Annotated in this window: 54 protein-coding genes (2 of these 54 cut by a window edge); 27 read left to right on the forward strand and 27 right to left on the reverse strand. The window is 62.5% G+C overall.

From position 1 onward, the window contains the following. Positions 1–237 carry the 3' portion of a helix-turn-helix transcriptional regulator gene (locus I5961_RS24950; protein ID WP_085697633.1) on the forward strand. It extends 504 nt beyond the left edge of the window, so the window shows 237 of its 741 coding nt (coding positions 505–741); its start codon lies beyond the left edge, outside the window; it ends in the stop codon at positions 235–237. A 671-nt stretch (positions 238–908) separates the two neighbouring features. Here I5961_RS24950 and I5961_RS24955 read toward each other — a convergent pair. Genes I5961_RS24955 through I5961_RS24980 form a run of 6 tightly spaced genes read right to left on the reverse strand, consistent with a single transcriptional unit; the run spans position 909 to position 11098 of the window. Then, positions 909–1721: a YfaP family protein gene (locus I5961_RS24955; protein WP_227233655.1), complete on the reverse strand. Its 813-nt coding sequence runs from the start codon at positions 1719–1721 to the stop codon at positions 909–911. Positions 1722–1724: 3 nt separating this feature from the next. Continuing rightward, positions 1725–3344 carry a DUF2300 domain-containing protein gene (locus tag I5961_RS24960; RefSeq protein WP_227233657.1) on the reverse strand — a complete coding sequence of 540 codons (1620 nt, stop codon included), beginning with the start codon at positions 3342–3344 and terminating at the stop codon, positions 1725–1727. Between the two features lies 1 nt (position 3345). Further along, positions 3346–7911 carry an alpha-2-macroglobulin family protein gene (locus I5961_RS24965; protein WP_227233658.1) on the reverse strand — a complete coding sequence of 1522 codons (4566 nt, stop codon included), beginning with the start codon at positions 7909–7911 and terminating at the stop codon, positions 3346–3348. Then, on the reverse strand, positions 7908–8573 hold the full coding sequence (locus tag I5961_RS24970; RefSeq protein ID WP_085697637.1) for a DUF1175 domain-containing protein: 666 nt from the start codon (positions 8571–8573) through the stop codon (positions 7908–7910). The genes I5961_RS24965 and I5961_RS24970 overlap by 4 nt, the downstream gene beginning before the upstream one ends. Continuing rightward, positions 8543–10255 (reverse strand): DUF2138 domain-containing protein, encoded by a 1713-nt coding sequence (locus I5961_RS24975; RefSeq protein WP_227233660.1) that lies wholly within the window; start codon positions 10253–10255, stop codon positions 8543–8545. The genes I5961_RS24970 and I5961_RS24975 overlap by 31 nt, the downstream gene beginning before the upstream one ends. 51 nt (positions 10256–10306) lie before the next feature. Further along, positions 10307–11098, reverse strand: coding sequence for a YfaP family protein (locus I5961_RS24980; RefSeq protein ID WP_227233662.1), 792 nt, complete (start codon positions 11096–11098; stop codon positions 10307–10309). Between the two features lie 277 nt (positions 11099–11375). Here I5961_RS24980 and I5961_RS24985 point away from each other — a divergent pair, with 277 nt between their 5' ends. The 5 genes from I5961_RS24985 (at position 11376) to I5961_RS25005 (ending at position 17774) form a co-directional block, all read left to right on the forward strand. Beyond that, the gene (locus I5961_RS24985) at positions 11376–12521 is read left to right on the forward strand and encodes a Fic family protein (RefSeq protein ID WP_227233663.1); all 1146 of its coding nucleotides are present in this window, start codon (positions 11376–11378) and stop codon (positions 12519–12521) included. An 88-nt stretch (positions 12522–12609) separates the two neighbouring features. Beyond that, on the forward strand, positions 12610–12852 hold the full coding sequence (locus I5961_RS24990; protein WP_007894317.1) for an exodeoxyribonuclease VII small subunit: 243 nt from the start codon (positions 12610–12612) through the stop codon (positions 12850–12852). Next, the gene (gene ispA / locus I5961_RS24995) at positions 12849–13736 is read left to right on the forward strand and encodes a (2E,6E)-farnesyl diphosphate synthase (protein ID WP_085703088.1); all 888 of its coding nucleotides are present in this window, start codon (positions 12849–12851) and stop codon (positions 13734–13736) included. The genes I5961_RS24990 and ispA overlap by 4 nt, the downstream gene beginning before the upstream one ends. A gap of 91 nt (positions 13737–13827) precedes the next feature. Then, a complete protein-coding gene (gene dxs, locus I5961_RS25000; protein WP_227233665.1) occupies positions 13828–15726 on the forward strand; it encodes a 1-deoxy-D-xylulose-5-phosphate synthase in 1899 nt (632 codons plus the stop codon). 164 nt (positions 15727–15890) lie between these two features. After that, complete coding sequence (locus I5961_RS25005) at positions 15891–17774, forward strand: TonB-dependent receptor domain-containing protein (protein ID WP_085705092.1); 1884 nt, start codon at positions 15891–15893, stop codon at positions 17772–17774. 124 nt (positions 17775–17898) lie between these two features. On the opposite strand, the gene I5961_RS25010 is transcribed toward I5961_RS25005, so the two are convergent. The 12 genes from I5961_RS25010 to nrdR form a co-directional block, all read right to left on the reverse strand. After that, complete coding sequence (locus tag I5961_RS25010; protein WP_085705094.1) at positions 17899–18699, reverse strand: cobalamin-binding protein; 801 nt, start codon at positions 18697–18699, stop codon at positions 17899–17901. Then, positions 18699–19118 carry an MFS transporter gene (locus tag I5961_RS25015; RefSeq protein WP_085697645.1) on the reverse strand — a complete coding sequence of 140 codons (420 nt, stop codon included), beginning with the start codon at positions 19116–19118 and terminating at the stop codon, positions 18699–18701. The genes I5961_RS25010 and I5961_RS25015 overlap by 1 nt, the downstream gene beginning before the upstream one ends. Next, complete coding sequence (gene ribA / locus I5961_RS25020; protein WP_007955551.1) at positions 19115–19732, reverse strand: GTP cyclohydrolase II; 618 nt, start codon at positions 19730–19732, stop codon at positions 19115–19117. Before ribA ends, I5961_RS25015 begins: the two co-directional genes overlap by 4 nt. A gap of 132 nt (positions 19733–19864) precedes the next feature. Continuing rightward, on the reverse strand, positions 19865–20590 hold the full coding sequence (locus I5961_RS25025; RefSeq protein ID WP_085705096.1) for a substrate-binding periplasmic protein: 726 nt from the start codon (positions 20588–20590) through the stop codon (positions 19865–19867). Positions 20591–20618: 28 nt separating this feature from the next. After that, positions 20619–21122, reverse strand: a complete 504-nt coding sequence (locus I5961_RS25030) for a phosphatidylglycerophosphatase A (protein ID WP_085697647.1) — start codon at positions 21120–21122, stop codon at positions 20619–20621. Then, entirely contained in the window at positions 21119–22084 is a 966-nt protein-coding gene (gene thiL, locus I5961_RS25035) for a thiamine-phosphate kinase (RefSeq protein WP_085705098.1), read from the reverse strand. Before thiL ends, I5961_RS25030 begins: the two co-directional genes overlap by 4 nt. A gap of 27 nt (positions 22085–22111) precedes the next feature. Continuing rightward, the gene (gene nusB / locus I5961_RS25040) at positions 22112–22612 is read right to left on the reverse strand and encodes a transcription antitermination factor NusB (protein ID WP_007955566.1); all 501 of its coding nucleotides are present in this window, start codon (positions 22610–22612) and stop codon (positions 22112–22114) included. Beyond that, entirely contained in the window at positions 22609–23085 is a 477-nt protein-coding gene (gene ribE / locus I5961_RS25045; protein WP_003228649.1) for a 6,7-dimethyl-8-ribityllumazine synthase, read from the reverse strand. The genes nusB and ribE overlap by 4 nt, the downstream gene beginning before the upstream one ends. A 91-nt stretch (positions 23086–23176) precedes the next feature. Continuing rightward, on the reverse strand, positions 23177–24268 hold the full coding sequence (gene ribBA, locus I5961_RS25050; protein ID WP_085697649.1) for a bifunctional 3,4-dihydroxy-2-butanone-4-phosphate synthase/GTP cyclohydrolase II: 1092 nt from the start codon (positions 24266–24268) through the stop codon (positions 23177–23179). A 16-nt stretch (positions 24269–24284) separates the two neighbouring features. Next, positions 24285–24947 (reverse strand): riboflavin synthase, encoded by a 663-nt coding sequence (locus I5961_RS25055; protein ID WP_085697650.1) that lies wholly within the window; start codon positions 24945–24947, stop codon positions 24285–24287. A gap of 62 nt (positions 24948–25009) precedes the next feature. Continuing rightward, a complete protein-coding gene (gene ribD / locus I5961_RS25060) occupies positions 25010–26128 on the reverse strand; it encodes a bifunctional diaminohydroxyphosphoribosylaminopyrimidine deaminase/5-amino-6-(5-phosphoribosylamino)uracil reductase RibD (RefSeq protein WP_227233667.1) in 1119 nt (372 codons plus the stop codon). Continuing rightward, complete coding sequence (gene nrdR / locus I5961_RS25065) at positions 26125–26589, reverse strand: transcriptional regulator NrdR (RefSeq protein ID WP_007906838.1); 465 nt, start codon at positions 26587–26589, stop codon at positions 26125–26127. Before nrdR ends, ribD begins: the two co-directional genes overlap by 4 nt. Before the next feature lie 128 nt (positions 26590–26717). Here nrdR and I5961_RS25070 point away from each other — a divergent pair, with 128 nt between their 5' ends. Genes I5961_RS25070 through trxA form a run of 3 tightly spaced genes read left to right on the forward strand, consistent with a single transcriptional unit; the run spans position 26718 to position 28747 of the window. Beyond that, positions 26718–27182, forward strand: coding sequence for a YbaY family lipoprotein (locus I5961_RS25070; RefSeq protein ID WP_007955577.1), 465 nt, complete (start codon positions 26718–26720; stop codon positions 27180–27182). Next, positions 27179–27835, forward strand: coding sequence for a class I SAM-dependent methyltransferase (locus I5961_RS25075; RefSeq protein ID WP_227233669.1), 657 nt, complete (start codon positions 27179–27181; stop codon positions 27833–27835). The genes I5961_RS25070 and I5961_RS25075 overlap by 4 nt, the downstream gene beginning before the upstream one ends. 39 nt (positions 27836–27874) lie before the next feature. Continuing rightward, on the forward strand, positions 27875–28747 hold the full coding sequence (trxA, locus tag I5961_RS25080) for a thioredoxin (RefSeq protein ID WP_227233671.1): 873 nt from the start codon (positions 27875–27877) through the stop codon (positions 28745–28747). 4 nt (positions 28748–28751) lie between these two features. Here trxA and I5961_RS25085 read toward each other — a convergent pair whose 3' ends face one another. Next, positions 28752–29108, reverse strand: coding sequence for a hypothetical protein (locus I5961_RS25085; RefSeq protein WP_227233673.1), 357 nt, complete (start codon positions 29106–29108; stop codon positions 28752–28754). 134 nt (positions 29109–29242) lie between these two features. On the opposite strand from I5961_RS25085, the gene I5961_RS25090 reads away from it, so the two are divergent. The 5 genes from I5961_RS25090 to I5961_RS25110 all read left to right on the forward strand — a co-directional run bounded on the left by I5961_RS25090 (position 29243) and on the right by I5961_RS25110 (position 33281). After that, complete coding sequence (locus I5961_RS25090) at positions 29243–29839, forward strand: DUF2796 domain-containing protein (protein WP_085697655.1); 597 nt, start codon at positions 29243–29245, stop codon at positions 29837–29839. Between the two features lie 14 nt (positions 29840–29853). Beyond that, on the forward strand, positions 29854–30564 hold the full coding sequence (locus I5961_RS25095; RefSeq protein ID WP_007955587.1) for an ABC transporter ATP-binding protein: 711 nt from the start codon (positions 29854–29856) through the stop codon (positions 30562–30564). 1 nt (position 30565) lies between these two features. Then, positions 30566–31831 carry an ABC transporter permease gene (locus I5961_RS25100; protein WP_085697656.1) on the forward strand — a complete coding sequence of 422 codons (1266 nt, stop codon included), beginning with the start codon at positions 30566–30568 and terminating at the stop codon, positions 31829–31831. A gap of 11 nt (positions 31832–31842) precedes the next feature. Then, positions 31843–32361, forward strand: coding sequence for a DUF3299 domain-containing protein (locus I5961_RS25105; protein ID WP_227233674.1), 519 nt, complete (start codon positions 31843–31845; stop codon positions 32359–32361). 221 nt (positions 32362–32582) lie between these two features. Further along, positions 32583–33281 (forward strand): OmpW/AlkL family protein, encoded by a 699-nt coding sequence (locus tag I5961_RS25110; protein WP_085697657.1) that lies wholly within the window; start codon positions 32583–32585, stop codon positions 33279–33281. Positions 33282–33458: 177 nt separating this feature from the next. Here the strand turns inward: I5961_RS25110 and I5961_RS25115 are convergent, their stop codons facing one another. Together I5961_RS25115 and I5961_RS25120 are read right to left on the reverse strand one after the other, a co-directional pair. Further along, the gene (locus tag I5961_RS25115; RefSeq protein WP_085697658.1) at positions 33459–34388 is read right to left on the reverse strand and encodes an NAD-dependent epimerase/dehydratase family protein; all 930 of its coding nucleotides are present in this window, start codon (positions 34386–34388) and stop codon (positions 33459–33461) included. Next, positions 34381–35265, reverse strand: coding sequence for a sugar nucleotide-binding protein (locus tag I5961_RS25120; RefSeq protein WP_085697659.1), 885 nt, complete (start codon positions 35263–35265; stop codon positions 34381–34383). Before I5961_RS25120 ends, I5961_RS25115 begins: the two co-directional genes overlap by 8 nt. Before the next feature lie 178 nt (positions 35266–35443). Here I5961_RS25120 and I5961_RS25125 point away from each other — a divergent pair, with 178 nt between their 5' ends. Beyond that, the gene (locus I5961_RS25125) at positions 35444–39739 is read left to right on the forward strand and encodes a DEAD/DEAH box helicase (protein ID WP_227233676.1); all 4296 of its coding nucleotides are present in this window, start codon (positions 35444–35446) and stop codon (positions 39737–39739) included. Here the strand turns inward: I5961_RS25125 and I5961_RS25130 are convergent. Further along, positions 39733–41838, reverse strand: coding sequence for a mechanosensitive ion channel family protein (locus tag I5961_RS25130; RefSeq protein ID WP_227233678.1), 2106 nt, complete (start codon positions 41836–41838; stop codon positions 39733–39735). The two genes, I5961_RS25125 and I5961_RS25130, sit on opposite strands and share 7 nt — an antisense overlap. Positions 41839–42156: 318 nt before the next feature. Between I5961_RS25130 and I5961_RS25135 the strand changes: the two genes are divergently transcribed. From I5961_RS25135 to I5961_RS25155, 5 genes are all read left to right on the forward strand, one after another. Continuing rightward, complete coding sequence (locus I5961_RS25135) at positions 42157–43368, forward strand: MFS transporter (protein WP_227233679.1); 1212 nt, start codon at positions 42157–42159, stop codon at positions 43366–43368. 103 nt (positions 43369–43471) lie between these two features. Further along, complete coding sequence (locus I5961_RS25140) at positions 43472–44398, forward strand: DUF72 domain-containing protein (protein WP_227233681.1); 927 nt, start codon at positions 43472–43474, stop codon at positions 44396–44398. After that, positions 44395–45192: an endonuclease/exonuclease/phosphatase family protein gene (locus I5961_RS25145; protein ID WP_085697664.1), complete on the forward strand. Its 798-nt coding sequence runs from the start codon at positions 44395–44397 to the stop codon at positions 45190–45192. Before I5961_RS25140 ends, I5961_RS25145 begins: the two co-directional genes overlap by 4 nt. Next, positions 45189–46475: a cardiolipin synthase ClsB gene (clsB, locus tag I5961_RS25150; protein ID WP_085697665.1), complete on the forward strand. Its 1287-nt coding sequence runs from the start codon at positions 45189–45191 to the stop codon at positions 46473–46475. The genes I5961_RS25145 and clsB overlap by 4 nt, the downstream gene beginning before the upstream one ends. Continuing rightward, the gene (locus I5961_RS25155) at positions 46472–47458 is read left to right on the forward strand and encodes a lysylphosphatidylglycerol synthase domain-containing protein (protein ID WP_085697666.1); all 987 of its coding nucleotides are present in this window, start codon (positions 46472–46474) and stop codon (positions 47456–47458) included. The genes clsB and I5961_RS25155 overlap by 4 nt, the downstream gene beginning before the upstream one ends. Before the next feature lie 110 nt (positions 47459–47568). On the opposite strand, the gene I5961_RS25160 is transcribed toward I5961_RS25155, so the two are convergent. The 3 genes from I5961_RS25160 to I5961_RS25170 all read right to left on the reverse strand — a co-directional run bounded on the left by I5961_RS25160 (position 47569) and on the right by I5961_RS25170 (position 50596). Continuing rightward, entirely contained in the window at positions 47569–48327 is a 759-nt protein-coding gene (locus tag I5961_RS25160; RefSeq protein ID WP_085688042.1) for an alpha/beta hydrolase family protein, read from the reverse strand. After that, positions 48317–49423 (reverse strand): DUF3182 family protein, encoded by a 1107-nt coding sequence (locus I5961_RS25165; protein WP_227233682.1) that lies wholly within the window; start codon positions 49421–49423, stop codon positions 48317–48319. Before I5961_RS25165 ends, I5961_RS25160 begins: the two co-directional genes overlap by 11 nt. A 177-nt stretch (positions 49424–49600) precedes the next feature. Then, entirely contained in the window at positions 49601–50596 is a 996-nt protein-coding gene (locus tag I5961_RS25170; RefSeq protein WP_227233683.1) for a GlxA family transcriptional regulator, read from the reverse strand. Between the two features lie 101 nt (positions 50597–50697). Here I5961_RS25170 and I5961_RS25175 point away from each other — a divergent pair, with 101 nt between their 5' ends. The 7 genes from I5961_RS25175 (at position 50698) to I5961_RS25205 (ending at position 55875) form a co-directional block, all read left to right on the forward strand. Beyond that, complete coding sequence (locus I5961_RS25175) at positions 50698–51252, forward strand: cysteine hydrolase family protein (RefSeq protein ID WP_085705122.1); 555 nt, start codon at positions 50698–50700, stop codon at positions 51250–51252. Positions 51253–51407: 155 nt separating this feature from the next. Continuing rightward, positions 51408–52076: a YjfI family protein gene (locus I5961_RS25180; RefSeq protein WP_007955624.1), complete on the forward strand. Its 669-nt coding sequence runs from the start codon at positions 51408–51410 to the stop codon at positions 52074–52076. 17 nt (positions 52077–52093) lie between these two features. Beyond that, complete coding sequence (locus I5961_RS25185) at positions 52094–52792, forward strand: PspA/IM30 family protein (RefSeq protein ID WP_007955625.1); 699 nt, start codon at positions 52094–52096, stop codon at positions 52790–52792. Between the two features lie 123 nt (positions 52793–52915). Beyond that, positions 52916–53566, forward strand: a complete 651-nt coding sequence (locus I5961_RS25190) for a DUF2491 family protein (RefSeq protein ID WP_227233685.1) — start codon at positions 52916–52918, stop codon at positions 53564–53566. A gap of 13 nt (positions 53567–53579) precedes the next feature. Further along, positions 53580–54005, forward strand: a complete 426-nt coding sequence (locus I5961_RS25195) for a DUF350 domain-containing protein (RefSeq protein WP_085697671.1) — start codon at positions 53580–53582, stop codon at positions 54003–54005. Positions 54006–54022: 17 nt separating this feature from the next. Further along, complete coding sequence (locus tag I5961_RS25200; protein ID WP_227233686.1) at positions 54023–54715, forward strand: DUF1190 domain-containing protein; 693 nt, start codon at positions 54023–54025, stop codon at positions 54713–54715. Positions 54716–54717: 2 nt separating this feature from the next. Beyond that, positions 54718–55875, forward strand: a complete 1158-nt coding sequence (locus I5961_RS25205; protein ID WP_085697673.1) for a glutathionylspermidine synthase family protein — start codon at positions 54718–54720, stop codon at positions 55873–55875. Positions 55876–55951: 76 nt separating this feature from the next. Here the strand turns inward: I5961_RS25205 and I5961_RS25210 are convergent, their stop codons facing one another. Together I5961_RS25210 and I5961_RS25215 are read right to left on the reverse strand one after the other, a co-directional pair. Further along, on the reverse strand, positions 55952–56470 hold the full coding sequence (locus tag I5961_RS25210) for a single-stranded DNA-binding protein (RefSeq protein ID WP_007966163.1): 519 nt from the start codon (positions 56468–56470) through the stop codon (positions 55952–55954). A gap of 9 nt (positions 56471–56479) precedes the next feature. Further along, positions 56480–56900: the 3' portion of an MFS transporter gene (locus tag I5961_RS25215; RefSeq protein WP_227233688.1), read on the reverse strand. Its footprint extends 977 nt past the window's final position; 421 of the gene's 1398 nt are visible here — the last part of the coding sequence; the start codon falls outside the window, past its right edge; its stop codon occupies positions 56480–56482.

A 56900-nucleotide genomic window follows, 5' to 3' on the forward strand; every position in this document is an offset into this window, starting at 1 on the left:
CTCACCCAGGTGGTGGACGGCGAAATCTACGCCATCGAGCACGACGGCATGCTGCGCATCAAATACCTGCACCGCATGCCCGGCAACGCCCTGCGCCTGCGCAGCCACAACAGCGCCGAATACCCGGACGAGATCTTCAGGGCTGCGCAGATCGAAGAGCAGAGGATTCATGTATTGGGGTGGGTGTTCTGGTGGTCGACGCTGGGCAAGCGGCGACCGGTGGTGCCGTTTCTCTGACCCTCTGTCACTCCCGGCCCTTGGCTAGCCTGCAAAGAGGCCCGGCTACACGGTACAAATCCCCGCGTCCTGCCGCAGAAATCGCTCTAATCCGCACTTGAGACTGGGAATCCCCAACAAAACTCAGTATCCTGCGCCCCACATTCGCGCATCGACCCGCCAAGCGGCCCAGATGACGCCTGACGCGGCAGACCACTGTCTGACCAAGTCCCACAGCCGGACGCAAGATCCGGATGTACGTTTTGAAGGCTGGCGCGGTTTACCAAAAATAAACCAAGCCAGTCCCCGAGAAGCCGGCCACAAGCCGGCTTTTTAATGCCCGCAAGAAAACCAAATCTAATGCCCCAATATCTTCCTTGCTACCGTAATGGCAAAACTCATTACGGTGCTCCATCACGGACTCCTCAAAAATCCATAATGATGACTGTCAGAAGCCGCAACTCTCAGATAGGGATCAGTTACTGATCAAAGCCCAGTTACGCTGCAAGGAGGATGTGGCGCTTATCGCCGCAGTCCACGAACGTCTTGTCGCTCCTCAGCGAGTCAAGATAAGCCTGGATGAGTTGTAACGTCGAATCCAGCCAAGCCGTAGTTTCGCGAGAATTGGTACCGCAATCGGGCAATAAGCTGCTGCCCAATTCAACTGTGCAACAGCCCGTTGCACAATCCCCTCACGGATAACTAAACGCCTTCACCAAGGTCAACTCCCCCACCGCCCGCATCGGCACCAGGAACGTCTCCATCTTCTCGCTGGGTGTCCCTTCCTCGGTAATCACCGTCACCTGCGCCGTAGTCAGCGGCTGTACCGCCTCTTCCCCACCTTCATCATCCCCGCGATACCCACCGCCAAAATAATTCACATACACCAGATACTGCCCCTTGATCGGCGCCGGCATGGCGAAGATTTCCGGGCCGTAACCGGTGGTCACGTCGACGTCCAGGGCCGCGCCGTTGGGGGCGACGCGGTCGCCGTACCAGATGTGTGCGCCGTCGGGTGTGATCAGGTGCAGATCGAGGTCGGTGCCGTCACTGTCCCACGTCAGCAACACCCGAAGTTTCGCCGGAGTGGCGCCGCCGCTGGTGTTGAGGAATTGCGTGCGATGCCGTTGCTGACCGTCGGGGCTGCGGACTTCAACGCTGTTGCTGCCGTTGGGGAAGGAGAACGGGCGATCAAAGCGGCCGCTGTCGTCGATTTTCAGGGGCATGCTGACGCCGTTGACGATCAGGCGGCCGGGCTCTTTGTTTTTCGGGGTGGCCTTGATTTCGCCGCTGATGCGCGCGGTGTTGGCCTGGCCGAGGGGGGTGTTCACCGAGGAGGCCGGGTAGTTGACCGTCTGGCGAAAGCTCTCGCCCTCGCCTTCAGGCGCACCGCTGCGCCAGCCGCCGACCGGGGTGTCGAGTTTGACGCCGTCAGCGGCGATCACCGGCGAAACAGCGGCGAACGCGCAAAGCAACAGCAAGACCTGTGGATAACGGTGTGTCATGGTCTATTCCAGCAAAAGGTGACGGGCGAGCCCTTCGATATAGGTTTCATCCTGGCCGTTGGGGTGTGCTTCAAAGGCCAAGTGCAGGTATTCGTGAGTCAGGTCGAGGCGATCCTGCAACGACAGCACGCCGCGCACGTAGATGCGCTGGCGTTCGCGGTCGACGAAGGGGCGGCCGAAGGCGAGTTTGCAGACGGCGAAAGTGCTGACTTCGCTGTAGCCGGTTTCACCTTCCAGCTTCGGACGCCAGCCGCGCCGCTGTTTTTGCAGCCAGTCCTGTGCGGCGGGCAGCGCTTCGCAGGACGCCACCGGGTTGTCCCAGCGGCTGAGGCTGGCGCGCGGATAAGCGTGCAGCAGGATCGCGTCGTAACGCTGGCCGGCATTGGCTTGTTCGACGGCCTGCTGCCAGGCGAGTTTGTCGGGGCCGGGTTGATCGGAGTGATAGGTGACGGTGCTGCCGGCCAGCACCAGATCCGCCGTCCATGCAGCGATATTGCGCGATTCGGCAGAGGCCGGACGCGGGGCGACACGTTGCCGGGTGCTGCTGTCGTCGATGCTCAGACATTCGCCGTTGCGTGTGGCGTTTTGCAGCAGATACGTGCGAATCGCCACGGCCAATGCTTTGGCGGCTTCGGCCGGTTCGGGTTTGGCTTCACGCTCCAGCACGCGGGCGACGTATTCTTCGCGATCCAGCCGGGCGACCAGCTTGTCGTTGAGCAGAAACAGTTCGCCGTCACTGTGGATATCCAGCGCATTGCCATTGGCGAATTCGACGCGGTAATCGCCCTGCAACGGGCCGGAGCCAGCAACGCGTTCACCCGCCAGAACCCGCGAAACCGGATAACGCGAGAACAGTCCGACCTCAACACAACTTCCCGCTTCCGCCGGCCATGATGCGGGCAACAACGTTGCCAGCGCCGAACCGTAATGCCGCAGAACCATCTGACTGGTACCCCGGCCACCGGCCCAGATCGGCGATCCATCCGCCGTCCAGCCAGCGAAACCGCCCTGACGTGATTGCGGATCCTGATCGCCGAGCCAGCTCCAGGTCTTCACCCGCAAACGTCCGCCAAGCTCACCGACGACATTGCCATCCGCCGCATTCAAAACGACATCGAGCAGCACACGGCGCATCTGATCCTGAGCCGGCAGCCAAGACAAAACCTTCAACAAGTCAGCCACGGAAACCCGAGTAGCCGGTTGCACCGATGGCAAATCCAGCAACCACGACGGCGCCTGTCGCGTCTGCCAATAGGCTCTCCAATCGCCAGCGGTTATGCCCAACCGCGCCGGCTCGAAATACAGCCCGCAGGATTTCACCAGCGCCTGATCACGCTCGATCTTGCCGCCCGCTGCGCAGCAATAGACTTCTTCCTTCGACTGCCCGCGGCATTCATACGCCGGTTCCCGTGCGCCGGTATCCACCAGCCACGCGTAAACGAACACCTTCCACAGACTGCCCAGCGGCGTCTCAAGCGACGAAGGCAACGGCTCGCGAGCAGTCATTTGCGCCGTGTTCAGCGACAACAATTCGCCCTTGTACGCCACGCGCAAAGGTTCATCCTGCGCCGTCGCCAGCGCAGGAATCACACACATCAGCAGCCACAGCAGCGGCCGGGTCATGTCAGTTGACCGTGACCTGACCGAGGGCCGCTTTCGCTTCCTGGGCCCGGTGCTGCGGCGCGTAGACCTGAGTGAAACGCACCGGCGGCAGATTGAACTGGCCTTTCTGCGAAAAACGCACCAGATGCCGCAGACGCAATTCACCGCTCAGCGCATCCACCGGCACCGCGTAGGCCAGTTGGCCCGGTTCGAAACGTGCTTTCTCCAGCGCGGTCGGCTCGGTGCCGTCCTTGCCCTGCAACTTGATGCCCCACGTGGTGCGCTCGACATCGGCACCCGGCGGCAACGGCACTTCGAGCATGCCGTAGCGCAGCGGTTTCGGTGCTTTGCTGGTGAGGATCACTTCGTCCAGATACAGACTGTCGCTGGACAACGGCTTGCTGCCGACCGGTTCCAGTTTGAAGGTGAAGGCTTCGTCACCCGGCACCAGACGCGACAGGCGACGAGTGATAGTCACCGCCATCGGATCGACCGCCGGTTGCTGGGTCTGGAAGCTCAACGCGGCACGCAACGGACGCTCCTGAGTGCCCGCCACCGTCAACACGCTCGGCACCGGCGCAGCCCCCTGCCACGTCCAGAACATCTCGCCGGTCGCGCCGTAGTTTTTCTTCCAGCCTTCGCCCGGCGCCAGCGCGATGGTCGGCGACGCCTGAGCGATGCTGCGTTGCAGCCAGGTCAGCGCCAGCGCACGTTCGAGGGTCGATTGCTGCGGCAGCAGGCGCTGCAACAACGCTGTTGCACGGGCCTGATCGAACGGTTGCAGGGACAGGTTTAGCGCTTCGGCAAACGGCTGCGAACTGACGGCCAAACGCTGTTGCGCAGCGCCCAGCTGACGGTTGAACGCGTCCGGCAAAGCGACTTTCGACTGGGTGGCCAGCGATGCGGTCAAGACCCGCGCCGCCGCCAGACCGAGTGCCGAATCCGGATCGCCCATCACCAGACTGTCTTCGCCGTCGTCCATCAGGGTTTCGGCATTGCCTTCCCCGGCCCTGGCCAGATCCTCCATCAAGCCGCTGAGCAGCGTGTTGACCGGCAAGTGCATCTGCTTGGCGAACGACAGGATCAGCGCCCGTTGCAGCAATGGCGTGTTCGGCGCCTGCTTGGCGTAAACCTCCAGCACCCGCTGCCAGTGTTCCGGCGGCAAGGTCAGCTCCAGCACCTGACTGGCGTTCCAGTCGGCGTAATAGGCGTAAGCGGTGAGGAACGCATCCGGCTCGCCGTCGAAGCCCCACCAGGTGAAGCTCGCCGACGGCCCGGCCATTTGTACCAGGCGCAGACGACTGTTCTGCATGATCAGGCGCAAGCGGTCGCGGATCTGCGGGCTCGACGCCAGCGACGGATAAGCGATGCTCAGCGGCAGCAAACGGCTGGCGGTCTGTTCGACGCCGCCGTACGGATAGCTGAGCAGATCATCGAGGGCAGAGCGGAACAGCGCCTGCGGGCTGTCATCCAGACGCAGGCGAATGTCGGTCGCGTCTGCCGGCAGGCTCAACGGTGTGTCGCCGCTGGCCACGTCAAGGCTCTGGGTCTGCGTCACTTGCCAGCCTTCGCCGGTCGCCGTCAGGCGCACAGCAAGGGCATCGGCGGTTTTGCCGTCCTGCACCAGCTCGGCGGTCCACTCGCCGGTGGCCAATGCGAAGGCCGGCAGCGGCAGGTAGTTGATGCCGTTGTCGAGGGTCACCGGCAGGCGCTGTTCGGCGCTGGCGTAGTGCGTTACCAACTCAGCCTTGACCGGTTTCTCGGCCTGACTGAAGGCGAACACACCAAGCTGCGGCTGATCGCCCTTGCGGAATTTGCTCGGCCCGCTCCACTTCAGGTACAGCGGCTTTTCCGAGCGGACGAACTGCTTCTTCTGTCCGACCTGACCGTCATCGGCAATCGCCCGCGCGGTGATGCGCCAGCGGGTCAGCGAGTCCGGCATCTTGAAAGTGAAGCGCGTCTTGCCGTCGGCGTCGGTCAGCAATTCCGGCTGCCATGCAGCGGTGTCGACGTCTTCGCGGCGCGGCCGCTCCAGCACTTTCACCCCACGTTCGCTGCGGTTGGCCTTGCCCGGCGCGCCGGGGCTGCCCGGCAATGCCACGTCGTAGCTGATGAACGACAGGCTGGCGCTGGTGCGCACGTTGTTGCGGCGCGGGTGATAGAAAAACTGGTCGATGGTCGGCGCGACCTCAGGTTGCAGCGCGTAGACCATTTCATCGACCACGCTGACCGTCAGGTGCGCCGGCACAGCCTTGCCGGCGAATTGCGTGGTCAGGTCGACCGTCACGGTATCGCCCGGTTGATAAGTCTCTTTGTCAGTCTTGATCGCCACGTCGATCTGCGGCGCGACGACCTTGATCCCGGCGTTCTGGAAGCTGTACTGACCGCCCTTGGTGTAGAGCACCGAGAACGTCAGGTTCGGCGCGAAGTTGTTCTTCACCGGGATGCGCGCGCGGTATTGGGTGTCGCTGAGTTTCTCCAGCTTCAACCAGTCGCCGCCCTTGGCCAGCAGCGCGGTAGCTTCAACCTTGTCGCGCTCCAGCGACAGCAGCGCATCGCTGACCGGCTCCGGGAAGGTGATCAGCGCCAGTGCCTCGTCGCCGGCCTTGTACTCGGGCTTGTCGAGGACGATCTCCACGGTGCCCGGCACAGCCTTGACGCCGTCACCGGTGACCGAATGACCGGTCGCGCCAAGCACTCGACCGTGCTGATCTTTCAGCGACAGGTTGTAGGTGCCCGGACGATCAAACGTCACGCTGAAGCCTTTGTCTTTCGCCGCCAGTTTGCCTTCGCCCGTGCTCTGGTCTTCCAGACGCACCCAGCTGTAGCTGCTCGGCACCACGGCCTGCGCCTGTTGACTGCCGCCCTCATTGGCGTAGCTGAACGCGACCTTGTCACCGACCGCACTGAAACGCTGTGGCGCAGTCAGACGGAAGCTGGCAGCGCCCCGGTCGATGAGGATTTCTTTGGTGGTCTTGACCCGGTACGCCGCGCCATCGCTGGCAAACACTGTGAGCATGTAGCGGCTCGGCTTGTCGGCGGCCGGCAGGTCAAGGGTCGCATTGCCCTTGCTGTCGGTGGTCAGTTCGGTGCTGGTCAGCTCCACCGGGAATTGCCCGAGGTATTGCAGCTCGTTGTCGACCATCGACAGCTGCTGGGCGCGCAGGCTCAGGGTCAGTTTGGCGTTGGCCACCGGTTTGCCGTCCGGGTACAGCAGCACCAGGCTGCCCTTCACCGGTTCGCCGGTTCGGTAATCCTGCCTGGCCAGGTTCAGCGAGATTTCGAAGTGCGGCTTGATGTACTCCGCTACCCGGAACGCGCTGCTGTAGGCCTGATCCTTGTAGTTGAAACGCAGCTCGTAACCACCGGCCACGGCGTTGTCCGGCAACTGGAAGCGGCCCTGAGTGCCGGCCTTCGAATCGAGCTTCAGATCGAGACGCTGCAACTCGGTGCCCGTCGCATCAAGCACGCTGACATTGACGTCCGCCGCCCCCGGCAATACCGAATCCCGGGCGTTCTTGAATTCGCGGCCAACGATTTTCAGCGACACCCAATCACCCGGGCGATACAGCGGCCGGTCGGTGAAGGCGTAGAGTTTGGTGTCGTAGATTTCGCTGTCGTAATAGAAGTTTTCCGAGACGAATACGCCGCCCTCTTCGTCCTCGCCGATGACGAACGAACGCTCCGGGCTGACGTGTTTCAGGCGCAGCAAACCGTCGTTGTCGGTAGCGCCGCTGCTCATCACGCCGAGGCCGTCGGTCCACAGCACATTGACCTTCGGCACCGAGCTGCCTTCGTGTTTGCGCGCGGCCCACACCAGCAATTCATCACCGGCAATCTTGCTCACCGCCACGGTGTTGGAAACGAAAACCATGGTGGTCGCGCGGTACTTGCCGATCAGCGCTTCGACCAGATACAGGCCCGGTTTCAGATTGCCCAGCGGGATGTAGACGTTGCCCGGCGCAACGCTGACGAACTCGCTGGAAGACCCGGCCAGACTCACGCCTGTCGGCGGCTGGATCGGCTTGGCCTGCCACAGCGGATAGCGGAACTGGCTGACCACCGGCAGGCCCGGAATCAGGGCGAACTGCGGCTGCGCGTCGTACGGCGTTGGCGCAGCGATGGCGTTGCCCATCTTCAGCTCCGGCACCTCTTCGGTGACTTGCTGACGCGACTCGTAGGAGAACGCACGCTGCATCACCCGACGGGATTTGCGGTACCAGTTGTCCCACAGGTACGCGAGGGTGTTCGACAAGCCTTCGCCCTTGAACTGGCCGTCGCTGACCACGCGGTGCAGGTTTTTCTGGCGCTTGAGGAAGTCCAGCGGCTTGTCGATCTTGTACACCCGAATGTCGGCGCCGCCGTACGGTTCCATACGGAAACGGCGGTAATCACGGCCCGGTGCTTCGAGGCGCACCACCGCCTGCTCGTCGGCGGCGAAACTGCTGTCGGCCAGCAGGAAAAAGCTTTCACCGGAGACCGGCGTGTAGCCGCTTGGCTCCACGGAGTCTTCGGCATTCACGGCCGAAAACGGCAGGACTGACAGCAACAGAAAAGGCAGTAAACGCAGCATGCGGGCACCGGTCATTGGGAGAGAAAGTTCAGTCGATAGACGCCGATGAAGTTGGGGTTGGCTGCGTCGGGTATCCATCGGGTGTCCTTCCATGTCATGAGTTGCTGCAGGCTTGCCGAACGCATGCCGTTGTCGGTTGGGGTGGTCGTGCCGGTGTGATAGGCGATGTAGCGGCCCATCCAGATCATCAGGTGCTGGTCGTCGCCCTGATCGAAAAACATCAGATCGCCGGGCCGTGCCTGGGACACGTCGCGGCCGATCAGATGGCTGTTGAACTGAATCAGTTTGATTGCGTTGACGTAGGGCCCGACCTTGCCGCCGCCCTGCTGCCATTGCTGGGCGAGCTGGCGCTGATCGGCGCTCAGATCCAGCTCCGGCGGCAGGTAGCGATTGGACACGCCATTGCTGCGCAGCCATTTGTCGTCATGGACTTTCAGCGCTTCGTTGGCGGCAAACCGCACCAGCCCGGCGCAGTCCTGCTGATACCAGCGCGGGCTCGGGCCTTTGCTCAACTGCTCCTGAGCGATGCGCACGAACCAGGCGCGAAAAACCTGGGACTGCGCAGGATCGAGTGCCGGCGTTTCGACCGCTCGGGCACCCGCGCTCAGTAACAGCGCGAGCAAGCCGAGGCTGCGGATCAATGTCGTCACAGCGCTTTCCACTCCAGCGGCAGCCATTGCCAGTGGCCGTCGGGCTCACTGCCTTCCGGCAAGGTCAGGGCGTATTTGCCCATGCCGCCGAGGGTGCGCAGTTTCGGGATCAGGTAGGTTTGCGCGGCGTTGTAGAACACCGGTTCCATGTCCTGCGGCAGGCTGTCGAGGGTTTCCTGCTGGATCAGCTGTGCCATTGAATCCGGGCCGAAATAGATTGGCATCAGCACGTCTTTCGGCAGCACATCGGCCATCGGCGGGAAGCGCTTGTCGAGGGTGCCGAGGGCCTTGTCGACCAGTTTGTCGTCGAGGGAAAACAGCAGTGTCGAACCGTGGCGCGCCAGGCTGACTTTCATGAAGGCACGGCCGGTGATTGCATCCGGGGTCTCGGCATCCCTGGCCGGGTACGGGCCAAAGTTGGAGCTGACCTGACGCTGCCAGAGGTGGCTCTGGCCTTCCTGCTTCTCGACCACCGGGAACGCGTGCTCGTCGACCTTGCTTTCGTAGGCGCCGACCATCGAATCGAACAATGTGCCGATATCCGCGTCGAGCTTGCCGTTGTCTTCGTCGTTCAGACTGGCCACCAGCAACGGCGTGTACAACCGCGAATCGGCGTACCAGCACAGGCCCGCCGCGCCGGCAACGTGTTCGGTGAGTTTCTGCGCCACTGCCTCTTCGGCACCGAGCTTCACCAGCAACGGTTTCTGCGGCTCGGCAGCGACCGGCAAGGTCACGCAGGCACTGGCGCCCAGCGGCATGGCTTGCCAGACCGGTTTGAAATCGAAGTCCGGCTGGTTGTCCAGTTCATCCATCGCGAGATAGCTGTGCCAGCCCTTGTCGTCCATGTCGAAACGCAGGCCGGCGAAGTTCGGGATGAAGCGCTGGTAACCCATGGCCAGGACGCTGGAGTTGACCGACAGGCGCTGTTTGGTTTCAGGCGTCTTGACCGGTAGCCCGAACGCTTCGGGGAACAGTTTTTCACCGTTGAGCAGCGCCGCGAGGGCTTGCGGCGAGACATGGCCGGACTCTTCGGAAGCGCCGTTTTCCGGATCGTAGAACTTGGCCGGGTTCGACAGCACCACCAGTTTGTCGCCACGGGAGCCGAACAGCAGGGATTTGCCGGCGTTGTAGGTCAGTTGATACAGCGGCACTTCGTCACCGCCGACTTTCAGGGTGCTGAACACGCTCAGTTGCGAATCATCCAGAGCGACTTTCGCCAAGGGCTCCAGCAACTTGGCCAAACCGCCGCGATCCATCACCAGCAGGAAATCCTTCAAACGACCATCGGCGCCGCGCCACAGCGCCACGTCCGCCGGTTGATCGAAGAGTTGCTCGATCAGGCTGTCTTGCAGCTTCAGGTCATGCTCGTAGATGATCCGCCGCAGACTGCCGATCAGCCCGAGACGGTCGGCGTGGGTTTCGTAATAGAAGACGAAATCCTCGGTGAGCGTGGCTTTGAGGAACGGCACCGTCAGCAAATCCTTGGGCAACTGGCTCAGGGAGCGGGTTTCCAGCAGCGCGTCCGGGCGGCTCAGGCCGAGCTTGTCGCTGGCCAATTCCGCTGGCGGCGCCTTGGGTTTGTGCATCAGCCAGCCGAGCCCGCCCGCCACGCCGGCCACCAGGCACAGCCCGACCGCCAGCAACGGCCAGCGCCGGGAAGGTTTGGCGGCGGGCGTATCGGTGGCCGGGGTCTCAGTGTTTTCGCTCATCTTCTCGCTCATGTTCCCAAAGCTCGGCAGTTCATCCGTGGTGCGGGATGCTTAATAGTTGAAAGTCTTGACCAGCAGCAGATCACCGATGGCCCGCAGGGGCACGATGAACGTTTCGCGTTTTTCGTCGACGGTGTTTTCGTTGAGTACCAGCGTGATTTGCGAGGTGATGACCTCGTTCTGGTTGCTGGCCTCCTCGAAGTTATAGCCGCCGTTACCGAAGTTGCCCCAATAGTTGACGTAAACCAGATAGGTGCCGTGCAGCGGCGCGGTCATGGTGAACATTTCCGGGCCGGGGCCGTCGACGCCGTCCGGATCGAGGCCACCGCCGTTGCTCATCGCCGGACGCGCCCAGAAGGCGTGCTGGCCGTCAGGCGTAATGACGTGCAGGTCGAGTTCGGCTTTAGGATCGTCCCAACCCAGTACCACGCGGATCCGCGCCGGCGTGCGCAAATTGTTGGCTTCGTAGAATTGAACGCGCTTGAGCGACTGGCCGTCAGCGCTGATCACCTCGACGCTGTTGGAACCGGCGCCGAACGCATACGGCCGGGCGAAACGGCCCTGGTCGTCGGTGTACAGATTCAGTGGGTTGCCGTTCACCGCCAGGCTGTGGGGCGGACGCAGATGCCCGATGGCCTTGAGCTGGCCCTCGATCATCGTACGATTGCGCTGGATGCCGCGATCAATGGGCGGCGTCGGATAGGCGACCTGCGGGTTTTCCGTGCGATCGAGCAGCCCGTGATAACGCCAGCCCCCCACCGGCTCCGACAGCTCCGCACTCGGCGCCGCCAGCAGCGCGGGCGCGCAGGCCAACCCGATCAGCAGCAAAAGAAGTGAACGCATGTGATGCCTCCTGCCATGCCTGAACGAAACCTTGCACCCGATCCTCGGTACTTCACAGCGCTGAAAACTGCGTTTCGTCTGAAAGACCCGTGACTGTCGGGTCGTAGAAGGCGCGAAGGTTAGCGATTCGGCAGTTTTTTAACAATCGGATACATCTTGAAATGCGGCGGGAATCACGCCCTCGGGTGGACGATGAGCCGAATAGGCGTCATATTCGGCTCACCAAATGAGCCGAATAGCGTTTCTATTCGGCTCACGCACTCAGGAACGGCATTTCATGGCAACTCACTGGATCTGGCAGCAGCCCGACTGGCCTGACTTCAACTGGCAGGCAGCGCGTCTCACTGCGCTGTTGCGCGAATGCGTTCAGGCGCAGGGACAATTGATGGGTATGGCGGGATCAGTGGGCAATTCCCTGAGCGCTCAGACTGAGCTGGACGCGTTGCTGCAAAACATCGTGACCTCTTCGGCCATCGAGGGGGAACAGTTGAATGTTGAATCCGTGCGTTCTTCACTGGCACGACGCCTGGGGCTGGAATCGCCTGATGGCCACAACGTCAGCAAGCGCAGCGAGGGACTGGCACAGCTGATGCTCGATGCCACTCAGCGCTTTGCCGAACCTCTGACGCTGGAACGATTGCTGGAATGGCATTCGTGGCTGTTTCCAGAACCGGAGAGTGGCTTCCTTTCGCGTGCAATCAATGTCGGCGCATTACGCGGCGATGAGCCGATGCAGGTGGTTTCCGGACGAATCGAGCGTCCGACCGTGCACTTCGAGGCGCCACCGCGACAAGGCCTTGAGCGGCAACTCGACAGTTTTCTCAAGTGGTTCGACGCCAGTCGGCAACAGGCAGGCCTCGATCCATTCTTGCGAGCTGGCATCGCACATTTCTGGTTCGTCACCTTGCATCCATTCGACGACGGCAATGGACGCCTGACTCGCACCCTTACCGATCTGGCACTGGCTCAGGGCGAAGCGCAGGCGATTCGTTTTTATGCGATGTCCGCCAGCATCCTCGATGATCGTGCGGGCTATTACCGGATTCTCGAATCGAACCAGAAAGCCACGATGGACATTACCGACTGGCTCACATGGTTCCTGCAAACCTTGCTGCGCAGTCTGCAACAGGCCATCGCGCGGATTGAAAGTGTGTTGGGAAAATCCCGCTTCTGGCAGGCGCACCGGGAATCCGGGCTGTCGGCGGAGCAGATCAAAGTGCTCAATCGTTTGCTCGACGGTGGTGAGCGCGGTTTCGAGCACGGTATCAGTGCAGCGCAATACCAGAGTGTGGCCAAGGTCTCCAAAGCCACGGCCACCCGACATTTGGCGGAACTGCTGGAAAAGGGCTGCCTGCAACGTCTTCCGGGCGGCGGACGCAGCACTCGGTATCAGATTCAATATCCGGACGAATCGACCGACTGACACCCTTGTCCGTCGGCCCGCTCATTTGCCCATACCCCCCCTATCTGCTAGTGTCGCGCCGGTTTAACGTCAACCGGAATTAGCCGCCATGGCCCGCAAAAAAGCTGCACTGGATTTCGAACAGTCCCTCGCCGACCTGCAAACGCTGGTGGAGCGTCTGGAGAACGGTGAATTGTCGCTGGAAGACTCGCTGACCGCCTTCGAGCAGGGCATCGGCCTGACCCGTGACTGCCAGGCGGCGCTGGCCCAGGCCGAGCAGAAGGTCCAGGTATTGCTGGAGCGCGATGGCGAACTCGCCGAGGAACCCTTCGACGCGGATCAGCCAGAATGATTGCAGCGTATTCGGCTACCAGCCAGGCGCGGGTCAACGCGGCGCTGGAAACCCTGTTCAATGCCCCGTTGCCAGAACTGGCGCGCCTCTATGAAGCCATGCGCTACAGCGTGATGAACGGCGGCAAACGCGTGCGCCCGCTGCTGGCCTACGCGGCATGCGAAGCCCTTGGCGGCAAGGCCGAGCAGGCCAACGGCGCGGCGTGTGCGGTTGAGCTGATCCATGCGTATTCGCTGGTACACGATGATTTGCCAGCGATGGACGACGACGATCTGCGTCGCGGCCAGCCGACCACTCACAAGAAATTCGACGAAGCCTGCGCGATTCTGGCCGGCGACGGCTTGCAGAGTCTGGCGTTCGGCGCCCTGCTCGACCCGCGCCTGAGCGACCTGAGCGCAGACATCCGCCTGCAACAGGTCACAGCGCTGGCGCACGCGGCAGGCCCGGCCGGCATGGTCGGCGGTCAGGCCATCGATCTCGGTTCGGTCGGCCTCAAGCTCGACCAGAAAGCTTTGGAACAAATGCACCGGCACAAGACCGGCGCGCTGATCGAGGTCAGCGTCAAACTTGGCGCGCTGGCCAGCGGCCGTGCCGAGAAGGATGAATTGAAGTCGCTGCAGACTTATGCACAGGCCATCGGTCTGGCGTTCCAGGTCCAGGACGACATCCTCGACGTCGAAAGCGATACCGAAACCCTCGGCAAACGCCAGGGTGCCGACATCGCCCGCGACAAGCCGACCTACCCGGCCCTGCTCGGTCTCGACGCCGCCAAGGCTTACGCGCTGGAACTGCGCGATCAGGCCCTGCACGCACTGCGACCGTTTGACGCGGCTGCCGAGCCGTTGCGCGATCTGGCCCGGTATATCGTCGATCGGCGTAACTGAAGGCTAATCAGCCAAAAAAGACCAACGCGTGGGCAGGGGGCGATGCATCAGGTAAACTGCCGCATCTTTTATACCTATAACGATTCGCCTGATGCCCACGACGTTTCATGAGATTCCCCGCAAGCGCCCGACCACGCCCCTGCTCGACCGCGCGAACACGCCGGACGGCCTGCGCCGGTTAGGCGAAGCCGAGCTGGAAACCCTGGCTGATGAGTTGCGCCTGGAATTGCTCTACACGGTCGGCCAGACCGGTGGGCATTTCGGTGCCGGCCTGGGCGTCATCGAGCTGACCATCGCGTTGCATTACGTCTTCGACACCCCGGACGACCGTCTGGTGTGGGACGTTGGTCATCAGGCCTATCCGCACAAGATCCTCACCGGTCGTCGCGAGCGCATGGAAACCCTGCGCCAGAAGGACGGCATCGCGGCCTTCCCGCGCCGCTCCGAGAGCGAGTACGACACCTTTGGCGTCGGTCACTCCAGCACCTCGATCAGCGCCGCGCTGGGCATGGCCATCGCCGCCCGCCTGCAGAACATTGATCGCAAGGCGATTGCCGTGATCGGCGACGGCGCATTGACCGCAGGCATGGCGTTCGAGGCGCTGAACCATGCGCCGGAAGTCGACGCCAACATGCTGGTGATCCTCAACGACAACGACATGTCGATCTCGCGCAACGTCGGCGGTCTGTCGAACTATCTGGCGAAGATCCTTTCCAGCCGCACTTACGCGAGCATGCGTGAAGGCAGCAAAAAAGTGCTGTCGCGCCTGCCCGGCGCCTGGGAAATCGCCCGTCGCACCGAAGAATACGCAAAAGGCATGCTGGTTCCCGGCACCCTGTTCGAAGAACTGGGCTGGAACTACATCGGCCCGATCGATGGCCACGACCTGCCGACCCTGATCGCCACCCTGCGCAACATGCGCGATCTGAAAGGCCCGCAGTTCCTGCACATCGTCACCAAGAAGGGCAAAGGCTTCGCCCCGGCTGAAGTCGATCCGATCGGTTACCACGCCATCACCAAACTCGAACCGCTGGACGCCCCGGCCGCTGCGCCGAAGAAGGCCAGCGGGCCGAAGTATTCCGGCGTGTTCGGTGAATGGCTGTGCGACATGGCTGCTGCCGACCCGCGTCTGGTAGGCATCACCCCGGCGATGAAGGAAGGTTCGGATCTGGTGGCGTTCAGCGAACGCTTCCCGCTGCGCTACTTCGACGTGGCGATTGCCGAGCAACACGCCGTGACCCTCGCCGCCGGCATGGCCTGCGAAGGCGCGAAACCGGTGGTGGCGATCTACTCGACGTTCCTGCAACGCGGTTACGACCAGTTGGTGCATGACGTCGCGGTGCAGAACCTCGACGTGCTGTTCGCCATCGACCGCGCGGGCCTGGTGGGCGAAGACGGCCCGACCCACGCCGGCAGTTTTGACCTGTCTTACCTGCGTTGCATCCCGGGCATGGTCATCATGACCCCGAGCGATGAAAACGAGCTGCGCAAAATGCTCACCACCGGCCACCTGTACAACGGCCCGGCGGCGGTGCGTTACCCACGCGGCACCGGCCCGAACGCGACCATCGAGAAAGACCTCGAACCGATCGAGATCGGCAAGGGTGTGGTGCGTCGCCGGGGCAGCAAAGTCGCCCTGCTGGTATTCGGCGTGCAGATGGCCGAAGCCCTGAAGGTTGGCGAGACGCTGGACGCGACCGTGGTCGACATGCGCTTTGTCAAACCGATGGACGAAGCGCTGGTGCGCGAAATCGCCAACAGCCACGACCTGCTGGTGACCATCGAAGAGAACGCGATCATGGGCGGCGCCGGTGGCGCAGTCAGCGAATTCCTCGCCCGCGAGAACATCCTCAAGTCGGTGCTGCACCTGGGCTTGCCGGACGTTTACGTCGAGCACGCCAAGTCGGCGCAGATGCTGGCCGAGTGCGGGCTGGACGAGGCAGGGATCGAAGTGGCGGTGCGTGAGCGTCTGGAGCTGCTTAACCGCTAATCGCCAGATCTGTGAACAACCCTGTGGGAGCGAGCTTGCTCGCGAAGACGGACAGTCAGTCGACTCATTCTTGACTGACATACCGCATTCGCGAGCAAGCTCGCTCCCACAGTGGTTTGTGCAGCTTTCAAAATTCAATTCGCTTTATGTACCAACGGACTCCGATGAACCTCTCGCGCCTCGCCCTGCCCCTCCTGCTGCTGCCAACCGCCAACGCCCTGGCCGACACCTTCGAACGCGATCAGGCCCTGAAGCTGCCGGACGTGCTGATCAGCGCCAACCGCCAGGTCGAGGCGCGCAACGACAGCAGCGCCGCCAACACCGTGTTCACCCGCGAAGACATCGAGCGCCTGCAACCGAGCAGCGTCACCGATCTGCTGCAACGGGTACCGGGCGTACAAGTCGCGCAAACCGGCGGACGCGGCAGCCTGCCGGGAATCTACATTCGTGGCACGCAATCGGCGCAGAGCCTGGTGCTGGTCGACGGCCAGCGCATCGGCAACGCCACCTCCGGCGACAGCAACCTGCAACACCTCAACATCGAACAGATCGAGCGTGTCGAGGTACTGCGCGGATCGCGCTCGGTCATTTACGGCAGCGACGCGATCGGCGGGGTGATCCAGATCTTCACCCGGCGCGGCGGCGAACAGGGCCTGCAGCCGCGGATGCATGTCGGCTTCGGCAGCAATCAGACCTGGGAGCGCAGCGTCGGCCTCTCCGGCGGTGATGAGAAAACCCGCTTCAACCTCGGCGCCAGCCTCGATGAAACCGCCGGCCTCGACCGCACCCACGATTCGTATCCCAGCGACAGCGATCACGATGCCTACCGCAATAAATCCTTCAGCCTGAGCCTCAGCCATGCGCTGACCGATGACATCGAAGTCGGCGCCAACCTGCTGGATAACCGTGGCAAAAGCGAATTCGACAACCCGTTCGGGCGCTTCGACCCGGTGACCTTCGACTCCCTCCAGCAGCAGCCCTACAGCGATTTCGCCGTCAGCAGTTTCAGCAGCTACATCGACGCGCGGATCAATGAGCGCTGGAAGTCGCGCCTGGAGCTTGGCCACAGCGAAAACCGCGAGAAGTCTTTCGACAAGCTCAGCGACGAGCGCTCGGTGTTCAACACCTACCGCGACTCGGTGACCTGGCAGAACGACCTGACGCTGGATTCACGCAACAGCCTGATCCTCGGCGGCGACTGGTACGAAGACCGGATCAACAGCAGCACCGAGTTCGCCGAAGACAGTCGCTGGAACCGCGCCGCGTTCATCCAGCATCGCTTCCAGGCCGACAGTTTTTCCACCGAACTGGGCCTGCGCCGTGACGACAACCAGCAGTTCGGCGGCCAGAACAGCTGGAGCGGCACGCTGACGTTGCCGGTCAACCCGGACAACGACCTGTTGCTCAGCTACAGCGAAGGCTTCCGTGCGCCGACCTTCAACGACCTGTACTACCCGGACTTCAGCAATCCCGACCTGAAACCGGAAACCTCGAAAAGCTACGAACTGCAATGGCGCAGCCAGTTGAGCGACAGCACTCGCCTCGAAGCGTCGCTGTATCGGACCGATCTGGAAGACGCGATCATCTTCGGCAGCAACTCACGCCCGGAAAACGTCGCCTCGGCGCGGATCAACGGCTTCGAAGCAGCGCTGAAACAGCAGCTGTTCGGCTGGCAGAGCAATCTGGGCGTGGCGATCATCGATCCCCGCGACCGCGACACCGGCCACACATTGGCGCGGCGTGCCCGCCGCACCTTGAGCTGGGATCTGGATCGGCAATTCGACCGCCTCGGCCTCGGGGCCAGTTGGCAGGCTGTCAGCAGCAGTTATGACGACCTCAACAATCAACAACCGCTTGGCGGATACGCGCTGCTCGGGCTGCGCAGCAGCTGGGCGCTGAACCGTGAGATCAAGCTGGATTTCAAGGTCGATAACCTGCTGGACAAGGGTTACAGCCGGGCGCTGTACAGCCATGACGGCAGTCAGTATGGCTATCGCGAGGAAGGTCGGGCGTTCATGTTCGGCGTGACCTGGACGCCGCAGCTCTGATCCGGGATTTTCGCTGCCTTGACGGGCCTCATCGTCGGATCGCCGCCCGGAGCAAGCTCGCCCCCACAGGTTCAGCCCGATACTTGTGGGAGCGAGCTTGCTCGCGAATGCAGGCGCTGCGGTCTCAGCGGTCTGGCGCGATCAGTTGGCAAAGCTTGGCGGTCGCTTCGATCATCTGCCCGCTCGGACGCTCCAGACCTTTGTCGGTGACCAACAGCAGCTGCCTGTGCTTCACCGCCGCCACCTGCGGCCAGGCATTCCACGCATTCAGTTGTGGCTGATCGCCGGCCAGAATCACCTCGGGATCACGCTGTAAAACCGCCTCGATGCTTACCTGCGGCGCGGGCAGGCTCAAGTCGCCGAACACGTTGCGCGCACCGCACACTTCAAGCGCATCGCTGATGATCTGCCCGCCGCCGATGGTGTACAGCGGCTTGTCCCAGACTTGATAGAACACCCGCAGAGGCACTTCCCGCCGGTAGCGCTGGCGCAGTTTATCGAGTTTTTGCCGCAACTCGCGGGCCCGTTCGACCCCACGCACAGGACGACCGAGCTGCGTCGCGATGGCTTCAATCTGCGCGGCCAGCTGTTCGAGACTGCGGGGTTCGGCAACGAAAGTCGGGATATTCAGGCGCTTGAGCTGATCGCGCTGGGCCGGGCCGACACTGCCGGGCCACAACAGTAACAAGTCAGGCTTGAGGCTGAGCAGCCGTTCCATGTCGAGCTGGCCGTAACGGCCCACCGAAGGCACGTCCTTGATCGCGGATGGCCGCTCACCGGCATCCAGCACCCCGACCAGCAGGTCGGCCGAATCCAGTTCAACCACGATTTCCGACAGGGAGGGCGCAAGGCTGACCACCCGCAGGGCGGCCAGCGTTTCACCGCTGACGGCCAGCAGCAGAACCGCCAGCCAGAGACGCCGCATCAAGCGAGTTGACGCGGGATACGGTAGAGGTAGAACAGCACCGCCGTCGACAGCGCCAGCAACATCAGCGGCACCGCTTCAAGGCCGACGAACACCGCCAGCGCGCCGATCCAGGCCGGCAGCGCCGCGACCACAAATGCACGGCGAAGGCAGGCTGCCAAGGCAATCCAGGCAGCGGGTTCTTCAGGGGTATCGAGGGCTTTTTGCGTGGCGATCAGCGCATGTTTGTAGCGCCCGAAAAACTTCAGGCTGACAAACATCGAGGCCACGCCAGCGATAAAGAAAGGCATCGCCAGGACCGGCAGAATCGCCTCGCCCTGGCCAAACACTCCGTTGATCACGAACAGCGGCACCAGCGCCAGCGCCAGGTATTTCCACCAGGCGATCGCCAGACGGCGCCGCACTTGTCCGCGGGTCACGCCCGGTCTACCTCGCCCTGATGCTCGTTGCCCATCATGTGGTCGAGCTTGCTGGCCTTGGTCGCCAGATAGAGTTTGTTGTGCGGGTTATGACCGGTGTGCAGCGGAACGCGCTCGGCGACGACGATGCCCATGTCGGTCAAGGCTTTGACCTTGCGCGGGTTGTTGGTCATCAGGCGCAGGGACTTGACGCCCAGATGCTCGAGCATCGGCAGGCACATGGCGTAATCACGCTGGTCGGCGGCAAAGCCCAGGCGCTCGTTGGCTTCAACGGTATCGGCGCCGCCGTCCTGCAATTCGTAGGCACGGATCTTGTTCAAAAGACCGATGCCGCGCCCTTCCTGACGCAGATACAGCAACACGCCACGACCTTCGCGAGCGATGGCCTTGAGGGCGCCTTCGAGTTGCGAACCGCAGTCGCAACGCTGGCTGAACAAGGCATCACCGGTCAGGCATTCGGAGTGCAGACGGCCGAGTACCGGGGCACCGTCGGCAATCTCACCCAGGCTCAGCACAACGTGCTCGCGGCCGGTGGCTTCATCGAGAAAACCGTGCATGGTGAATTGCGCAAAAGGAGTGGGCAGCTTGGAAGCGGCGACAAAAACGACAGGCACCGGTGTGCTCCTGATCTGAAAAGTCCGAGATTCGCTGGGCGGCATTGTAACAGCACGTTCCTACAGGCGCTTAGGCTGAATTATCGGCCATAACGATCAAAAAGTTTGATTACAGGCCCTTCGTTATCGCCCTTACTCGAACGGATACGGCTGTTTCCAGCGCTCGAAGATCGGCTTCAGCTCGCCGCTTTTAACCAGTTGCTCGATGCGCTGGTCGTAGATCGACATCAACGCCCGGGCTTGCGGGGTGTCGGCGAAACCGAGGTACAGCGGCAGTTCCGCCAGATGTGAATAACGGTATTGCGAAGGATCGGCGGCGTTTCTGACTACCGCTTCGATTTCCGTCAGCGCATCGATGTAGTAATCCGCCCGCCCCTGCTTGAGCATCGACAGGATCCCGGTGCGGCGCTCGATCTGGTTGAAGCGTTTGACGTTCGGCAGGTAGGTTTCGTAGCGATAGCCGCGTACCCAGGCCAGTCGGTATTTGCCCAGCGTCGCCTGGGTTGGCGACGGATTGCTGGCCAGGCCGAGCGCGTAGATGTGGTCGGAATCGAAATTCCATTTCGGGTACAAGACCTGCTCGGCTTCACCGCGGTAAGAACCGACCAGTGCGTCGACTTCCTTCAATTGCACCAGCCCGACCGAACGGGTGTAGGGCACGGTGCGGATGTCCAGGGTTACGCCGGCCGGCTCGAAGACTTTGCGCAACACATCCCAGCCCAGCCCATGGCCATCGGCGGCGGTGTAGTCCTCCCAATCTTCACTGGCCAGATGAATGACCGACGGCGGTGCGTCCTGTGCCTGGGCCACGGCGCCAAGCAAGGTCAAAACCACTATCGCCAACCAGCGTCGAGTCATCCCTGCGTCCCTCATCCACGCCTGGAAATCAGGCGAAAAGCCACACCAGGCCCTGCATCGCCAGCCAGGCGAACACGCCGGCCAGCACATCGTCGAGCATGATGCCGACGCCGCCGTGAACGTGCCGGTCGATCCAGCGGATCGGCCACGGCTTGAGAATGTCGAAGAAGCGGAACACCAGGAACCCGGCGAGCAACCAGTACCAGCCTTCCGGCACCAGCCACAGGGTGATCCACATCCCGACCATTTCGTCCCAGACGATGCCTTCGTGGTCGTGCACCCGCAGATCGTCAGCCACTTTGCCGCACAGCCAGAAGCCGAACAGCATGGTGATTCCGAGCATCAGCCAGTAACCCCAGTCGGGCAGCATCTGCCACAACGGGATAAAGGGTAGCGCAACTAACGAGCCCCAGGTGCCCGGCGCCTTGGGCAAGGTGCCCGAGCCGAAGCCGAACGCGAGGAAATGCCAGGGATTGCGCCAGACCGACGGCGGAACGAATTCGGCCGGAACCTGTTTCGGGTGATCTGTCACGGTGACTCCTGAAAATGTTGATAGCCCCGGATTTGCGGGGTGATGTCGTGCCCGTCGCGGTCCAGCAGCACCACGCCCTGGCCCTGCGTCACGCGGCCGATCACATGGATCGGCCAGCCATCAGCCAGCAGCGCCGGCAACTCGACGGGCGGCAAGGTGAAGGCCAGCACATAATCGTCGCCACCGCTCAACGCCGCGCGTTCGGCGCCGCGCTGACCGAGAAATGCCACCAGCGCATCCGACAATGGAACACGCTCACACTCGACTTCGAGGCGCACCTGCGAAGCCAGTGCGATGTGACCGCAATCGGCGAGCAGGCCATCGGAGATGTCCAGCGCCGAGGTGGCCTTGCCACGCAGGGCCTGGCCGAGGGCGAGTTGCGGTTGCGGCGACCAGTAATGATCGAGCAGCGGTTGGGCAATATGGGGTTCGGCGTCTCGCTGCCCCAGCACCAGCGGCAAGGCCCCGGCGGCATTGCCCAGTTCGCCGCCGACACACAGCAGATCGCCCGGCTGCGCGCCGCTGCGGGTCAGCGCTTTGCCGGCCGGGACGCGGCCGAACACCGTGACGGTCAGGCTCAACGGCCCGCGCGTCGTGTCGCCGCCGACCAGCGCCACGCCGCAGCCCTGCGCCATGCGGTTCAAACCACGGGCATAGGCTTGCAGCCAATCGGCGGTCACCGTCGGCAAGGTCAGGGCAAGGGTAAAGGCAACGGGCGTGGCGCCCATGGCAGCAAGGTCGCTGACCGCCACGGCCAGCGAGCGCTGACCGAGCAGAAACGGATCGCAGGGATCGGCGAAATGCACGCCGGCCACCAGCGTATCGGTGGAAACCGCCAGCTGTTCCCCGGAGGGAATTGCCAGCAAGGCGCAGTCATCGCCGATCCCCAGTGCAACGCCTTCGCCGCCCTGCGCACAAGGCGCGGCGGCGAAGAAATTGCGGATCAGCTCAAACTCGCCCATGGCTGAGAAGAAGTATTCAAGCGCCGATCAGCGCTTGAACGCCTTCACTTCAGCTTCACGCAGGCGCGGAGCCAGCTTGTCGAGCACGCCGTTGACGAACTTGTGGCCGTCGGTCGAACCGAACACCTTGGCCAGTTCGATACCTTCGTTGATCACAACGCGGTACGGCACGTCAACGCGCTTGAGCAGTTCCCAGGTGGACAGGCGCAGAACCGCCAGTTCAACCGGGTCCAGCTCTTCGATCGCCAGGTCCAGGCAAGGCGTGAGCGCGTTGTCGATTTCGGTCTTGAACTGCGGAACCCCGTGCAGGATTTCGCGGAAGTAGGCACCGTCGACATCGGTGAAATCGTTATCGACCCGGAACTGCGCTTCGATCTCGTTCAACGACTGCCGAGCCATGTGCCACTGATACAGGGCCTGGGTCGCGAGCTGACGGGCTTCGCGGCGCTTGGCGCTTTTCGATGGTTTGCCGGCATCCGCAGGTTTCGGATCGCGCGGGTTGAAACGATCGCTTTCGTCGCTAATCACTTGGCCTCCAACTGCGCCAGCAGGCTGACCATTTCCAGAGCGGACAGGGCAGCTTCAGCACCTTTGTTGCCGGCCTTGGTGCCGGAACGTTCGATGGCTTGCTCGATGGAATCAACGGTCAGGACGCCGAAAGCGACCGGTACGCCGAATTCCATGGACACCTGGGCCAGGCCCTTGGTGCACTCGCCAGCCACGTATTCGAAGTGCGGAGTGCCGCCACGAATGACCGCGCCCAGGGCAATGATTGCTGCGAACTCGCCTTTCTGGGCGACTTTCTGCGCAACCAGCGGGATTTCGAAGGCGCCAGGTGCGCGGATGATGGTGATGTCGCTTTCGCTCACGCCGTGGCGAACCAGGGCATCAACTGCACCGCTGACCAGGCTTTCAACCACGAAGCTGTTGAAGCGGCCCACTACCAAAGCGTAGCGGCCTTTAGGGGCGATGAAGGTACCTTCGATGGTCTTCAGGGTCATTCGTCAGATCTCTTAAAGAGCCGGGACGCGTCTGTTTCGCGTCCCTCAGTGATTTATTTGCCGCGAATACAGGGCCGGAAACAACCGGTCATTATTCGGAGGGCACGTATTCTACAACTTCCAGATCGAAACCGGATATCGCATTGAACTTCATCGGCGCAGACATCAGGCGCATTTTGCGCACGCCGAGGTCACGCAGGATCTGCGAACCGGCACCGACGATGCTGTAGGTGGTCGGTTTTTTCACCGTCGCCTGATCGCCGGTTTCACGGATGTGCGCCAGCAACACGTCGCCATCCAGCGGGTGACCCAGCAACAACACCACACCGCTGCCGGCCTCGGCAACCGCAGCCATGGCGGCGCGCAGGCTCCAGCGGCCCGGTTGCTTGACCATCAACAGGTCGCGCAGCGGGTCCATGTTGTGCACGCGAACCAGGGTCGGTTCTTCGGCGCAAACAGTGCCCAGGGTCAGTGCCATGTGCACGTCGCCTTCCACGGAATCACGATAGGTCACCAGGTTGAATTGGCCCAGTTCGCTGTCCAGCGGCTGCTCGGCAATCCGCTGAACGGTACGTTCGTGGATCATCCGGTAGTGAATCAGGTCGGCGATGGTACCGATCTTGATGTCGTGCTCAGCAGCAAAGGCTTCCAGCTCGGCGCGACGGGACATGGTGCCGTCGTCATTCATCACTTCGCAGATCACGCCGCTTGGCTCGAAACCGGCCATGCGTGCCAGGTCGCAGGCCGCTTCAGTGTGACCGGCTCGGGCCAGGGTGCCACCGGCCTGGGCCATCAGCGGGAAGATGTGGCCCGGGCTGACGATATCTTCAGCCTTGGCGTCTTTCGCAGCCGCCGCTTGCACGGTGCGCGCGCGGTCAGCGGCGGAGATACCGGTGGTCACGCCTTCGGCCGCTTCGATCGAGACGGTGAACTTGGTGCCGAAACCGGAACCGTTGCGTGGCGCCATCAGCGGCAGCTTCAGGGTTTCGCAGCGCTCGCGGCTCATCGGCATGCAGATCAGGCCACGGGCGTACTTGGCCATGAAGTTGATGTGCTCGGCCTTGCAGCACTCGGCGGCCATGATCAGGTCGCCTTCGTTCTCGCGGTCTTCGTCATCCATGAGGATGACCATCTTGCCTTGGCGGATGTCTTCAACCAGTTCTTCGATGCTATTGAGCGCCACAAGGCACCCCCTTCAGTCAGGATTTGAGGTAGCCGTTGGCGGCCAGAAAGCTTTCAGTGATGCCGCCAGACGTTGGCTCTGCAGCCTTGTCGCCCAACAGCAGACGCTCGAGATAACGCGCCAGCAAGTCGACTTCCAGGTTCACCCGGCGACCTGGCTTGTAGGACGCCATGATGGTTTCGCTCAGGGTGTGCGGAATGATCGTCAGCAGGAATTCGGCGCCATCGACCGCGTTCACGGTCAGGCTGGTGCCGTCGACGGTGATCGAGCCTTTGTGGGCGATGTACCTGGCCAGCTCTTTCGGCGCGCGGATGCGAAATTCCACGGCGCGGGCATTGTCGCTGCGCGAGACCACTTCGCCGACACCGTCGACGTGACCGCTGACCAGATGGCCGCCGAGACGGGTGGTCGGGGTCAGGGCTTTCTCCAGGTTGACCGGGCTGCCGCTTTTCAGGTCATTCATGGCGGTGCAGTCGAGGGTTTCGCGACTGACGTCGGCAGCGAAGCCGTTGCCCGGCAGTTCCACGGCGGTCAGGCACACGCCGTTGACCGCGATGCTGTCGCCGAGTTTGACGTCGCTCAGGTCGAGCTTGCCGGTTTCGACATGCACCCGCACATCACCGCCCTTTGGGGTCAGTGCGCGGATACTGCCGATGGATTCGATGATGCCGGTAAACATGGGGTTCTCCTTGAGAACGAAGCCAGCGCTAACGCGATGGCCGGGAATTATACGCTCGCTGATCAGACAGGGATTGCAGTGACTCGCCAGTCATCGCCAACCGCGCGAATTTCAGTGATTTTCAGCTCCGGCGCATCCTTCATATAAGCGAGCGGCCAGTCCAGAAGCGGACGCGCCGTGGAGCCGAGGAACTTGCCGGCGATGAAGATCACGAACTCATCGACCAGACCGAGCTGGGCAAATGCGCCGGCCAGTCGCGGGCCGGCCTCGACCAGGACTTCGTTGACACCTCGGTTGGCCAGCTCGATCAGCAACTGATGCAGATCGACCTGACCATCATCGCCCGGCACGATCAGGCATTCCGGGCCGTTGGCGTACTGTTCTTCGATGGCCACGCAGGTGGCGACCAGCGCCGGGCCGGCCTTGAAGAACGGCGCATCCAGCGGCACTCGCAGACGCCCGTCGATCAGCACCCGCAGCGGCGGACGGCTCAGGGCCAGCGCGGTTTGTTCGTCATCCAGCCCCAGCTCGTCGCCGCGCACCGTCAGGCGTGCGCCATCGGCCAGCACCGTGTCGGCACCGGTCAGTACCACGCTGGCCTGGGCGCGCAAACGCTGCACTGCAGAACGCGCGGCCGGGCCGGTGATCCATTGGCTCTCGCCGCTTTCCATTGCCGTGCGGCCGTCGAGGCTCATGGCCAACTTGACCCGCACAAACGGCAAGCCGTGTTCCATGCGTTTCAGAAAACCTTGATTGAGCTTGCGCGCTTCAATTTCCAGTACGCCGCTTTCGGTGGCGATACCGGCATCGGCCAGACGCTGCAGACCGCGTCCGGCGACTTGTGGATTCGGATCACGCATTGCCGCGACCACCCGGCCAACACCGGCGTTCACCAGCGCATCGGCGCACGGCGGCGTGCGGCCGTGGTGGCTGCAAGGTTCGAGGGTGACGTAAGCGGTCGCGCCCCGGGCCTGCTCACCGGCGGCGCGCAGGGCGTGGACTTCGGCGTGCGGTTCGCCGGCGCGTTCATGCCAGCCTTCGCCGACAATCTGCCCGTCGCGCACGATCACGCAGCCGACCCGTGGATTGGGATGAGTCGTGTAATGCCCCTTGCGCGCCAGTTCCAGGGCCCGGGCCATGAAGCGGGCGTCGAGGATGGCCTGCTCGGCGGCGGTGGTCATTCTTTCACCGGTTCACGGGCAAGGCGGTCGATCTCTTCGCGGAATTCGTTGAGGTCCTGGAAGCGGCGGTACACGGATGCGAAACGGATGTAGGCGACTTCATCGAGCTTTTTCAGCTCGGCCATCACCAGTTCGCCGACCACGAGGGATTTGACCTCGCGCTCGCCGGTGGCGCGCAGCTTGTGTTTGATATGGACCAGCGAGGATTCGAGGCGCTCGACGCTCACCGGACGTTTCTCCAGGGCGCGTTGCATGCCGGCGCGGAGTTTTTCTTCGTCGAACGGTTGGCGGCTGCCGTCGGTTTTGATCAGGCGCGGCAACACCAGTTCGGCCGTCTCGAACGTCGTGAAACGTTCGCCGCAGGCCAGGCATTCACGCCGGCGGCGCACCTGTTCGCCCTCGGCGACCAGACGCGAGTCGATGACCTTGGTGTCGTTGGCACCGCAGAAGGGACAGTGCATGGTGGCTGGCAACAAAAAAAGGGAGGGCCATGGTAGCGCATCCCGGTGGCAAGACAAGCCATAGGCTTTGCGGTATACAGACTGCCATGATCGTTTGATCCATGGATTTCATTTTGCTGGAGCCGCCAATGTCCTTACGACCGCTCGTTTTGCTCAGTGTTTTCAGCCTGCTGGTGGCCTGTGGCAGCGATGCGCCCAAGCCTCAGCCGCCAACGCCGGGCCCGGCGCCGCAACAGGCGCAGAAAAAAGCCCGGGAAGCCGCCGACCTCGGCCCGCTGCCCGCGTATCAACGGGAACTGAGCGGCACCCTGCAAGGCGTGCCGGCCGGCGCCGAAGTCGAACTGGCGCTGCTGGTGATCGACGCCAAGGATCGCCCGCAACAATTGCTCGCCAGTTCCAGTCTGATCGGCAACAACCAGATTCTGCCGTTCCACCTGCGCTTCAACCCCGACGCTTTCCCGGTCGGCGCGCGGGTTGAATTGCGCGGCCGCGCCAGCCAGTCCGGCCAGTTGATCCTGCACCTGCCGTCGCAGACCATCACTCAGCCGACCACCCAGGCCCTGGGCCAACTGCAATTTGTCAAAGCACCATGAATGCACCGCAAGACCTGCAACAGTCGCTGGGCCAATTGCTCGGCGACGCGCGACTGAAAACCTGTGCGTTGCCGGACACCGATTTGCGGCTGTGGCTGATTGACGGCGACAACATGGCGCGCGAATTCAGTCAGGAAGAAACCCAACGCATCCTGCATGGACCGCCCTACTGGAGTTTCTGCTGGGCCAGTGGTCTGGCAGTGGCGCGGTATCTGGCGGCGTTTCCCGAGTGGGTTCGCGGCAAGCGGGTGCTGGATTTCGGCGCTGGTTCCGGGATCGCCGGGATCGCGGCGGTGAAGGCCGGCGCACTGGAAGTCGTGGCCTGCGACCTGGATCCGCTGGCGATTGCCGCCTGTCGGGCGAATGCCGAACTCAATGATGTGCAGATGAGTTATTCCACGGATTTCTTCGCCGAAGCGGATCGCTTCGATCTGATCCTGGTGGCCGACGTTCTGTATGACAGGGAAAACCTGCCGCTGCTCGACGCCTTCCTGAGCCGTGGCCGCGAAGCGCTGGTGGCGGATTCGCGGGTTCGGGATTTCCGGCATCCGCTGTACCGGCGCATCGAAATGCTCGAAGCCATGACCCTGCCGGATCTGGCCGAGCCCGAAGAGTTTCGCCATGTCAGCCTCTACCATGCGGCCCGCGCCTGACCGTATAGTTGCCCCATTCACGCTTTTACGAGAGACCCCATGAGTCATCAAACGCCGTACATCTTCGACGCCACGACGGCCGACTTCGACCAGTCGGTGATCGAGGTCTCCTTTCAAAAACCGGTGCTGGTGGATTTCTGGGCCGAATGGTGTGCGCCATGCAAGGCGCTGATGCCGATGCTGCAAGGCATCGCCGAGAGCTATCAGGGCGAGTTGCTGCTGGCCAAGGTCAATTGCGATATCGAGCAGGACATCGTCGCCCGTTTCGGCATCCGCAGCCTGCCAACGGTGGTGCTGTTCAAGGACGGCCAACCGGTGGACGGCTTTGCCGGTGCGCAACCGGAATCCGCGGTGCGCGCCCTGCTTGAACCGCATGTGCAGATGCCGGCACCGTCCGCCGCCGATCCGTTCGAACAGGCTCAGGCACTGTTTGACGAAGGCCGTTACGCCGACGCGGAAGCGACACTGGTGACGCTGCTGGGCGAAGACAACACCAACGCCAAGGCACTGATTCTCTACGCTCGCTGCCTGACTGAACGCGGTGAACTGGGCGAAGCGCAAACCGTCCTCGACGCGGTCAAGAGCGACGAACACAAGGCTGCACTGGCCGGTGCCAAGGCGCAGATCAAGTTCCTCGGCCTGGCCCGTGACCTGCCGGATGCCGCCGACCTGAAAAGCCGTCTGGCGCAGAACCCGCAGGACGATGAAGCGGTGTATCAACTGGCGATCCAGCAACTGGCCCGTCAGCAATACGAAGCGGCGCTGGACGCACTGCTCAAGCTGTTCATCCGCAACCGCAACTACAGCGAAGGTCTGCCGCACAAGACCTTGCTGCAAGTCTTCGAGCTGTTGGGCAACGATCACCCGCTGGTGACCGCTTACCGGCGCAAGGTGTTTGCCGCGCTGTACTAAGCGCTTATTCGATCCAGCTGTAGAGCGGCGTATCACCGCCGCTCAGCACTTTCACATCGGCCGAATGACGCAGGCGCACCAGCAAGCGCTTGCCCGCCGCTGCGCTGCCGGTCAGTCCTTCGAGCTGATCCAGCAACTCCGGCCCGCTGAGTTGCCCGGCCTTGCGCAGCAAATCCCTGGCGACCTGCCACAACGCGTCATCCTGATTCACCGGTTTCGCCGCAGGCGCTGCAGCAGCTTGCGGCTGGGCGGCCTGCACCGGCATACCCAACTGCGCACCGAGCCGCGCCCAGTCGCTTTCATCCAGTTCAAGGGTCAAATCCACCGGCAACGCACCGACGGTTCCGCGTATCCGCACCATAACTTCGCTCCCGCACATTTCTGACCTGCATGCTCCCATGGGACTTGTATAACGCCAAGCGGGCGGGCAAACTCTGCGCACTTTCGTTATAAGATTACATAACAAACTCTTCACTTTACTTCCCGGAGACCGCCATGCGTCGTCTGCTGCTCACTTTGCCGTTTGCCCTGTTGCCGCTGGCCATCGCCCATGCCGCCGATGAGCATGATCACGACCATGAGCACGGCAGCCTCGGTGCCCACGAACATGGCGTCGGTCGTCTGAACGCCGCCCTCGACGGCCAGACCCTGGAGCTGGAGCTGGAAAGCCCGGCGATGAACCTCGTGGGTTTTGAACACGTCGCCACCAGCGATGCCGACAAGGCCAAAGTCGCCGCCGCTCGTGCGCAGCTGGAAAAACCGCTGGCGCTGTTCAGTCTGCCGGCCGCCGCCGGTTGCAAAGTCACCAGCCAGGAACTGGAAAGCCCGCTGTTCGGCGACAAGCCGGATGCCGACGACCACGACGACGAAGAAGAAGCCGGCAAGGATGGTCACGAGCATCATCATGACCACAGTGAAATCCACGCCCACTACCAGTTCAGCTGTGCAGCGCCGGGTGCGTTGAAAACCCTGGATCTGGCAAACCTGTTCAATACCTTCCCGGCCACCCAGAAAATTCAGGTACAACTGATCGGCCCGAGCGGCCAGCAAGGCACGGAAGTGACGGCCAAGGCCGCCGCCCTGAAGTTCTGATACGAAACGGCGCCATGACCCAAGCACTCATCGAACTGTCTGACCTGGGCTTCAACTGGCCCGGTCACCCGCCGCTGCTGGACATCCCGGCATTTCGCCTGGAAGCCGGCGAAACCCTGTTCCTCAAGGGCCCCAGCGGCAGCGGCAAGACCACCCTGCTCGGCCTGCTCGGCGGGGTGCAGAAACCCGGTCGCGGCAGCATTCGGCTGCTCGGCCAGGAGCTGACCGAACTGGGTGCCGGCGCCCGCGATCGTTTTCGCGTCGATCACACCGGCTACATTTTCCAGCAGTTCAACCTGCTGCCGTTTCTCTCGGTGCGCGAGAACGTCGAGCTGCCGTGCCACTTCTCCAAGCTGCGTGCCGAGCGTGCGAAGCAGCGCCACGGCAGCGTCGATCAGGCTGCCGCCACCCTGCTCGCCCATTTGGGCCTGAAGGACGAAAGCATTCTGAGCCGCCGCGCCGATTCGCTGTCGATCGGTCAGCAACAGCGGGTCGCCGCGGCCCGAGCGTTGATCGGTCAGCCGGAACTGGTGATCGCCGACGAACCGACCTCGGCGCTGGATTACGACGCCCGGGAAAACTTCATTCGCCTGCTGTTCGCCGAGTGCCGCGAAGCTGGATCAAGTCTGTTGTTCGTCAGCCACGACCAGAGCCTGGCGCCGCTGTTCGACCGTCATCTGTCCCTGGCCGAACTCAATCGCGCCGCCACGTCTGCCGAGGTCTGAGATGTATCTGTTCCGTCTGGCCATGGCCAGCCTCGCCAACCGGCGTTTCACCGCTCTGCTCACTGCTTTCGCCATCGCGCTTTCCGTCTGCCTGCTGCTGGCCGTCGAGCGGGTGCGCACCGAAGCCAAGGCCAGTTTCGCCAGCACCATCAGCGGCACCGACCTGATCGTCGGCGCCCGCTCGGGCTCGGTGAACTTGCTGCTGTACTCGGTATTTCGCATCGGCAACGCCACCAACAACATCCGCTGGGACAGCTTCGAACACTTCGCCAGCAACCCGAAGGTGAAGTGGGCGATCCCGATGTCCCTCGGCGATTCCCATCGCGGTTACCGGGTGATGGGCACCACCCAAGCCTATTTCGAGCATTACCAGTACGGTCGCCAGCAACACCTGGAACTGGCCGACGGCCGCGCCTTCGCCACCGATCCGTTCGAAGTGGTGCTCGGTGCCGAAGTGGCCGAAGCCCTGCATTACAAGCTCGGCGACAAGCTGGTGCTGGCCCACGGCGTGGCGGCGATCAGCCTGGTCAAGCATGACGACAAACCGTTCACCGTGGTCGGCATTCTCAAGCGCACCGGCACGCCGGTGGACCGCACGTTGCACATCAGTCTCGGTGGCATGGAGGCTATCCACATCGACTGGCACAACGGCGTGCCGGCCCGTGGTAACGGTCGGATCAGCGCCGATCAGGCGCGCAACATGGACCTGACGCCGCAAGCAATCACCGCATTCATGCTCGGCCTCAACAGCAAGATTTCCACCTTCGCGCTGCAGCGAGAAATCAACGAATTCCGTGGCGAGCCGATGCTGGCGATCCTGCCCGGCGTGGCCTTGCAAGAGTTGTGGAGCCTGATGAGCACCGCCGAAAAAGCGTTGTTCGTGGTCTCGCTGTTCGTGGTGCTGACTGGATTGATCGGCATGCTCACGGCGATTCTCACCAGCCTCAACGAACGTCGCCGCGAAATGGCCATCCTGCGTTCGGTGGGCGCGCGACCGTGGCATATCGCGAGCCTTTTGGTGCTGGAAGCGTTCGCTCTGGCGCTGACCGGAGTGATCGCCGGGCTGGCGTTGCTGTACCTCGGCATCGCCGCCGCCCAGGGTTATGTGCAGGCCAATTACGGCTTGTATCTGCCGCTGGCATGGCCAAGCGAGTATGAATGGACGCTGCTCGGTGGCATTCTGGCTGCCGCGCTGCTGATGGGCAGCGTGCCGGCCTGGCGCGCGTATCGCCAATCATTGGCCGATGGCCTGTCGATCCGTTTATGAGGATGTTCACCATGCCCCGCGCTGTCCTTGCGCTGCTGATGCTGGTCGCCCTGCCCGTCTGGGCGGCGGCACCGAAAGACCTGACCTGGTCGGAGATGATCCCGCCGGACGCGGCGCCCGAAGTGCCGAACATGACGCCGCTGCATGACCTGTCGAAGATGGGCGATGCGCTGTCGGCCGAGTCCGCACCAGCGGCGAAACAGGACATGCCCAACGCCCCCGTAGTGCAAAGCCTCGACGGCCAGAACATTCGCCTGCCGGGCTACATCGTGCCGCTGGAAGTCAGCGAAGAAGGTCGCACCACGGACTTCCTGCTGGTGCCGTATTTCGGCGCCTGCATCCACGTGCCGCCACCGCCGTCGAACCAGATCGTGCACGTGAAAAGCGAACTCGGCGTGAAGCTCGATGAGCTGTATCAGCCGTACTGGGTCGAAGGGCCGTTGCAGGTCAAACCTTCTACCAGCGAGCTGGCGGATGCCGGCTATCAGATGGATGCGGACAAGATTTACGTCTATGAGCTGCCGGAGTAAATCCGGTAATTCTGTACTGTTTGGCCCATTGTCTTCGCGAGCAAGCTCGCTCCCACAGTTGACCGAGCTCTAATGTGGGAGCGAGCTTGCTCGCGAAGGGGTCGGCAAAGGTTCCACAAAAAAACGCCCATCACTGTTTCATTGAGCTGAGTCAAAAGACCGTATCAGACGGATTCGTACCATAGGACATCAAACATTTTTAACGTCCTTTGGGAGCTTCCATGAACAAGTCCTTGCTCAGCGCCTCGCTGTTTGCCCTCGCGCTCGCAGCCCCGCTCGCCCACGCCCACGAAGCCGGCGACATCATCGTTCGCGCCGGTGCGATCACCGTCAACCCGAAGGCCGACAGCTCCAGCGTCAAGGTCGATCAGGGTCCGCTGAGCGGCGCCAACCTGGGCGGCAAGGCGACCATGAGCAGCGACACCCAACTGGGTCTGAACTTCGCCTACATGCTGACCAACAACATCGGTATCGAGCTGTTGGCCGCATCGCCCTTCGAGCATGACGTGAAGATCAAGGGCACCGCCCTGCCGGCCGCCAATGGCAAGCTCGGCACCCTGAAACACCTGCCGCCAACCCTGAGCGTCGTCTACTACCCGCTGGATGCGAAGTCGGCCTTCCAGCCGTACATCGGCGGCGGCATCAACTACACCTGGATCTACGACGAGCACGTCGGCAGCGAAGCCCAGTCCAACGGCTTCAGCAACTTCAAGGCGAAAAACTCCTGGGGCCTGGCCTGGCAGGTCGGCGCCGACTACATGCTGACTGACAACATCATGCTCAACGCCCAGGTGCGCTACATCGACATCGACACCCGCGCCACCGTCGAGAACAACGCCGTGGCTCCGGGCACCCGTGCACGGGTGAATGTGGACGTTGATCCCTTCATCTACATGGTTGGTCTAGGCTACAAGTTCTGAAGAACGTTCACGTGGTGGTGAATGAGGCTTGGTGGCGGGCAGCTCAGAACTGACGGCGATGTTACGCCATCGACCGGGGAGCAAGCTCCCTCGCTACAGGAAACAGGTTTGAAACCCGAATTCCGGCCGTGAAAAAGGCGCCTGTCAAAAGGCGCCTTTTTCATGTCTGCAAGAAGCTCAGCGGCCGAGCAGACGGGCCAGGCCGACGTTCATCGGCGTTGGTGTCGGGCAGTTGAATCGCTCAAGCAACCGGCGGTTGTTCGCCCGCGAATGGCGGATGTCACCGGAGCGCGCCGGGCCGTAGCTGACGGGCGGCAACTCGCCGACCACCGCTTCGAGCGCGGCCAGCATTTGCTTGAGATTGGTCGCCTGATTCCAGCCGACGTTCACCGCACCGACATCCACTTGCGGCTTTTCGATTGCCTGCACCAGCACATCGACCAGGTCTTCGACGTACATGAAATCCCGGGTCTGCTCGCCATCGCCGAATACGGTGATCGGCAGGCCTTTCTGCGCGCGCTCGCTGAAGATGCTGATCACCCCGGAGTACGGCGAGGACGGATCCTGGCGCGGACCGAAGATGTTGAAGAAACGGAAGATTGCCGGTTCCAGACCGTGCTGACGGCGGTAGAAATCGAAGTACTGCTCGCCGGCCAGTTTGTCCGATGCGTAAGGCGTCAACGGCGCCTTGGGCGTGTCTTCGTCAATCGACTCGCCTTCGCCATTGTTGCCGTAGACCGCTGCGCTGGAGGCATACAGCACACGTTTGACGCCGGCCTCGCGCATGGCTTCGCAGACGTTCAGCGTGCCGATGAAATTGCTCTGATGAGTCTTCACCGGATCATCCACCGACGCCTGCACCGATGCCACGGCAGCCAGGTGCGCGACTGCGCTGCAACCTTCCATCGCCCTGGCGACCAGCGCCGCATCGGCGACGTCGCCGACGATCAGCTCGACCCTGGGATTGTCCAGCGGCAGATTGCTGCGCTTGCCGGTCGACAGATCATCGAGGATCCGCACCGAATGGCCCTTGGCAAGCAGCGCGTCAGTCAGGTGCGAGCCGATGAAACCGGCACCGCCGGTGATTAAAACAGGGCCTTCAGCCATGACGATAAAACCTATCCAGTAAGCCCGGGAGCGCGGCACGCCAGGCGCGCGGCTTGATCCCGAAGGTGTGCAGAATTTTCTTGCAGGCAAGCACCGCGTGTTGCGGCTCTTCGGCAGCGTCCGGCCGCGCGGCGTGGGCCTGGGCGGTCGGGGATTCGATGGCCAGCGGGTGCAGGCTGCGCGCTTCGGTGAGAATCGCCTGGCCCAGCGCCAGCGGTGTGGTCGCCTCGTGGCCGGCGTAGTGGTAAGTGCCCCACAGCGGCGCGGCGCAATCGAGTTGTTTGAGCACCGAGATGATCACTCGAGCCGCATCGTCGACCGGGGTCGGATTGCCACGACGGTCATCGGCCAGCAGCAATTCTTCCGGCTGTTCGGCCCGGGCCAGGAAGCGCCCGAGGATGCCTTCCGGGCTGTCGTCGAGCAGCCAGCCGAAGCGCAGCAGCACGTGTTGCGGGCAAGTGGCCCGTACGCTTTGCTCAATTCGCCACAACGCCTGACCGCGCAGGCCCAACGGCACCGGCTCGTCCTTTTCGCTGTAGGCGGTGGCGCGGGAACCGTCGAACACCCGATAGCTGGAAGGCTGCACCAGCACAATGTTGTGGTGCTGGCACAGTTCGGCCAGTCGCTCGATGGCGCGTTCCTGCCCGGCCAGACGGGTTTCGCTGACGGTCTCGGCCTGGAACCAGTCGAAATAGTAGGCAAGGTTGATCAATGCATCGGGACGGGTGTCGTCGAGCAATTGGGTCAGGCTCGCGGCATCCCAGCCGTCTTCGGGCGGGCGGGGGGCGAGGAAACCGATGTCTTCCTCTGCACCGAGGCGAATCAGCGCCTGCCCAAGGGCATTTCCGCCGCCCAGTAACATAAGGCGCATTCGCATAGAGTCAGCAGGCCCAGTCTGATTGGAACGATGGCTTTGGCGACGATGCCTGTGGCAGCGTCGTCGATAATTGCCGGAATCGTTGCATTTTGCGGGTTTAGTGCGCAACCGTCACCCGTAAAGTGTAGATCCCGAGCGGTACTTGCAACTTCGCCCGCCCACCCGCATAACTGAAACCATGAATTTGCCCCTTCCCACGGACGCGGCGCTGGCAGGCTTTCACCCCGCCGTCAGCGCCTGGTTCAGCAGCACCTTCCCGACGGTGACGGCCGCCCAGGCCCGCGCATGGCCGTTGATCCGCCAGCGCCGCTCGACGCTGATCGCCGCGCCCACCGGCTCCGGCAAGACCCTCACCGCGTTCCTCGCCGTGCTCGACGATCTGGTCCACCGTGGCCTGGAAACCCCGGACGGTCTGCCGGACGAAACCCTGGTGGTCTACGTTTCGCCGCTCAAGGCGCTGTCCAACGACATCCGCATCAACCTGCAGAACCCGCTGGCCGGAATTACCGAGCAGTTGCGCCAAATGGATCTGCCGCCGCTGGAAATCACCACCGCCGTGCGCACCGGCGACACCCCGCAGAAAGAGCGCGCCGCCATGCGCAAGAGCGCGCCGCACATTCTGGTGACCACCCCGGAATCGCTCTACGTGCTGCTGGGTTCGGATTCGGGGCGAAAGATGCTCGGCACCACGCGCACGGTGATCGTCGATGAAATCCATGCCATCGCAGCCGGTAAACGAGGCAGCCACCTGGCCTTGAGCCTCGAACGCTTGCAGGCCCTGTGCGCCGAACCGCTGACCCGCATCGGCCTGTCGGCCACGCAAAAACCGATCGATGCGGTCGCACGATTTCTGGTCGGCCATGACCGCCCCTGCGAAATCATCGACATCGGCCACGCGCGCCCACGGGATCTGGGCATCGAAGTGCCGCCGGTGCCATTGTCGGCCGTGATGGCCAATGATGTCTGGGAACTGGTTTATGACCGCCTCGCCACACTGGCTCGTGAACACCGCACCACGCTGATTTTCGTCAACACCCGGCGCCTGGCCGAACGCCTGAGCCGGCACCTCAGCGAACGCCTCGGCAAACAGGCGGTGGCCGCGCACCACGGCAGTCTGGCCAAGGAGTTTCGCCTCGATGCGGAACAGCGGCTCAAGCGCGGCGAGCTGCAAGTACTGATCGCCACCGCGTCGCTGGAACTGGGGATCGACATCGGCGAAGTCGACCTTGTCTGTCAGATCGCCTCACCGCGTTCGATTGCCGGTTTTCTGCAGCGAGTCGGCCGCTCCGGACACCAGGTCGGCGGCACGCCCAAGGGGCGCCTGTTTGCCACCACCCGTGACGATTTGATCGAGTGCGCCGCCCTGCTCGACTGCGTGCGCCGGGGTGAACTCGATACGCTGCACATCCCCGAAGCACCGCTGGATGTGCTGGCGCAGCAGATCATCGCCGAGGTCAGTTGCCAGGAATGGGCCGAGGACGATTTGCTTGCGCTGTTGCGCCGGGCCGAGCCCTACGCCCGCCTCGACGAAAAACATTATCAGGCGCTGCTGGCGATGCTCGCCGAGGGCTACAACGGCCGTCAGGGCATGCGCAGCGCCTACCTGCACCACGACGCCGTCAGCCGAACCCTGCGCGGACGACGCGGCGCCCGGCTGACCGCCGTCACCAGCGGCGGCACCATCCCCGACAACGCCGACTACAGCGTATTGCTCGAACCCCAGAGCCTGAACATCGGCAGCGTCAACGAAGACTTCGCCGTGGAGAGCATCGCCGGCGACGTGTTCCAGCTCGGCAACGCCTCCTATCGCATCCTGCGGGTGGAAACCGGCAAGGTACGGGTCGAGGACGCCCAGGGTCAGCCGCCGACCATTCCGTTCTGGCTCGGCGAAGCACCGGGGCGCAGCGATGAATTGTCGGTGGCCGTGGCACGCCTGCACGCGCAGCTCGATCAATTGCTCAGTGCCAGCCCCGGCAATCTGCAACCGGCCCTCGACTGGCTGACCGACACCCTCGGCCTGAACCTGGCCAGTGCCGAACAGCTGGTCGATTACCTGGCCCGTGCCCGCCTCGCCCTCGGCGCCTTACCGTCGCGAGACACGCTGCTGATGGAACGGTTTTTCGACGAGTCCGGCGGCACCCAACTGATCATCCATTCGCCGTTCGGCAGCCGTATCAATCGCGCCTGGGGCCTGGCCTTGCGCAAGCGCTTCTGCCGCACCTTCAACTTCGAATTGCAGGCCGCCGCCAGCGAAGACGCGATCGTGCTGTCGCTATCCACCAGCCACAGTTTCGAACTTGACGAGGTCTGGCGTTACCTGCACAGCAACAGCGCCGAGCACATCCTGATTCAGGCGGTACTGGATGCGCCGCTGTTCGGTGTGCGCTGGCGCTGGAATGCCGGGGTGGCGCTGGCCCTGCCGCGCTACACGGGCGGGCGCAAAGTCGCGCCACAATTGCAGCGGATGAAAAGCGAAGACCTGATCGCCAGTGTGTTTCCCGATCAGATCGCCTGCCTGGAAAACCTCGCCGGCGAACGGGAAATCCCCGCGCATCCGCTGGTGGAACAGACCCTCGACGATTGCCTGCATGAAGCGATGGACAGTGAAGGCTGGCTCGAACTCCTGCGGCGCATGGAGCGCGGCGAAGTGCGCTTGATCGCCCGCGACCTGCCGGCGCCCTCGCCGCTGGCGGCGGAAATCCTCAGCGCCCGGCCCTACACCTTTCTCGACGATGCGCCGCTGGAAGAACGTCGCACCCAGGCCGTGCTCAACCGCCGCTGGAGCGATCCGCAATCCACCGATGACCTCGGCGCACTGGACGCCGATGCGATCGAAGCCGTGCGCGAAGAGGCGTGGCCGACGCCAGACAGCGCCGATGAAATGCACGAAACATTGATGAGCCTGGCCTGCATCAGCGACCGCGAAGTCGAGGCCAATCCGCCGTGGCGCGGTTGGCTGAATGCTCTGGCCGATACCGGGCGAGCCTGCCAGTTGCAGATCAATCCCAAGCATTCACTGTGGCTGGCGAGAGAACGCCTGACGTGTCTGCAAGCGCTTTATCCACAGGCGCAATCGGCACTCCCCGCATTACCCGGTTTCGACAAAGCATGGACGGCCGATGACGCACTGGTCGAAGTGATCCGCGCGCGGCTCGGCGCATTCGGTCCTTTACCACTGGCGGCGATTGCCAAGCCGCTGGCCTTGATGCCGGCCTCTGTTCATCAAGCCCTCGCTCGACTGGAGCACGAGGGTTATGTGCTGCGGGGCCATTTCACGCCGGGATCGACCGTTGAGGAGTGGTGCGAACGACACCTGCTGGCACGCATTCACCGCTACACGGTCAAGCGTCTGCGCCGGGAAATCGAGCCGGTGGCGTTGCAGGATTTCACGCGGTTTCTGTTCGACTGGCAGCATTTATCCGCGTCCACTCGGGGTCAGGGCAGCACCGTGTTGCCGGCGATTGTCGGTCAGTTCGAAGGCTATCCGGCTGCCGCATCGGCGTGGGATAGCGACATCCTTCCAGCGCGGCTCAAGGACTATTCACCGAGCTGGCTGGACGATCTGTGCCGCAGCGGCAAACTGGTATGGACGCGCCTCAGCGCCCGGCAAAACATCAGCGGCACGGCATTGCGCAGCACACCGATCGTGTTGCTGCCGCGCAGTCAGGTCGGCTTGTGGAGTGCACTGGCCGAACAGACGCCGCTCAGCGAACTGTCGCCCAAGACCCGAAAGGTTTTCGACGCGCTGAGCCAGCACGGCGCGCTGTTCTTCGATGAGCTGATTCATGAAGCGCACCTGCTGCGCACCGAACTGGAAATCGCCTTGCAGGAACTGGTCGGCGCCGGTCTGGTGAATGCCGACAGTTTTGCCGGGTTGCGGGCACTGATCACCCCGGCGAGCAAGCGCCAGCAGCGCAGCAGTCGACGTGGACGGGGGGCGTTTGTCGGTGGCATGGACGATGCCGGGCGCTGGGCGCTATTGCGTCGCGGGCCGGTTGTGGAAAACCGTCAAACAGCGTCGCCCGAAACCCTCGAGCACGTCGCCATGACCTTGTTGCGGCGCTATGGCGTGGTGTTCTGGCGCCTGCTGGAGCGCGAGGCCGACTGGTTGCCGAGCTGGCGCGAACTGCTGCGTACATTCCATCGACTGGAAGCACGGGGCGAGATTCGTGGCGGGCGGTTTGTCAGCGGTCTGGCGGGCGAGCAATTCGCCCTGCCCGAGGCGATTCCCCTGCTGCGCGAAGTCCGCCGTCGCCCACATGACGGCAGCCTGGTCGCGGTGTGCGGCGTCGACCCGCTGAACCTCGCCGGCACCTTGCTGCCCGGGGCGAAAGTACCGGCGCTGGCGAGCAATCGGCTGGTGTATCGCGACGGGTTGCCGGTCGCTGCCGAGGTCGCGGGCAAGCAGCAGTTCTGGGTGGAGCTGGACTTCGCCGCCATGAACGAAATCCGCAACAAGCTGACCCGTCACTGAGTGCGGGCCTGCTCCGGCAACACCACCGATGACTGCGCCGCAGCCACCTCTTCCTCCTGGCGCTTGGGCAACAAAACCTGCTGTGGATAAGTCTGCGCGAAATGCACCCAAGGGCTGTTATCCACAAGCTTTTTCAAACGCTGGTTGAACGCGCGGCTCACCGCGTATTGCCCGCCCGACACCGTGCGGAATTGCGCAGTCAGCACCACGCCGTTCAGGTCCATTTTGTCCACGCCGAACACATCCAGCGGCCCTTGCAGGTTGTACTTGAGGAACGGGTCTTCGCGGATCGAATCCCCCGCCTCGCGGATCAGCTCGATGGCCTTGTCGACATCGGTGTCATAGGTGAACTGCACCGAGAAGAACGCGAACGCAAACTGCCGCGATTGATTGGTCACCGCCTTGATCTGACCGAACGGCACCGAATGCACGAAGCCCTTGCCGTCGCGCAGGCGCAGGGTGCGAATGGTCAGGCCTTCGACCGTGCCGGCGTGCCCGGAATCGAGCACCACCCAATCGCCGATCGACAGGGTGTCTTCGATGATGATGAACAGCCCGGTGATGACGTCCTGCACCAGTTGCTGCGAGCCGAAACCGATAGCCAGGCCGACCACCCCGGCGCCGGCCAGCAGTGGCGCGACGTTGATCCCGAGATTGGCCATGGTGGTGATCGCGCAGATCACCACCAGGATGATTTTGATCGCGTTGCGCAGCAGCGGCAGGATGGTTTTCACCCGGGTGCTGGGCTGGCGCGCCGAGCGCTTGCTGACCGGTGGTTTCAGCGCTTCCTGAATCGCCGTGTCGAGCACCACCCACAGCAGCCATGTCACGAGGAAGATCAGGCCGATGCTGCTCAGGGCATTGCTGATCGCCCGACCGACCGTGCTGCTCTGCGCGAAGTCGAGCAGCGACACACCCCAGATCCGCCCGAGAATGTCGATGAACACAATCGCGATGACGATCCGCAGCAAGGCGTGCAACAGGCTGAGAAAGCGTTCCTTGTAGGCGCTGCTACGCTGGATCGCCTCGGCCTTGCGCGACTTGAACAGATGCTGGAGGACGGTGCTGAGAAACACCGTCCCGATCAACAGCACGGTGGTGAACAACGCGCAGCGCAGGGCTTTCTGGTTGTCCTCGCCGATGCCGATCAGATTGACCGCCGAGACCAGCACCATCAGCACGATCGGCCAGTACCAGAGCCCGGAAAAAATCCGCAGCGACTCCTGCAGCGACGGCTGTTTCAAGCGCTGGGCCAGCGAGCGATTGCGGATCAGGTGCGCCACCGGCCGACGCAGGCGAATCACCAGCAGACCGAAGATGATCGATGCCAGCAGACCGGTGAACACCGCGATGCTGCTGGTGATGTTGCCGCCCAGTTGCCGGGCGATCTGCGGGCTGGTGAGCGCGTCACTCAATGCGGCGAGAAAGCCGATCAGGAACAGCGGCTTCGGGCAGTAGTCGCGGATGATCTGCACGGCGCGACGTTTGTGGCCGACGTTGAACATCATCACCACGCACAACAGCATCGACGTGGAAAATATCCCGCTGCTGGTGGCATAGGCTAGACACAGCGCCAGCGCCCGGCCGATCGAGGCCGACAGAAAATGGCTGACGTACAGGGTCAACGGCAGGCAGATCAGCGCGGGCAACGTGTAGGGCAACAGGTAACCGAGCAGGTCCTGACTGCGTTGCCGGGTGCGCAACCAACGCCCTTCCTGCAGACGCTTGGCCAGCAGGCTGCCGAGCACCGTCAATACGGCAAACGTGCCCAGCCAAACGCCGGAGAGCATCAGGAAATCTCCCGCCACGCCCCAGCCGGAGCGGTTCGAAGGTTGATTGACCAGCCTGTCGACTTCATCTGCCGCCCGGTCGGCGCGCAGGCGCCAGGCGTCGACCAGATGCTCGTTGAGATCGAGTTTGTCCTGCACGTCGTCGATGCTGGAACTGATGGCGCCGAGCAGTCCGCCCTGCACGATCGGTTCCGGTTTGGCCGGCTCTTCACTGGTCGCCGGAACACCCGGCAGGCTGGCGGCTTGCACTGCATTGCCGCCGAACAACAGCAATGTCCCCAATAGAATCGCGATCCTGAACCTGGTCAAAACGCAGAGCTCCCTTGGTTGAACCTGTAAAGAACTGATCGGTTTTGGCCCGGCAAGTTCGGTTTTGATCGTTCCCCCGCCCACTCCCCTTCACTGATCGTCCCCAAGCTCCGCGTGGAAATACAGCGAGAGGCGCTCCGCGTCTCAAAGAGCGGACGCAGAGCGTCCACAGAGGCATTCCCACGCAGAGCGTGGGAACGAACACCTTTAGGGGGATATTTGCGTCGCGCGCAAATATCAAATGCCCCTCCCTGTATTTTTCCACCCCCACCAAACCCCGACACTGCGCTCCATTCAATCCCCCACCGGAGTGCCGTCATGCCCATTGCCCTGCTCGCGCTGACTCTCAGCGCTTTCGCCATCGGGACGACCGAGTTCGTCATCGTTGGCCTGCTTCCCACCATCGGCGCCGATCTCGGCGTCAGTCTGCCGTCCGCCGGTCTGCTGGTCAGTCTCTACGCTCTGGGCGTAGCCATCGGTGCGCCGGTGCTGACCGCCCTCACCGGCAAGGTCCCGCGCAAACTGTTGCTGCTGTCGCTGATGGTGCTGTTCACCCTCGGCAATCTGCTGGCCTGGCTGGCGCCGAGTTATGAATCGCTGGTGCTGGCGCGGATCGTCACCGGTCTGGCCCACGGCGTGTTCTTCTCCATCGGTTCGACCATCGCCACCAGCCTGGTCCCCAAGGAAAAAGCCGCCAGTGCGATCGCGATCATGTTCACCGGCCTGACCGTGGCGCTGGTCACCGGCGTGCCGCTGGGCACGTTCATCGGTCAGCATTTCGGCTGGCGTGAAACCTTCCTCGCGGTATCGGCACTTGGCGTCATCGCGTTCATTGGCAGCCTGCTGTATGTGCCGAACAACATCGCCCACAGCAAACCCGCATCACTGTTGCAGCAATTGCAGGTGCTCAAGCAACCGCGCCTGTTGCTGGTGTACGCCATGACCGCCATCGGTTACGGCGGCTCGTTCATCGCCTTCACGTTCCTGGCGCCGATCCTTCAGGACATCTCCGGTTTCAGCGCCAGCACCGTCAGCCTGGTGTTGCTGGTGTATGGCGTGTCAGTGGCGGTCGGCAACATCTGGGGTGGCAAACTGGCGGACAAACGCGGGCCGATCAGCGCGCTGAAAATCATCTTTGCCCTGCTCGCCGCCGTGCTGTTCGCGCTCACCTTCACCGCCGGCAATCCCTGGCTGGCGCTGGCCACCGTGCTGGTCTGGGGCGCAGTCGCCTTCGGCAACGTGCCGGGCTTGCAGGTGTATGTGGTGCGTCAGGCTGAACATCACACACCGCACGCGGTGGATGTGGCATCGGGCCTGAACATCGCCGCGTTCAACCTCGGAATTGCCGGCGGTGCGTGGGGTGGCGGCTTGATCGTCGAACACATCGGCCTGATCCATACGGCGTGGATCGGCGGCCTGGTGGTGCTGGGGGCATTGGCTCTGACGGCGTTGAGCGGACGCCTCGATCGCCTGGGCCCGGTGTACGCCGAACCGGCAGAAGGCTCGGCCCGGATCGTCACCGGGCACTGATCCGGCACAGCCCGACCGTCCGTAATCCCGTCGAAACTTTCCCGAACCGCCCACAGTCATCCACAGACAGAGGCCGTATGGGGACTTTCGACGGGAGGGCGGCATGGCAACGATTCATATCGGTATTTCAGGCTGGCGTTACGCCCCGTGGCGCGGGGACTTTTACCCGAAGGGGCTGGCGCACAAATGCGAATTGCAGTTCGCCTCACGGGCGGTCAACAGCATCGAAATAAACGGTTCGTTCTACGCCCTGCAACGGCCCGAACGCTACGCCCAGTGGTACGCCGAAACACCGGATGACTTCGTGTTCAGCATCAAGGCGCCGCGCTTCATCACCCACATTCGCCGCCTGCGCGATATCGAAAAACCCCTGGCCAATTTCTTCGCCTCCGGGGTGCTGGAACTGAAGGAAAAGTTCGGCCCGATCCTCTGGCAATTCCCGCCCAACTTCACGTTCGACCCCGAACGTTTCGAAGCCTTTCTCGACCAGTTGCCCCACGACACCCAGGCGGCCGCCGAGCTCGCCCGCCAGCACGATTCGCACCTGCACGGCCACGCGAGCATGAAGGCTTACAGCAAAAAACCGCTGCGCCATGCCGTGGAAATCCGCAACGACAGTTTCATCGACCCCGACTTCGTGCGTTTGCTCAAACGCTACAACACCGCGCTGGTGATCGCCGACACCGCCGGGAAATGGCCGTACCGCGAAGACCTCACCAGCGATTTCGTCTACCTGCGCCTGCACGGTGCCGAGGAGCTTTACGCCAGCGGTTACACCGACGCCGCGCTGCAACGCTGGGCCGAGCGGATCGACGCCTGGCACCATGGCCGGCAACCGGACGACGCCCATTTGATCGCGCCGCGTCTGAAACCTCGGGCCCGTAAATCCCGTGAGGTTTTCTGCTACTTCGACAACGACATCAAGGTCCGCGCGCCTTTCAATGCCCGCAGCCTGTTGCAGCGTTTCGATCTGGATAAAAACCTCGAAACCATGCCAGGTGAGCCGGCCGCCGAAGGAGTACTCGCATGAGCATTCCCGAGCCGGTCGGCTTCACCGACGAACAGACCACAGTCATCAACACGGTACGCCGTTTCACCGTGCTGACGGTCAACACCCACAAGGGTTTCACCGCACTGAACCGGCGTTTCATCCTGCCGGAATTGCGCGAAGCGGTGCGCAGCGTGTCCGCCGATGTGGTGTTTCTTCAGGAAGTCCACGGCACCCACGAGCATCACCCCAAACGCTACGCAAACTGGCCGACGATGCCGCAGTACGAGTTTCTCGCCGACAGTCTCTGGCCGCAGTTCGCCTACGGGCGCAACGCGGTGTATCCGGACGGCGATCACGGCAATGCCGTGCTGTCGAAATTCCAGATCGTGCGCCATGACAATCTCGACGTTTCGATCAGCGGCCATGAAAACCGGGGGTTGCTGCACTGTGTGCTGCGCCTGCCGGAAGACGACCGTGAAGTGCATGCGATCTGTGTCCATCTGGGCCTGCGCGAAAGCCATCGCAACGATCAGTTGCGCCTGCTGCGAGAGCGCCTGGCCGAGCTGCCTGATGACGCGCCGGTGATCGTCGCCGGCGATTTCAACGACTGGCGCCAGCGCGCCGATGCCTTGCTTGAACCCTGTGGCCTGCGTGAAGTGTTTGCGGCGCATCACGGCAAACCGGCGCGCAGTTTCCCCGCCCGCATGCCGTTGCTGCGCCTGGACAGGATCTATGTGCGCAACCTCAAGGCCAGTCAGCCAAAAGTGCTGGCGAACCGTCCCTGGTCACACCTTTCCGACCACGCACCACTATCGGTGGAGATTGAACTATGAGCAGTGCACCGTTGGAGAAATCCGCCGTGGAGCCGGTCAGCATCACCCCGCCCGTACGCGAGCCGGGCACCGTCGATGTCGAGTATCGCTGGCAGGGCAACAACCGCGTCGAGCTGCTGGAAAACGGCGAGGAATTTTTCCCCCGGGTGTTCGAAGCGATGCGCGCGGCGAAAAGCGAAATCCTGCTGGAGACCTTCATCGTCTTCGAAGACAAGGTCGGCAAGGAGTTGCAGGAAATTCTTATCGATGCCGCCCGGCGCGGCGTGCGCACCACCGTCAGCCTCGACGGCTTCGGTTGTGGCGAACTGAGCGCCGGTTATCTGACCGCGTTGAGCGATGCTGGCGTGCATCTGCAGATCTTCGATCCGGCCCCCAAGCATTTGGGGATTCGCACCAACTGGTTCCGGCGGTTGCATCGCAAGATCGTGGTGGTCGACGGGTTGGTCGCGTTCATTGGCGGGATCAATTTTTCCGGCGATCACCTGGCCGATTTCGGCCCCGAAGCGAAGCAGGATTATTCGGTAGAAGTTCAGGGCCCGGCGGTGACCGACATCCATCATTTCGCCCTGCTGCAAAGCGGCCGACCGGGACGCGCAAGGTTTTGGTGGCAACGGCGTCGGCAGCGTCGCGCGGAAATGGCGTTCGATGATCACGACGGCCAGGTGCGTCTGGTGTTCCGCGACAACGACCAGCACAACACCGATATCGAAGACGTCTATTTGCAGGTGCTGCGCCGCGCCCAACGGCGGGTGGTGATCGCCAACGCCTACTTCTTTCCCGGCTATCGCCTGCTGCGCGAGATCCGCAACGCAGCCCGGCGCGGGGTCGAGGTGCGGCTGATTCTGCAGGGACAGCCGGACATGCTGGTGGCCAAACTCGCCGCGCGCATGACCTACGACTACCTGCTCAAGGCCGGTGTGCAGATTCATGAATATTGCGAGCGGCCGCTGCACGGCAAAGTGGCGCTGGTGGATGAAGAATGGAGCACCGTCGGCTCAAGCAATCTCGACCCGTTGAGCCTGTCGCTGAACCTGGAAGCCAACGTGCTGATTCGCGACCGAGCCTTCAATCGTCTGCTGTTCGAACGCCTCGAAGACCTCAGCCACAACCACTGCAAGGCGATGGACGCCACGAAGTCGCCACGCGGGCGAATCTGGCACATGACCGTGGGCTTTCTGGTGTTTCACTTCCTGCGGCATTTCCCGGCCATGGCCGGCTGGCTGCCGGCACACAAGCCACGACTCAAACCCTTTTTCCAGGCCTCCGGGAGGGATCCTTCATGAGCCATTCCGAAGCCCACGCGGCGGTGCATCCGGCACCGGCGGGCAAGTCCCGCTGGAGTCGCTGGAAACGTCCGCTGACCCTGCTGTTTTTTCTTGCGCTGATCGTCCTGCTGACGATGTTCGCCAGCCGTATCGAATGGGCCGAGGTGCTGCAAACCCTCGCCGACTTCAAGGTGCGCACGCTGATCATCGCCTCCAGCCTGACCTTGCTGAGCTTTCTGGTGTACGCCAGTTTCGACCTGATCGGCCGCACCTACATTCGCCAGGACTTGACCTGGAAACAGATCCTGCCGGTGGGCGTCATCAGCTATGCGTTCAACCTCAACTTGAGCGCATGGGTCGGCGGGATTGCCATGCGCTATCGGCTGTATTCGCGGCTCGGGGTGAGCAAAAGCAACATCGCCAAGATCCTCGGCCTGAGCCTGGCGACCAACTGGTTCGGCTACATGACCATCGCTGGCGTGGTGTTTGCCAGCGGGCTGGTACGCATGCCGCCGGGCTGGAAAGTCAGCAGCGGCGCGTTGCAGGGCATTGGTGTGTTGCTGCTGTTGGTGAGCGCCGGTTATCTGATCGCCTGCCAGTTTTCCCGGCGGCGCGAGTGGTCGATTCGCGGGGTGGAAATCAATCTGCCGTCGCTGCGCATGGCGGTTCTGCAATTGCTGCTCGGGGCGCTGAACTGGTCGCTGATGGCAGCGGTGATTTTCACGTTGCTGCCGAGCAAGCTCGATTACCCGTTGGTGCTCGGGGTGCTGCTGATCAGCGCGATTGCCGGGGTCATCACCCACATTCCCGCCGGGCTCGGCGTGCTCGAAGCAGTGTTCGTGGCGCTGCTGCAACACGAGGCTTCGCGCGGCAGTCTGGTGGCCGGGTTGCTGGCCTATCGGGCGATCTATTTCCTGCTGCCGCTGCTGATCACCGTGCTGATGTACCTGGTGGTGGAAGCCAAGGCCAAGGCGTTGCGGATCGAGAAGAAGCCGTCCTGATTTTTTATGGCTGGTGGCCCCTTCGCGAGCAAGCCCGCTCCCACAGGCGCAATGCATTCAAAATGTGGGAGCGCGCTTGCCCGTGAAGGCGTCCGAAGAAACACCACAAATCATGTGGACTGAATGATGCTCAACCGCTCGCCCACCACCATTTCGGTGATCCAGTCGACGAGAATCGAGGTGTAGGCCTGCTGCGAGGTCGGATCGCTCAGGGCGTGGTCGGCGCCGTCGATGATGCGGTGGGTCAGCGAGTGAGTCTGCTGGCACGCGGCGCGATAACTCATGATCGTCGCGTGAGGCACATAGTCGTCGGTTTCCGATTGCACCAGCAGCACGTCCCCGGTGAATTGCGAGCAGGCGTGCAAGGCGCGGTTGCTGTCGGCACGCACCAGCGTACCGCGATAATCGCGCAGGTCGGCCTTGTCCAGATCGCGCTTGGGCGTGTGCCATTGTTCGTCTCGATACAGCGCCGGCACTCGCAGCGCCAGCCAGCGCACCGGCCGCAGCGAGGTCAGGATCGAGGCGAGATAACCGCCGTAGCTGGTGCCAACCACCGCGATGGCCGAGGTGTCCAGCGCCGGATGGGCGAGCAGCCGGTCGTAGGCCGCCATCAAGTCACGCAGGTTGTCTTCGCGGGTGACCCGGCTCAGCGGAATGCCGGTGCCGCCAGTGTGCCCGCGCAAGTCGAACGTCAGGCACACGCAGCCCAGGCCGGCGATGCCTTTGGCCCGTTCCAGATCGCGCTCCTGACTGCCACCCCAGCCGTGCACGAACAATACGCCGGGGACTTTCGATTTGGGACTGAGGAACGTCCCGCTCATCTGTTCATCATCAATGTCGATTTGAATGCTTTCGCTTCTAGCCGTCATAGGATTTGACCGTTACGTATTTGAGGAGAAAGTCGCTGTTCTCGGCCGGGCCGCGATACACCTCGATGGCATCCGCCGGCAGGGCCTGATCGGTATAGGTTTCCACCGACGACACGCGGATCGCGCGCATCGAGGGGTCGTTGACGAAGCTTTGCAGCGCCGCCACTTCCGCGCTGCTGGCACCGCCCATGCGCCAGGACTGTTCGAGCACGCCGCTGCGCGGTCGGCCTTCACTGTCCAGGCCTTGGGCGATGTCGTAATTGCGCCGCGAAGCGTAGAAGCGCGGATAGGCTTCGTCCGCCGCCCGGTCGAACACCTGCGCCTGCCGGATCGCCAGACGCACGTCGTCAGCCAGATCCAGCTTTAGTAAGTCCTCATAGCCACCCTGTACCACCAGCAGGTTCGAGCCGCCGTACACCTCTTCGCCGTGGGCGTCCCTGGTCAAGTATTGATCACCGCAGTAACTCAACACCTTGTCGCCGATGAACGACTGCCCAACGCTGTGGGTGGTTACCTGACTCAAGTCCTGCTCGAGTACCACGCCATCGCTGAACAGTTTTTCAGCGTCAGGTCGGGCGAGAATTTCGTCGAACGCATCCAGGCTCTTGATCACTTCCTGTCCGCGCCCTGCACAGGCGTGAATCGGCTTGAGACGGATCGGCCCGCTGTACAAAAGATGTTCGGCGGCGGGCCGCGCATCTTCCAGCGCAAAGACGCTGAGCCCGTCCAGCACCACGGTGCGCACCCGCTCGGAAAACAGCGGCGACCAGCCTTGCGGTGCATGAGCCTGATGGCTGCGCAAACCGTGGCTGATGGCTTTGGTGCAAATAAAATCGTGCTCGACGAAACCGCCCCACAAATCGTCCGGGCTGCTCACGCCCAGTTCGCGAGCCGCCGCGCCGACGAGGGTCTGGGTCGGCAGCAGATAAATATCCCGGCCGCGATGTTTTTCGGCGTCGTAACTGCCGCCAAACTTCAGGCCGATGATCTGCGCCAGCCATCGCGCGAGGGCCTTGTTGGTCTGCACTTCATGTTGTGGCGCACCGGGCCGAATCGAATGGGCGACGACCACTTTCCTGCGGGATGTCGGGGTCATGCGTCCCCCTTCCAACGGCGATTTGAATGTAGGTCAGAGGGTGCAGAGATCAGGCCAACGGGCGCTCAGTGGAAACATCCCGTTAATCAGCCACTTGGACACCCCGTGCTGGCACCGCGCCTGTTTCAATCTGCACGACGGCTCTGTCGGCTCCGGCATTTTGCACGACAGGCGGGTTTACTTCGCGACGGTCGGCGGCGGGCTGACGCCGAATCGGGTGCGGTATTCACTCGGCGCCAGCCCGGTGATTTTCTTGAACGTCGCGCGAAAAGCTCCCGGGTCCTGATAACCCACCGTCCAGGCAATATGGTCGATGGTGCCATTGGTGAACTCGAGCATTTCCCGAGCCTTGCCGACCCGCAGATGCTGACAGTATTCGGTGGGTTTAAGACCGGTCGCCGCACGAAACCGCCGCAGAAAAGTGCGCTCCTCCAGACCTGCGCGTTCGGCCATCGCCGTCAGTGAGACATCGGTCGCGCCATTGCCTTGCAGCCAGTGCTGAACCTTGAGAATCGCGCCGTCGCCGTGATTGAGAATCGGCGCAAAATTGCTTCCGCACTCGCTTGCGCTGTCGCTGTGCTCCACCACCAGAAACCGCGCAGTGCTGCTGGCGATGCTCGGCCCGAGCAAGCGGTCCACCAGCCGCAAGCCAAGCTCGGACCAGGCCATCAGCCCTGCCGTGGTAATCAGGTCACCATCGTCGACAATCGGCGTGTCGGCCTTGAGCCTGATGTTGGGGTAACACTCGGCGAAGGCCTTGGCCGACGTCCAGTGCGTGGTCGCGCTGCGACCGTCGAGCAAGCCGCTTTCGGCCAGCAACCACGAGCCCACACAGACCCCACCGAGTGTCGCGCCCCGCGCATGTTGCTCACGTAACCAGGGGATCAGACCGGCCGGCATCTGTGCAGCGGAAAAACCGGCGATGGACGGTGGGATCAGTACCGCCAGCAAACCGTTTTCGGCACCGGGAAGGCTGTCGTAAACGCGCACGGGGGGCTGATCACCGTCGACCTGCCAATGACTGATCCGCAGCAGTGGCAGCTGTGCCGCCTGATGCTCGGCAGCGATCCGGTTGGCCACCCCGAACAGATCGGTCAGGCCATGTACCGCCGCCATTTGCGCGCCGGGATAGATCAGCACGCCGAGCTCCGCGACGATCCTTTCAGCAGCCATTGTCAGTTTTCCCCTGTGTATTGTCGGTGCGGCCAATCCTCGAAAACGTGGCCAGCACCAATACTGAATCCACACCTACCCATAACGTCGAGGACACACCCATGGCCAAGCAAGCGCTCATCGTAGTCGATATCCAGAACGACTACTTCCCCCAAGGCAAGTGGCCGCTGGCCGGCGCCGACGCCGCCGCCGACAACGCCGCCCGGTTGATCGCGGCATTCCGCGAGGCCGGCGATTCGGTGGTGCACATCCGCCACGAATTCACCTCGCCCGAGGCGCCGTTTTTCACACCCGGCTCCGAAGGCGCGAAACTGCATCCGAAAGTGCTCAACCGCGCCGACGAGCCGGTAGTGCTCAAGCATTTCGTCAACTCGTTCCGCGAAACCGAACTGCAATCGATCCTCGAAGAACAAGGCATCAAGGAGCTGGTGGTGGTCGGCAGCATGAGCCATATGTGCGTCGACGGCATCACCCGTGCGGCGGCAGATCTGGGTTACACCGTCACGGTAATCCACGACGCCTGCGCCACCCGAGACCTGGAATTCAACGGCCTGACCGTGCCTGCCGCCCATGTGCATGCGGCGTTCATGTCGGCGCTGGGGTTTGCCTATGCCAGCGTGGTGTCCACCGACGAGTTCCTCGCCGCCAGCCGCTGAGCCCTGCGCGGACACACCCGGAAAAACCTGCGCCCGCCTCGTTGCGGGCGCTTTTGTTTGTGTGTCACAAAAATCTCACGCGTGAGCCATTGATGGCATTTTGATTTGGCTGTAGTGTCGCTCACGCGTGAGATGTTCATAACGGAGTCATCGCCATGAAAAGCCGCTCCCCCGCCACCAAGTCAGAGAGCCCAAAGGGAGTGCGCTCGACACCGTCCGCGAAAAAACCGTCGAGCTTCTACATGAAGCAGATGCGCGCGGGCCTGGCTGCCGCCGGTTATGTGAAACACGAAACTTGGGTGCTTCCGGAAAACCGGAGCTTGCTCAAGCAAATGGAGCAACAGCTACGCCAACCGATTCTGGCTGGCTCTTTCATGTCGGAGAATTACATGAGCGCAGGCAACAACTGGAACATCGATAGCCTCTACAACGCTTTCAAGGCGCTGGACGAGGTGGCTTCGCAAGAGATCACGCTGTCTCTGATCCAGAGCTCCGAACCCAGCCTCAAGCTGGAAATGAACGAATTCGGCGGTCTGCCGATTCACATCGCCCTCGCCGGTCAGCAGATCATCGTCGACACCGTGCTGGTGGACATCGATTCGATCACCGACGTGCGCGCTTTCAACGACGCCGTGCTGCGCAGCCGGGAAATGTTCCCGCTGTCGTCGATCGGCATCGAGACCATGCCCAACGGCCAGACCGTCTACAACATGTTTGGTGCACTGAGTGCCGATTCGAGCCTGACCAACGTGGTCACCGAGGTGAAAACCCTGGTCGACAACGTGCAGCGCGCCAGCGAAGCCTTCGAACACTTCTTCAAGTAATCAACAGGGAATATCCAATGACTCAGTCCATCTGGAGCAAGTTGTTCACCGCGCTGCGCGGCGGCGCCAACGAAGTCGGCGAAGCGATCGCCGACCAACAGGCCCTGCGCATCCTCGATCAGGAAATCCGTGACGCCGACAGCGCGCTGTCCAACGCCCGTCGCGAACTGGTCACCATCATGGCCAAGCACAAACTGTCTGCCGACCGCGTGAGCGAGTACGAAGCCAAGATCAAGGACCTGGAAGCCAAGGCCGTTTCCGCCCTGAACGCCGGCCGTGAAGATCTGGCACTGGAAGTGGCCGAAGCCATCTCGACCCTGACCAACGACCTGGGCGTCGAGAAAAAACAGAGCGACGAGTTCGGCACCTACGCCGACAACATGCGCAAGGACATCAACAAGGCCGAAGCGCGGATCAAGAGCCTGCGCCAGCAAGTGGACATGGCCAAGGCCCGTGAAAGCGTGCAGAAGGCTCAGGTCAGCGCTTCGATCGCCAGCGGCGGCGCCAACGGCAAACTGGAAACCGCTGTCGGCACCCTTAACCGTCTGCAAGCCAAGCAGCAGCAACGCGCGGCCGAGCTGAGTGCTGCCGACGAACTGGCCGATGCTTCGACCGGCAACGACCTGGATCGCAAGCTGCGCGAAGCCGGCATCACGCCGAACGAAGGCAGCGCCAACGCCATCCTCGAGCGTCTGAAGCAGAAGTCCGCCCAGTAACGGCGGCAAGAAAAAAGAAGGGCACCGGGTGCCCTTCTTTTTTGCCTGCCGGTTTGTCACGACGCCGGTACACTAGCGGCGTTTTGCCAACGAATACCTCCACCCGCTTCAAGGAATGTACCCATGGGATGGTTCAAAGATTTGCTCGGCACCAGCAACTGGCAGTCGGCCGCACCGGCGTCCAGGTCTGCCGGCGGCCCGCTCGGACTGGTGCAGGGCAAGGCGATCCGCTTCGACACGACCCTCGGCCTGTTGCTGGAGGGCAGCACCTCGGTACGGGTTCCCGACGCCCAGGCCATCTGGAGCGCCGGCTGGATCGACCTCGGTCAGTCGAACAAACTGCATCGCTACTACCTGAACGATGAAGAATTCTGGGTACAGGTCCATGTCACCGGTGACGACCAGATCGAGTCGGTGACGCTGTTCAATTACGTCAGCTATGTGACGGTCAACAGTAACGCCGAACTGCAGCGTCTGGCCGGCCCGAACAGCCTGATCGGCCTGCCGACCTATCGCCATGAAGGTGTCGAATACACCCGTGAATGGGGCACCGAACGCGGCCAGACCGAACTGGTGCCGCTCACCGAACAGGTGATCAACCCCGACGAGTCCTACACCATCAACCATCACTCGATGCTCTACGCCCGGGAAACCGGCCTGACCGATCGCCGCGAGCTCTTGCTGTTCTCCGTCGAGCAGGACGAAGAAGGCACGGTCAGCCTGAGCACTTCGCTGGGCATCTCGCTGTACACCACCGACTTGAGCACTATTTAAAAGGAAGTTTTCCATGCTGGAAGCGTTGTCCATTTCCCTGAACAAAGCCGCACTGGTCGGTTTCGTCGCCTACCTGATCGGCGCCGTGCTGCTGTTCATGCTGTTTCAGTTCGTCTACACCCGCGTCACGCCGCACAAGGAATTCGAGCTGATCCGTTCCGGCAACGTTGCCGCCGCCATCGCTCTGTCCGGCGCAATCATTGGCTTCGCGATTCCGGCGAGCAACGTGATCGCTCACTCGATCAACGTCCTCGACTTCGTCCTCTGGGCGGTGATCGCGGCGGTGGTGCAATTGCTGGCCTTCCTGGCGACCGGGCTGGTGCTCAAGGGCACGTCCCAGCGTATTGCCAACGGTGAAATCGCCTCGGGCATTTATGTGGCGGCGGTGGCGATCAGCGTCGGTATGCTCAACGCCGCATGCATGACCCCGTCCTACTGATCGGCAGGAAGCCTGAGATGAAACGAAGCAAGTACGTTCAACTGTCGCTGGCCGCTTCGGTGGCCCTGGCGATTTCCGGTGAAGTGGCCGCCCAGGAACAGCAACGCAACTTCCAGAGCGTCGAACAATGCGTCGACGCCGAAGTGGCACCGGATGTCTGCTCGAACGCCTATGTCGCAGCCCTGGCCGAGCACCGCCGTATTTCCCCGGCCTACGACGACAAGGCTGCCTGCGACGCGGACTTTGCCGCCGACTGGTGTCAGAAAAATTCCGCCGGCCGTTTCGTGCCGAAACTCGGCGGCTTCAAGGTGCCGCAGGACGGTGAGCCGGCGCAGAACCTCGATGCGATCGCCAATGCCCAGATGCCCGCCGGCGACGCCGCCGCCGTGCAGAGCAATCAGACCAGCACTTCGCACTCGTCCAGCGGTGCAGGCAACGGCTGGCTCACCGGATGGCTGATCGGCAATGCCATGAGCAACAACCGCGCGAGCGACTCGCGGCCGGTTTACCGTGAGCGCAATACCCGCCAGACCTACGACACCTCGACGCTGAACCGCCGCATCGAATCGGCGCCGAGCCGCAGCCAGCGGGACTACGACAGCGATTACCGCAAACCGGTCAACGTCGCTGCGTCCACCTCCCGTGGCGGCTTCGGCAGCCAGTCCAGCGCACGCAGTGGTTGGGGCGGCTGGGGCCGTTCGAGCAGCTGACCATGAAGAAGATCCACTGCGCCGAGCGCCACGACTGGAAGCAGACCGCCGAAAGCCTCGGCTTTCTGTTTCATACCATCGACGACGAGCCGTACTGGGACGAGAGCGCCTACTACCAGTTCACGCTCGCGCAGATCGAGAACGATCTGGAGGATCCAACCACCGAGCTGCACGAGATGTGCATGGACCTGGTCGACCGCGTCGTGCACAGCGAAGAACTGCTGGATCGTCTGAGCATTCCGACGCCGTACTACGACATGATCCGAACGTCCTGGCTGGAAGGTCATCCGCATCTGTACGGGCGCATGGACTTCTCCTACAGCGGCAACGGCCCGGCGAAGCTGCTCGAACTCAACTACGACACGCCCACCAGCCTTTATGAGGCGTCGGCGTTCCAGTGGGGCTGGCTGGAGCAATGCATCGAGCGCGGGCTGCTGCCGCGCCATGCCGACCAGTTCAACAGCATCGACACCCGTCTGCACGAAGCCTTTGCCCAACTGAAACTCACGCGGCCGTTTTACTTCGCCTCGATGAAAGACTCGGTGGAAGACAAAGGCACCACGGATTATCTGCGGCTGATCGCAGAGAAAGTCGGCATCGAATCGCGGCATATCGACATCGAAGACATCGGCCTGAGCGCTGACGGTCGTTTCGTGGATCTTGAGGATCGCTGGATCCCGCACCTGTTCAAACTGCACGCCTGGGAATTCATCTTCCACGAGCCGTTCGGCGCGGCGATTGCCGGGTGCGACACCCAGTTTTTTGAACCGGCGTGGAAGTCGATCCTCTCCAACAAGGGCGCCCTGCCCCTGCTATGGGAGTTGCACAAGGGCCATCCGAATCTGCTGGCCGCGCACCTCGACCCGAATCCGGGCAGCGCGGTGCCCAAGGGCTGGGTGCGCAAACCGTACTTCTCCCGGGAAGGCGCCAACATCGAGTTGCAGACCGCCGAAGGTCTGATCGTCAAAGAGGATGGGCCCTACACCGATGCGCCCTTCATCCTGCAGGAATTTGCCCCATTGCCGAAGTTCGACGACAGCTACACGTTGATTGGCTCATGGGTGATCGGCGATCAGGCGGCGGGGATTGGTGTGCGGGAAGACAACAGCCTGATCACCAAGGATTCGAGCCGGTTTCTGCCACATCTGATTCTCGATTGAAAAACCTGCGCGCATGAAAAAGGCCCGTCGCATTCAGCGACGGGCCTTTTTTGTCTGGAGCGGACTCAGCAGCGAATCAGAACGGAATGTCGTCATCGAAGCTGTCGAAATCCGGAGCCGGTTGCGGTGCAGCCTGCTGCGGAGCCGGGGCCGGACGCTGCTGAGGTGCCGACTGCTGCGGACGCGGAGCCTGTTGGCGTGGCGCCTGCTGCTGATAATTGTTGCCACCGCCTTGTTGGTCGCCCTGTTGTGGACGGCCGCCGAGCAGTTGCATGGTACCTTGCATGTCGACCACGATTTCGGTGGTGTAACGTTTGATACCGTCTTTTTCCCACTCACGGGTCTGCAGCTTGCCTTCGATGTAAACCTGCGAACCCTTGCGCAGGTATTCGCCAGCGATCTCGGCAACCTTGCCGAACATCGATACGCGGTGCCACTCGGTCTTCTCGACCTTCTGACCGGTCTGCTTGTCGGTCCACTGCTCGCTGGTCGCCAGACTCAGGTTGGTCACGGCGTTACCGTTGGGCAGGTAGCGTACTTCGGGATCCTGGCCGCAAGTACCGACCAGAATGACTTTGTTAACCCCACGGGCCATAACGTTCTCCTAGGCTTCGCACGCAGTCTGCGCCGGGTTGTTCACCAGGCGTTCGAGAGTGGTGCGATCCATTAATTCGGTGTCCAGTTTGATGTAGATCGCCGCTTCATCAGCAACTATCACTGCATCAGTTACCCCTACGAGGGCCTTGAGACGCTCGACCAGACCCGCTTCGCGGATCGCTTCGGGCGACAGCGGCAGGCGCAGGCTCGTCACGTAGGGAGGTTCGCGCATGGTAACAGCAAAGGCCAGCCAAAGTGCAGCCAGCCCGGCACATCCGAGGAACACAACCGACAGACCGCCATGCTGGAACATCCAGCCGCCGAGAATCCCGCCGAGTGCCGAACCGAGGAACTGACTGGTGGAATACACGCCCATGGCCGTGCCCTTGCCACCCGCCGGTGAAACCTTGCTGATCAGCGACGGCAGC

The organism is Pseudomonas sp. IAC-BECa141 (assembly GCF_020544405.1).
GTDB lineage: Bacteria > Pseudomonadota > Gammaproteobacteria > Pseudomonadales > Pseudomonadaceae > Aquipseudomonas.

Bases quoted from the DNA above. Each gene is read 5' to 3' on its own strand.
- I5961_RS24955 (WP_227233655.1), bottom strand. From the start codon at position 1,721: ATGACACACCGTTATCCACAGGTCTTGCTGTTGCTTTGCGCGTTCGCC.
- I5961_RS24960 (WP_227233657.1), bottom strand. From the start codon at position 3,344: ATGACCCGGCCGCTGCTGTGGCTGCTGATGTGTGTGATTCCTGCGCTG.
- I5961_RS24965 (WP_227233658.1), bottom strand. From the start codon at position 7,911: ATGACCGGTGCCCGCATGCTGCGTTTACTGCCTTTTCTGTTGCTGTCA.
- I5961_RS24970 (WP_085697637.1), bottom strand. From the start codon at position 8,573: ATGGCTGCCGCTGGAGTGGAAAGCGCTGTGACGACATTGATCCGCAGC.
- I5961_RS24975 (WP_227233660.1), bottom strand. From the start codon at position 10,255: ATGAGCGAAAACACTGAGACCCCGGCCACCGATACGCCCGCCGCCAAA.
- I5961_RS24980 (WP_227233662.1), bottom strand. From the start codon at position 11,098: ATGCGTTCACTTCTTTTGCTGCTGATCGGGTTGGCCTGCGCGCCCGCG.
- I5961_RS24985 (WP_227233663.1), top strand. From the start codon at position 11,376: ATGGCAACTCACTGGATCTGGCAGCAGCCCGACTGGCCTGACTTCAAC.
- I5961_RS24990 (WP_007894317.1), top strand. From the start codon at position 12,610: ATGGCCCGCAAAAAAGCTGCACTGGATTTCGAACAGTCCCTCGCCGAC.
- ispA (WP_085703088.1), top strand. From the start codon at position 12,849: ATGATTGCAGCGTATTCGGCTACCAGCCAGGCGCGGGTCAACGCGGCG.
- dxs (WP_227233665.1), top strand. From the start codon at position 13,828: ATGCCCACGACGTTTCATGAGATTCCCCGCAAGCGCCCGACCACGCCC.
- I5961_RS25005 (WP_085705092.1), top strand. From the start codon at position 15,891: ATGAACCTCTCGCGCCTCGCCCTGCCCCTCCTGCTGCTGCCAACCGCC.
- I5961_RS25010 (WP_085705094.1), bottom strand. From the start codon at position 18,699: ATGCGGCGTCTCTGGCTGGCGGTTCTGCTGCTGGCCGTCAGCGGTGAA.
- I5961_RS25025 (WP_085705096.1), bottom strand. From the start codon at position 20,590: ATGACTCGACGCTGGTTGGCGATAGTGGTTTTGACCTTGCTTGGCGCC.
- thiL (WP_085705098.1), bottom strand. From the start codon at position 22,084: ATGGGCGAGTTTGAGCTGATCCGCAATTTCTTCGCCGCCGCGCCTTGT.
- ribE (WP_003228649.1), bottom strand. From the start codon at position 23,085: ATGACCCTGAAGACCATCGAAGGTACCTTCATCGCCCCTAAAGGCCGC.
- I5961_RS25055 (WP_085697650.1), bottom strand. From the start codon at position 24,947: ATGTTTACCGGCATCATCGAATCCATCGGCAGTATCCGCGCACTGACC.
- ribD (WP_227233667.1), bottom strand. From the start codon at position 26,128: ATGACCACCGCCGCCGAGCAGGCCATCCTCGACGCCCGCTTCATGGCC.
- nrdR (WP_007906838.1), bottom strand. From the start codon at position 26,589: ATGCACTGTCCCTTCTGCGGTGCCAACGACACCAAGGTCATCGACTCG.
- I5961_RS25070 (WP_007955577.1), top strand. From the start codon at position 26,718: ATGTCCTTACGACCGCTCGTTTTGCTCAGTGTTTTCAGCCTGCTGGTG.
- I5961_RS25075 (WP_227233669.1), top strand. From the start codon at position 27,179: ATGAATGCACCGCAAGACCTGCAACAGTCGCTGGGCCAATTGCTCGGC.
- trxA (WP_227233671.1), top strand. From the start codon at position 27,875: ATGAGTCATCAAACGCCGTACATCTTCGACGCCACGACGGCCGACTTC.
- I5961_RS25085 (WP_227233673.1), bottom strand. From the start codon at position 29,108: ATGGTGCGGATACGCGGAACCGTCGGTGCGTTGCCGGTGGATTTGACC.
- I5961_RS25090 (WP_085697655.1), top strand. From the start codon at position 29,243: ATGCGTCGTCTGCTGCTCACTTTGCCGTTTGCCCTGTTGCCGCTGGCC.
- I5961_RS25095 (WP_007955587.1), top strand. From the start codon at position 29,854: ATGACCCAAGCACTCATCGAACTGTCTGACCTGGGCTTCAACTGGCCC.
- I5961_RS25100 (WP_085697656.1), top strand. From the start codon at position 30,566: ATGTATCTGTTCCGTCTGGCCATGGCCAGCCTCGCCAACCGGCGTTTC.
- I5961_RS25105 (WP_227233674.1), top strand. From the start codon at position 31,843: ATGCCCCGCGCTGTCCTTGCGCTGCTGATGCTGGTCGCCCTGCCCGTC.
- I5961_RS25110 (WP_085697657.1), top strand. From the start codon at position 32,583: ATGAACAAGTCCTTGCTCAGCGCCTCGCTGTTTGCCCTCGCGCTCGCA.
- I5961_RS25115 (WP_085697658.1), bottom strand. From the start codon at position 34,388: ATGGCTGAAGGCCCTGTTTTAATCACCGGCGGTGCCGGTTTCATCGGC.
- I5961_RS25120 (WP_085697659.1), bottom strand. From the start codon at position 35,265: ATGCGAATGCGCCTTATGTTACTGGGCGGCGGAAATGCCCTTGGGCAG.
- I5961_RS25125 (WP_227233676.1), top strand. From the start codon at position 35,444: ATGAATTTGCCCCTTCCCACGGACGCGGCGCTGGCAGGCTTTCACCCC.
- I5961_RS25135 (WP_227233679.1), top strand. From the start codon at position 42,157: ATGCCCATTGCCCTGCTCGCGCTGACTCTCAGCGCTTTCGCCATCGGG.
- I5961_RS25140 (WP_227233681.1), top strand. From the start codon at position 43,472: ATGGCAACGATTCATATCGGTATTTCAGGCTGGCGTTACGCCCCGTGG.
- I5961_RS25145 (WP_085697664.1), top strand. From the start codon at position 44,395: ATGAGCATTCCCGAGCCGGTCGGCTTCACCGACGAACAGACCACAGTC.
- clsB (WP_085697665.1), top strand. From the start codon at position 45,189: ATGAGCAGTGCACCGTTGGAGAAATCCGCCGTGGAGCCGGTCAGCATC.
- I5961_RS25155 (WP_085697666.1), top strand. From the start codon at position 46,472: ATGAGCCATTCCGAAGCCCACGCGGCGGTGCATCCGGCACCGGCGGGC.
- I5961_RS25160 (WP_085688042.1), bottom strand. From the start codon at position 48,327: ATGACGGCTAGAAGCGAAAGCATTCAAATCGACATTGATGATGAACAG.
- I5961_RS25165 (WP_227233682.1), bottom strand. From the start codon at position 49,423: ATGACCCCGACATCCCGCAGGAAAGTGGTCGTCGCCCATTCGATTCGG.
- I5961_RS25170 (WP_227233683.1), bottom strand. From the start codon at position 50,596: ATGGCTGCTGAAAGGATCGTCGCGGAGCTCGGCGTGCTGATCTATCCC.
- I5961_RS25175 (WP_085705122.1), top strand. From the start codon at position 50,698: ATGGCCAAGCAAGCGCTCATCGTAGTCGATATCCAGAACGACTACTTC.
- I5961_RS25180 (WP_007955624.1), top strand. From the start codon at position 51,408: ATGAAAAGCCGCTCCCCCGCCACCAAGTCAGAGAGCCCAAAGGGAGTG.
- I5961_RS25185 (WP_007955625.1), top strand. From the start codon at position 52,094: ATGACTCAGTCCATCTGGAGCAAGTTGTTCACCGCGCTGCGCGGCGGC.
- I5961_RS25190 (WP_227233685.1), top strand. From the start codon at position 52,916: ATGGGATGGTTCAAAGATTTGCTCGGCACCAGCAACTGGCAGTCGGCC.
- I5961_RS25195 (WP_085697671.1), top strand. From the start codon at position 53,580: ATGCTGGAAGCGTTGTCCATTTCCCTGAACAAAGCCGCACTGGTCGGT.
- I5961_RS25200 (WP_227233686.1), top strand. From the start codon at position 54,023: ATGAAACGAAGCAAGTACGTTCAACTGTCGCTGGCCGCTTCGGTGGCC.
- I5961_RS25205 (WP_085697673.1), top strand. From the start codon at position 54,718: ATGAAGAAGATCCACTGCGCCGAGCGCCACGACTGGAAGCAGACCGCC.
- I5961_RS25210 (WP_007966163.1), bottom strand. From the start codon at position 56,470: ATGGCCCGTGGGGTTAACAAAGTCATTCTGGTCGGTACTTGCGGCCAG.